General features: G+C 61.8%; 33 protein-coding genes. 20 read left to right on the top strand and 13 right to left on the bottom strand.

From position 1 onward, the window contains the following. The first annotated feature begins 685 nt into the window (after positions 1–685). From NG895_RS19755 to NG895_RS19765, 3 genes are all read left to right on the top strand, one after another. A complete protein-coding gene (locus tag NG895_RS19755; protein ID WP_252854256.1) occupies positions 686–1,798 on the top strand; it encodes an acyl-CoA dehydrogenase family protein in 1,113 nt (370 codons plus the stop codon). Positions 1,799–1,932: 134 nt separating this feature from the next. After that, positions 1,933–2,589: an adenylyl-sulfate kinase gene (gene cysC, locus NG895_RS19760; RefSeq protein WP_252854257.1), complete on the top strand. Its 657-nt coding sequence runs from the start codon at positions 1,933–1,935 to the stop codon at positions 2,587–2,589. A 154-nt stretch (positions 2,590–2,743) separates the two neighbouring features. Further along, the gene (locus NG895_RS19765) at positions 2,744–3,061 is read left to right on the top strand and encodes a BON domain-containing protein (RefSeq protein WP_252854258.1); all 318 of its coding nucleotides are present in this window, start codon (positions 2,744–2,746) and stop codon (positions 3,059–3,061) included. A gap of 114 nt (positions 3,062–3,175) precedes the next feature. On the opposite strand, the gene NG895_RS19770 is transcribed toward NG895_RS19765, so the two are convergent. From NG895_RS19770 to NG895_RS19790, 5 genes are all read right to left on the bottom strand, one after another. Next, positions 3,176–5,077 (bottom strand): DUF4340 domain-containing protein, encoded by a 1,902-nt coding sequence (locus NG895_RS19770; protein WP_252854259.1) that lies wholly within the window; start codon positions 5,075–5,077, stop codon positions 3,176–3,178. A gap of 65 nt (positions 5,078–5,142) precedes the next feature. Next, positions 5,143–7,923, bottom strand: coding sequence for a Gldg family protein (locus NG895_RS19775; protein WP_252854260.1), 2,781 nt, complete (start codon positions 7,921–7,923; stop codon positions 5,143–5,145). A 93-nt stretch (positions 7,924–8,016) separates the two neighbouring features. Continuing rightward, complete coding sequence (locus tag NG895_RS19780) at positions 8,017–8,775, bottom strand: ABC transporter ATP-binding protein (RefSeq protein WP_252854261.1); 759 nt, start codon at positions 8,773–8,775, stop codon at positions 8,017–8,019. Between the two features lie 262 nt (positions 8,776–9,037). Further along, on the bottom strand, positions 9,038–10,669 hold the full coding sequence (nadB, locus tag NG895_RS19785) for an L-aspartate oxidase (RefSeq protein ID WP_252854262.1): 1,632 nt from the start codon (positions 10,667–10,669) through the stop codon (positions 9,038–9,040). Positions 10,670–10,727: 58 nt separating this feature from the next. After that, positions 10,728–14,471 carry a hypothetical protein gene (locus tag NG895_RS19790; RefSeq protein WP_252854263.1) on the bottom strand — a complete coding sequence of 1,248 codons (3,744 nt, stop codon included), beginning with the start codon at positions 14,469–14,471 and terminating at the stop codon, positions 10,728–10,730. Positions 14,472–14,661: 190 nt separating this feature from the next. Between NG895_RS19790 and lpxK the strand changes: the two genes are divergently transcribed. From lpxK to NG895_RS19805, 3 genes are all read left to right on the top strand, one after another. Beyond that, positions 14,662–15,720: a tetraacyldisaccharide 4'-kinase gene (gene lpxK, locus NG895_RS19795; RefSeq protein ID WP_252854264.1), complete on the top strand. Its 1,059-nt coding sequence runs from the start codon at positions 14,662–14,664 to the stop codon at positions 15,718–15,720. An 86-nt stretch (positions 15,721–15,806) separates the two neighbouring features. Beyond that, positions 15,807–17,102: a thermonuclease family protein gene (locus NG895_RS19800; RefSeq protein WP_252854265.1), complete on the top strand. Its 1,296-nt coding sequence runs from the start codon at positions 15,807–15,809 to the stop codon at positions 17,100–17,102. A 246-nt stretch (positions 17,103–17,348) separates the two neighbouring features. Further along, positions 17,349–18,140: a CE1 family esterase gene (locus tag NG895_RS19805; protein WP_252854266.1), complete on the top strand. Its 792-nt coding sequence runs from the start codon at positions 17,349–17,351 to the stop codon at positions 18,138–18,140. Positions 18,141–18,143: 3 nt separating this feature from the next. On the opposite strand, the gene NG895_RS19810 is transcribed toward NG895_RS19805, so the two are convergent. Next, a complete protein-coding gene (locus tag NG895_RS19810) occupies positions 18,144–18,749 on the bottom strand; it encodes a preprotein translocase subunit SecA (protein ID WP_252854267.1) in 606 nt (201 codons plus the stop codon). A gap of 137 nt (positions 18,750–18,886) precedes the next feature. Here NG895_RS19810 and NG895_RS19815 point away from each other — a divergent pair, with 137 nt between their 5' ends. The 3 genes from NG895_RS19815 (at position 18,887) to NG895_RS19825 (ending at position 22,598) form a co-directional block, all read left to right on the top strand. After that, positions 18,887–20,299, top strand: coding sequence for a high affinity choline transporter 1 (locus tag NG895_RS19815; RefSeq protein ID WP_252854268.1), 1,413 nt, complete (start codon positions 18,887–18,889; stop codon positions 20,297–20,299). A 118-nt stretch (positions 20,300–20,417) separates the two neighbouring features. Continuing rightward, positions 20,418–21,989: a bifunctional GNAT family N-acetyltransferase/carbon-nitrogen hydrolase family protein gene (locus NG895_RS19820; RefSeq protein WP_252854269.1), complete on the top strand. Its 1,572-nt coding sequence runs from the start codon at positions 20,418–20,420 to the stop codon at positions 21,987–21,989. Positions 21,990–22,049: 60 nt separating this feature from the next. Further along, the gene (locus NG895_RS19825; RefSeq protein WP_252854270.1) at positions 22,050–22,598 is read left to right on the top strand and encodes a hypothetical protein; all 549 of its coding nucleotides are present in this window, start codon (positions 22,050–22,052) and stop codon (positions 22,596–22,598) included. Positions 22,599–22,842: 244 nt separating this feature from the next. Here the strand turns inward: NG895_RS19825 and NG895_RS19830 are convergent, their stop codons facing one another. Beyond that, on the bottom strand, positions 22,843–23,649 hold the full coding sequence (locus NG895_RS19830; RefSeq protein WP_252854271.1) for a hypothetical protein: 807 nt from the start codon (positions 23,647–23,649) through the stop codon (positions 22,843–22,845). Between the two features lie 304 nt (positions 23,650–23,953). Between NG895_RS19830 and NG895_RS19835 the strand changes: the two genes are divergently transcribed. Then, positions 23,954–24,661: a PEP-CTERM sorting domain-containing protein gene (locus tag NG895_RS19835; protein ID WP_252854272.1), complete on the top strand. Its 708-nt coding sequence runs from the start codon at positions 23,954–23,956 to the stop codon at positions 24,659–24,661. A 2-nt stretch (positions 24,662–24,663) separates the two neighbouring features. After that, positions 24,664–25,032 carry a hypothetical protein gene (locus NG895_RS19840; RefSeq protein ID WP_252854273.1) on the top strand — a complete coding sequence of 123 codons (369 nt, stop codon included), beginning with the start codon at positions 24,664–24,666 and terminating at the stop codon, positions 25,030–25,032. A 246-nt stretch (positions 25,033–25,278) separates the two neighbouring features. Here the strand turns inward: NG895_RS19840 and NG895_RS19845 are convergent, their stop codons facing one another. The 4 genes from NG895_RS19845 to NG895_RS19860 form a co-directional block, all read right to left on the bottom strand. Beyond that, the gene (locus NG895_RS19845) at positions 25,279–26,469 is read right to left on the bottom strand and encodes a 5' nucleotidase, NT5C type (RefSeq protein ID WP_252854274.1); all 1,191 of its coding nucleotides are present in this window, start codon (positions 26,467–26,469) and stop codon (positions 25,279–25,281) included. Positions 26,470–27,399: 930 nt separating this feature from the next. Next, the gene (locus NG895_RS30345; RefSeq protein WP_261361605.1) at positions 27,400–28,005 is read right to left on the bottom strand and encodes an REP-associated tyrosine transposase; all 606 of its coding nucleotides are present in this window, start codon (positions 28,003–28,005) and stop codon (positions 27,400–27,402) included. Between the two features lie 632 nt (positions 28,006–28,637). Next, the gene (locus NG895_RS19855; RefSeq protein WP_252854276.1) at positions 28,638–30,020 is read right to left on the bottom strand and encodes a HAMP domain-containing sensor histidine kinase; all 1,383 of its coding nucleotides are present in this window, start codon (positions 30,018–30,020) and stop codon (positions 28,638–28,640) included. 63 nt (positions 30,021–30,083) lie between these two features. Further along, positions 30,084–32,291: a TolC family protein gene (locus NG895_RS19860; RefSeq protein WP_252854277.1), complete on the bottom strand. Its 2,208-nt coding sequence runs from the start codon at positions 32,289–32,291 to the stop codon at positions 30,084–30,086. Positions 32,292–32,517: 226 nt separating this feature from the next. On the opposite strand from NG895_RS19860, the gene NG895_RS19865 reads away from it, so the two are divergent. Genes NG895_RS19865 through NG895_RS19875 form a run of 3 tightly spaced genes read left to right on the top strand, consistent with a single transcriptional unit; the run spans position 32,518 to position 37,685 of the window. After that, positions 32,518–34,548: an efflux RND transporter periplasmic adaptor subunit gene (locus NG895_RS19865; protein ID WP_252854278.1), complete on the top strand. Its 2,031-nt coding sequence runs from the start codon at positions 32,518–32,520 to the stop codon at positions 34,546–34,548. A 3-nt stretch (positions 34,549–34,551) separates the two neighbouring features. Next, positions 34,552–35,472: an efflux RND transporter periplasmic adaptor subunit gene (locus tag NG895_RS19870; RefSeq protein WP_252854279.1), complete on the top strand. Its 921-nt coding sequence runs from the start codon at positions 34,552–34,554 to the stop codon at positions 35,470–35,472. A gap of 41 nt (positions 35,473–35,513) precedes the next feature. Beyond that, positions 35,514–37,685 carry a site-2 protease family protein gene (locus NG895_RS19875; RefSeq protein WP_252854280.1) on the top strand — a complete coding sequence of 724 codons (2,172 nt, stop codon included), beginning with the start codon at positions 35,514–35,516 and terminating at the stop codon, positions 37,683–37,685. Between the two features lie 19 nt (positions 37,686–37,704). Here NG895_RS19875 and NG895_RS19880 read toward each other — a convergent pair whose 3' ends face one another. After that, positions 37,705–38,346 carry a hypothetical protein gene (locus tag NG895_RS19880; RefSeq protein WP_252854281.1) on the bottom strand — a complete coding sequence of 214 codons (642 nt, stop codon included), beginning with the start codon at positions 38,344–38,346 and terminating at the stop codon, positions 37,705–37,707. Between the two features lie 307 nt (positions 38,347–38,653). Here NG895_RS19880 and NG895_RS19885 point away from each other — a divergent pair, with 307 nt between their 5' ends. Together NG895_RS19885 and NG895_RS19890 are read left to right on the top strand one after the other, a co-directional pair. Further along, positions 38,654–44,170, top strand: coding sequence for a PKD domain-containing protein (locus NG895_RS19885; RefSeq protein WP_252854282.1), 5,517 nt, complete (start codon positions 38,654–38,656; stop codon positions 44,168–44,170). 209 nt (positions 44,171–44,379) lie between these two features. Then, positions 44,380–49,728, top strand: coding sequence for a WD40 domain-containing protein (locus NG895_RS19890; protein WP_252854283.1), 5,349 nt, complete (start codon positions 44,380–44,382; stop codon positions 49,726–49,728). A gap of 10 nt (positions 49,729–49,738) precedes the next feature. On the opposite strand, the gene NG895_RS19895 is transcribed toward NG895_RS19890, so the two are convergent. Continuing rightward, on the bottom strand, positions 49,739–50,131 hold the full coding sequence (locus NG895_RS19895) for an FxLYD domain-containing protein (protein ID WP_252854284.1): 393 nt from the start codon (positions 50,129–50,131) through the stop codon (positions 49,739–49,741). A gap of 369 nt (positions 50,132–50,500) precedes the next feature. Between NG895_RS19895 and NG895_RS19900 the strand changes: the two genes are divergently transcribed. The 4 genes from NG895_RS19900 to NG895_RS19915 all read left to right on the top strand — a co-directional run bounded on the left by NG895_RS19900 (position 50,501) and on the right by NG895_RS19915 (position 55,816). Then, the gene (locus NG895_RS19900) at positions 50,501–51,466 is read left to right on the top strand and encodes a hypothetical protein (RefSeq protein ID WP_252854285.1); all 966 of its coding nucleotides are present in this window, start codon (positions 50,501–50,503) and stop codon (positions 51,464–51,466) included. Beyond that, complete coding sequence (locus NG895_RS19905; protein WP_252854286.1) at positions 51,466–52,395, top strand: tyrosine-protein kinase family protein; 930 nt, start codon at positions 51,466–51,468, stop codon at positions 52,393–52,395. Before NG895_RS19900 ends, NG895_RS19905 begins: the two co-directional genes overlap by 1 nt. A gap of 106 nt (positions 52,396–52,501) precedes the next feature. Further along, complete coding sequence (locus NG895_RS19910; protein WP_252854287.1) at positions 52,502–53,326, top strand: ExeA family protein; 825 nt, start codon at positions 52,502–52,504, stop codon at positions 53,324–53,326. 186 nt (positions 53,327–53,512) lie between these two features. Next, positions 53,513–55,816, top strand: coding sequence for a dockerin type I domain-containing protein (locus NG895_RS19915; protein ID WP_252854288.1), 2,304 nt, complete (start codon positions 53,513–53,515; stop codon positions 55,814–55,816). Positions 55,817–55,920: the final 104 nt, after the last annotated feature.

Genomic DNA, 55,920 nt, shown 5'->3' on the forward strand with positions numbered 1-55,920 from the left:
GGTGCCTCCTCAGCAAGGACACCTCCGGCACTTAATCAAGCGGGCGGAAAGGTGCGGCCGCCCATCCTATAACTCCCCCCCCGGTGCACATTACCTCGGCAACCTAGCGGCCGGCATCTAGGGTACCCAAGCGTGACACACCGAGGTGTCTCAACAGGTTTGGTCCGACCGGAGCGGTGCGAAACCGTAGTAACGAGTTCCTCCATGGGCTCAGTGCACCCACGGCTGTGAGTGATGGCGGCTGACAGGCTTCTGCCGCAGAGCAAACACCTCTGGTGCTCTGCACACTTCTTCTCGCTGCGGCCTCGCTCGGCCAAAGTAATTGTGTGTCCAGAAATCGTGGTAGAAACCGCTCGGCGATTTGATCTAATAGTGCGTAGAGGGCGGTGCGTGGTTGGCAGTGGATTGTGGGAACGTTGGTTGGCCTGCGACACGACCAGGGGCCTGACGGGCCCCGCTCGCGGCGAAATGAGTTTTGCCGCGCCTGCGGTGATCCGCGCGCAACAACTCGCGAGGCTCCGTCCACAGCAGTCCGCGCAAGCCCTTTGAAAACCACGATTTACGGCGAACCACGCCAGCAACCAAGCGTGAGTTTTGTCGCAGTGAATCGATTTGCCGCAGAACTGCGACACTAAACTGCGACAAAACCCATTTTCGCCATCCAGACAACTACACTGGTAAACCCATGAGCATCGACCGTATTACCTCGCCCGACTCCCCTGCCCTGGCGGCCCTGTGTGCGCAATTGGCTGCGAAGGCCGACGAGGCCGATCAATCCGGCGCGTGGCCGGCCGAACAACTGCGGATGTGTGGCGAGGCGGGCGTGTACGAGTGGTTTCTGCCAGTTGAGTATGGTGGACAGGACTGGAGCGACCTGGACCTGGTGCGGGGCTACCTGGCCCTGGCGGCGGCCGATCTGACCACCACGTTCATCATCACGCAGCGCACCGGGGCCTGCCGCCGGGTGGCGGCTGGTGAAAACGACGAGCTGAAGTCACGCGTGCTGCCGATGCTGACCACCGGCGAAAACTTCGCCACGGTGGGCATCTCGCACCTCACGACCAGCCATCGGCACCTGAAAAAACCGGTGCTCACCGCCACGCGCAGCAATCGCGGGATTGTGCTCAACGGCTTCTCGCCCTGGGTCACCGGCGGCGACCACGCGCAGTGCATCCTGACCGGCGCTGTAGTCATTGACGGCGACGAGCCCACCACCGAGCAGGTCCTGGCGTTTGTACCCACCACCGATGCGGGCGTTCGCGCCGATGCACCGGCCAAGCTGGTTGGCTTGTCGCACAGTCACACCGGGCGAGTCTTCTTCGACGACGTCACGGTGACCGACGAATGGCTGGTCGCCGGGCCGGTTGAGAACGTGATGATGGCAGGTCGGGCCTCTCGGCCAGGTGGTCACGAGACTTCCACCCTGGCACTGGGGCTGGCAAATGCAGCGCTGAATTACATGAAGCAGGAGTCGCTCCAGCGCGAAGAGCTCCGCGAGTCGCAAGAAGCGCTGGCCACCGAGCACGCGAGCGTGGTCGAAAACCTGCTGGCCATTGCCCAGGGTCAGGAGCCGTGCACCAACGAATGGCTCCGCCAGCAGGCCAACAGCCTGGTGCTCCGCACGACACAAGCCGCCCTGGCCGCAGCCAAGGGCGCCGGTTACCTGGCTGGTCACCCGGTGGGACGTTGGTGCCGCGAGGCGTTATTCTTTCTGGTGTGGAGCTGCCCGCAGCCAGTGATGAACGCCAACCTGTGCGAACTGGCCGGGCTGTGGGATGATGGCGAGATGACGCTGTAGTTGGGCGGCGGGCCCCCGGAAGTAGGCGGCAACGGCGCTTGTCATCCTCCAGTCGCTTAGGCTGCCTCAGAATGACATAATGGGTCTTTCGTTGTTCTCCGTTCGTCTCTTAGAAATTCGTTATTTACGCCCCTATGTCTGATCCTAAAGTTGTTTGGCACGATCACTCGGTTACTCGCGACGAGCGGGAGCGGCTCAATGGGCACCGGGGATGCGTCGTGTGGTTTACCGGGCTCTCGGGCTCGGGCAAGAGCACCGTGGCCAACCTGGTGGAGCAGAACCTGTTTCACGCGGGCGTGCGGACCTACCTGCTCGACGGCGACAACGTGCGGCACGGTCTGAACGCCACGCCACAGATGCTCGCCGAGCGGCACGACGCGGAGTTTGCCGAGCGGTTTGGGCTGGGTTTCGGTAGCCAGGATCGCGAAGAAAACATCCGTCGCATTGGCGCTGTGGCCAAGCTGTTCTGCGAGGCGGGACTGGTGACTTTGACCGCGTTTGTGAGCCCCTATCGCCGCGATCGCCAGGCGGTCCGCGAGATGCTAGCACCGGGCGACTTCGTCGAAGTGTTTGTCGATACCCCGTTGGAGGTGTGCGAGTCGCGCGATCCAAAAGGTTTGTATAAGAAGGCACGCGCCGGCGAGATCAAAAACTTCACCGGCATCGACGATCCCTACGAAGCTCCGAACGCTGCGGAACTAACTCTTCCGGGTGGGGAGGGGTCGGCCGAAGAGCTTGCGGACTTGGTGGTCGGCTTTCTTCGTAAGCAAGGCAAGTTGGGCGACAAGTGAAGTTCAAGCAGACGGATATTAGGCTTGCCACGGGATTTACTGCAAAAGTTGCGTTGACAAACCCCGGGCGATGGACCTAGATTGGGCTTTTCAACGATTTCTGGACGGTAAGCGTCGACCGGAGCACGCTTCCTCTATCAGGGACGGTTCTGCCATGGCAAAACGCATGTCTAATCGCGTGGTGCGAGGCGGTTGGCAGTTGTCGGACGACAACCCAGGCGGTTTTTACGAAGGAGCTACAACCATCGCCACACACGCCACAACCAGCGACCTTTGTCAGGCCATCCGTGACCGAATTCAGCAGCGTTTGAACCGCCGTGTCCGCGACCTGGAAGTAGAAGTCACGAATCAGGGCGTCGTGCTAAGCGGCGTCTGCAACAGCTTCCACGCCAAACAACTTGCCCAGCATGAAGCCCGGGATATCTTGAGCGATCGTCCGCTCGAGAATCGCATGACCGTGGCCACGACCTAAAGCGTTTCCAGCTTTGGTGTACCAACCTCTGAAAACGCTCTAGCGGATTCGACGCGTGGTGTGAATCGACACACGCGAGATGGCTCGTCTAGGACTGCGCGCCTGCAGTTGGGCTTACTCCTCTTCCGAGGTCTCCGCAGGCGGCTCATCGGCAGGCGCGGCTTCGCCGCTGCTGGACTCCGCCGCGTCGGTCGACTCGGGCTCACTTGCTGATTCCGGCTCGCTTCCTGATTCCGGCTCGCCGGTCGACTCCGGCTCAGCAGCAGGCTCTTCTGCGGACGACGGAGGTGTCGCCGAGGCTGCCTCGCCGGTGCCACCGCCCACGATATCGGGCAGTCCCGGAATCATCGAACCCGGTGCACCAAACGACGAAGCATCGGGCGTGGCGGCCTCGCCTTCAGCGGCATCGGTGGCCGATGTCACAACCTGATCGCGGCCCAAATGGATCTTCTTGAAGACGTCGTTCGGAATCACGTAGTACCAGTCGCCGAAGCGGGCGTTGAGCTCTTCGACCTGCTTCTTGCCGGCGGCAACTTTTTCGTCGTATTCGTCCTGCGCCCGTTGGTTGTTCAGCTTGATCCGCTCACGTTCGGCTTCGATCTCTTCGCGGGTGGGCTGGGCTTCCGTGTCTTCGGCATCGGCCGAGGTTTCTTCCGCTTCCTCGCCCTCGGCGGCTTCGCTTTCTTCGTCGCTTTCTTCGTCGCTTTCTTCGTCGGTGGTCTCTTCGGCAGCCTCGTTCTCGCTGTCATTCTCCGCAGGGAGCTCGGGCAGCTCTTCCGGCGTGGGCTTTTCGATGGCCGACTCGTTGAAATGAGCCATCACGAACAGGTAGCGATTGAGTCCCTCGCCGCCGCCTTCGATCTCGTCTTCCTCTTCCTGCGCGGGAGGCTTCTCGCCTTCGGCCACCTCGGTATCGAGCTGGAGGTCGCCAAACCGCAGGACGTACTCCACCCCATCGTTCAGCGTAACGACGATCTCGCCTTCGCTGGACTGGAGTTCGTACCCCGCGGCGGGATTGGACATGTCCTTGGGTAACGGCAGGAACCCGCGCCGCGCCAGGCTCTCGAGCGCCTCGCGGCGGTTCATGAAGTCTTCGCCCGTCTGCAGGTCGGAGCTCAGCCCCTCGGGCTTCTTCTCCACGTCGACGATCAACAGGTCTTCCAGGGCACTCTTAAATTCGTCTAACTTCTCGGTGTTGATCTCCTGGTCTTCGCCAATCTCGAAAGGCTCGTAGGTTCCGCTGGCGGAGTTGTACGCCTCCAGCGAATCGGGTTTCCACTTGCTGTTGGCATCGTCGTACGACAGCACCATTCTGGCGCGGCGGTCTTCGTTGATCTTGGGACGAATCGTCCGGCCATCGAGCACCAGGTTCATCTCAATCGAGTAGTCGTCGATCAGCACCTTCGAAACATCGAACCCGCTGAGCTTCAGCAGGTCTTTCTCGATCCAGTTGCCAAAGTCGGTGGAAAATTTGTCGAGGTCGAACTGTACTTGATAGACCACATCCTGCTTCTCCTTGCGGACGTAGCGTTGCCCTTCGCGGTCCTTCACCTCGTCGCCGATGATCAAATCGGCCAGCACCTTATCGTCGGCGTCGGTCAATTGGATATGCGTGCCGAAGCCTTCGTCGGCGTCGGCGTTCAGCGGGTCGACAACACCGTACTTGGCGTGGTCGCCACTGCCGACGTTGTAGACGTCCAGAATCTCGCGGCCCACCACACCTTCGACAGCCTGTGCCATCTGCTGCGTGGCGTCCGCCGGATAGCCGCTGCGAGACGGGATACTCCAGATGCCATCGAGTTCGGCCACCTCGAATTCCTTCAGGTCGCCGGTCTCCTCGTCACGCGTCGTAATCTCCAGGCGCTTGGGCGCGTCGACGGGAAATTCTTCGACGAGATCGTCGCCCGTGATCTCTTCGACGTTGTATTCCTGGGACGAAGGGCGCGTGAACACCGCCAGGACCACTGCGGCCAAAGCAGCAACGAAGAAGATGTTGGTCTTATTGAGTTCAGACATCGTGGAAGCTGAAGGGGGTCAGAGTGTGGGTTCAGGTAGCCGGGGCCCAGGGCAAATGGCAGCCCTTACGCGGCGTCTTGCTGATCTTTTTGATTGAAACGCAGACGCGTCTTCGACACGCCCTCTCGCTCGCCGCTGCGACGGTGGAAGTACACCAAAATGCCTAGCAGAATCGGCAAGATCGGCGGCAGCACTGCCGCATACAGCTTGTAACGATCCTGCACCTTGCGGACATCTTTCTCCAACGTCCGTTGTGTTCGCAGCACCTCGCGCTGCAGGTCGTTCTGCAATCGCTCCATCGTGCGGTTCAGTTTCCGCTGACCTCGATCGCGGGCCTGTTCGATCTTGAAGTCCTTCTCGCGATTATCCAGCTTGGGATCATTTTCAATCGCCTGGATGGTCGCAGCGAACTTGTTGCGGGCCTCTTGTTCGGCTTCCGCCAACTCGTCGCGGGCGGTGTCAATCTTCTCCCGCGATTCTTCGCGAGACTTCTTCGTGGCTTCGTCGATTTTCGTTAGCACGCGGTGCGGGCGGCTGCGTTTACGAATGTCGAGATAGCGGTCGTCGCCGGCCAGGTAATCCAGAATGTTGAGCACAAAGGCCACGTTCTGGAAATCGAGACTGGCGAACTGCGAGAAGCTCTGGTCGCCCCGGGCCCGGATGGCAAAGATCTCGTCGCACAGACTGTCGATATCGGCCACGACCACGGCTTTGATGGGGTTCTTCTCGATGCCCTTGGTCGACTCTTCGTCCGATTCATCGGCCTCGTTGTCCAGCTTGAGCGCATCGGCCAGATCGTCGGTGTTCTCCATCTCGCCCTCGATCAGGGCGGACAGCACGTACGACTCGTTGGAAGGATTGCTGACTCGCCCCAGGGCCGAAAGATCGCGCATCGACCGCAATACCCGCGTCGGCACCGTGGCGGTCAGCGTGCCGGTAACCGTCAGCGGTTTGTATTCCAGCTTCGAGTCATTATCGTGACGCAGCGCGCCGGGCGCCAGGAACAACACCTGTTTGAAACCCGACGAGATGGCCACTTCCTCATTGAAAGGTTGCGGTGCGCCATAGGCCTTTAGGCCTTCGTCCACGAAGACCAGGTACGGCGGGAAGTCGTATTCGGCGTAGGGATTGTAATCCTGTAGGATGGCCTGGTCGGAGTAGGTCAACTCCACCCCCAGCAGGTCCCACAGTTGATTGATGTCGCCCTTGGGCTGAGGTTGGCCGCCGCCGAACATGGCCATCGCTCCGCCACCGGCAATGCGATCGTCGGCCGTGCCCGGAACGCTAAAGGTCATGGGCATCGGGTCCTCGAAAATGGCAATCGGTATGCCTCGCTTCACTGCCGCCACCAGGTTGTTCATGGCCTCGGGCGCCATGGCCGATGGTTGCACGGCCAGCAGCACGTCGTAGTCGTCGGAGATCGGTTGATTGGGATCGACCTGCACCACTTCGTATTGCTTGCGCAGCTCGCCAATCAATTGCGTCTCGGGATTCTGCGTCATGGCTTGCATGTTGAAGCCGCCGAACAGTTCGACGTCCGTCGTCACCACGCCTACCCGCTTGCGCTCGTCCTCGGCCACCGTGGTGATGGAACGGACCAGTTCGTACTCGATGGGAATACCCTTGTCGATAAACGGCACCACGACTTTGTCGAGCTTGTGCCGCACGGCGACGCCCATGAAAATCTCCTCGCCCGACATCACCCCACGCGAGATGGTGGTAACCGTCTGGGGAGTAATGCCAAACGCGGTATCCGCGGTGGTCGCCTGCTCGCTGAAGTTCTCGATCTCATGAATGTTGGCCTGGATCTTGCCACCACTCATCGACTCGAGTTCCTGCAGCGTGCCAATCAGGTTCAATTTATGAGCAGCGTACTCGCTGGGAACCGTGGGGCTAACGTAGGCATCGACCAGAATGGTGTCGACGTCGTCGTTCTTGCTCAAATCACGCAGCAGCTCCACGGTCGATGGCGACAGCGAGTTGATCTTCTCGGTCGTCACGTCAGCTCGCAGCGAGTTGTAATTCGACAGGAAGTAGTTCAGGGCTCCGAACAGGATAAACAGGGCAATTGTGCGCCCCAGGTAGTGTCCCCAGCGGCTGTCGCCGTCGTCGCCGGTGCCCCAGTGCCGTTTGCCGATCAGCACCATGCAGATGTAGAGCATCACGACCGCAATGCTCACGAAGTAAGTAATGCCGGGCAGGCTGATCACGCCCCGCTCGAAATCGGCCAACTGGGCGTCGGCACCCCAGCGGGTGATAAATTGGGCGAGTTCGGGATCGTTCACCAGCCAGTCGCCAAACGACAGGATGGCTAGCGGGGCGTTGAACACCATGCCCAGCACGAAGCCCACCGTCAGATTTTTGGTCAGGAACGAGGCCACCATGCCCACGGCCAGCATCGCGATGCCCAGGAACCAGTAGCCCAGGTACGTGCAGAGGAACAAGCCTCCGTCGGGCGTGCCCAGCCCCCAACTGAATACCAGCCAGATCGAGAACATGGAGAACAGCAGCGACACGGTAAAAATCGCCACTCCGGCCGCGTACTTACCGATCACCACGTCCATATCGGTGGCCGGGATGGTCAGCAGCAGTTCGTCGGTTCCCTGCCGCCGTTCTTCGCTCCACATGCTCATCGTGATGGCCGGGATGAAGACCAGCAGGATGTAAGGAATCCAGTTACTGAGCTGGTCGAGGTTGGCCAGGTTGTTATTGAAGAACGCCGGCGGCCAGAACGCCGCAAACGAACTGAGCATCACGAACACACAGATAAACACGTACCCGGTAGGGTTCGAGAAGTAACTGATAAAGTCGCGTTTGAAGATCGCCTTGACGACTGTGAAATTCATGTTTGAAAGGCGTTTGGAGTTTGGGAATTTGGCTTCAGGTCCCGGCGGGAACACCACCGAGCCGCTTATGAAGGAGGACGTTCAACCGGCCGCTTATACCTGCGGCCCCACCATGCCGGTGAGTTCGTGGAACTTCTGATCGAGTTCGGCGGGAGTCGAACCCAGCTCGCTGGGATGCCCGTCGAACACAACCCGGCCTTCGTTGATGAAGATTACGCGGTTACACATCGCTTCGACTTCCTGCAGGATGTGCGTGGAGAGCAGAATCGTCTTGGTTTCGCCCAAGGTGCGAATCACTTGGCGGACGTCGCGAATCTGGTTCGGATCGAGACCCGAAGTTGGCTCGTCCAGAATCAGTACCTCGGGCTCGTGAAGCAGCACTTGGGCCATGCCCACGCGTTGGCGGTACCCCTTGGAGAGCTTGCCAATTGGCTTGCCAAGCACCTCGTGCAGGTTACACAGGTCGATCACCTCGTGCATCCGCCGATTGATCTCGGTGGAGCCCATGCCGCGGGCCTCGCCGAAGAATCGCAGCAGCCCCCGGGGGGTCATGTCGGGATACAGCGGTCCATTTTCGGGCAAGTATCCCAGCACCTTGGAGGCTTGGAGCCGCTCGGTCTGGGTGTCGAAGCCGCCGATAAACGACTTTCCGGTCGAAGGAGCCAGGTACCCGGTCAGGAGCTTCATCGTGGTGCTCTTGCCGGCGCCGTTGGGCCCCAGGAAGGCCGCCACCTCGCCTCGCTGGATCTTAAAGTTGACGTCTTGCGTAGCGGCAAAATGGCCGTAGTACTTCGAGAGCCGAACGGCCTCGATCATGGTGTCGTTGGTTGATCCCGTAGTCGGATCGCTCATCGTTGATCACTCCACTCGTTTACGCAAAGCGTTGGGAGGTAAAAAGTTGGGGAGAATCCGCAGGTGGGCAGCGGGGCGGGGCCTCGGGGTACATTCCCCCACCAATCGCCTGCTTCCCGCTGAGCTAGAAATAGCCAGGGTAACCACCAACCCGTCGTAATGTCCATACCACACGGTACTTGTGGCTACGCGGATGGCGATTCAACGGTTCGCCGGGCACATGAAAACCGAATGTTGCCCCGGGGGAGGCCCTCGCATCGTCTCACGCGGGGGCGTAGGCCACGTCGGCCCCTTCGCTGAGCAGGATATGCCGGTGCCACGATTCGTCGTTCGTTTCCGGATAATCGTGCCGCAGGTGGACGCCGCGGGACTCGGTTCGGATGCGGGCCGATTCCACCATCAGCCGGGACACCGTGAGCATGTTTTGCAGCTCCCACCCCGCCGGATGGGTGAACTGCCGGGTCAGCGCGTACCGAATCCAGCGGTCGATCATCAACGCCGCATCGGCCAACACGTCCTCATTCCGCCACACCCCCGCATCACGCCACATCAAGCTTTTGAGCGAGTTGCCCACGTCGGTCAGGTCGATCGGTTCGGTGCTCTGCGAAACTTCGGCATTCTCCAGCGGAATCGCCCGAAAGGAGTCGGGCTCTTCCAGCGCCGCGGCGTTGGCGGCTCGGCCGGCGTGCGCACCGTATACCAGCCCCTCGAGCAAGCTGTTCGAGGCCAGGCGATTGGCCCCGTGCAGTCCGCTGGCGGTGGCTTCGCCGGCCGCCAGCAGCCTCGGCACCGAGGTCCGACCGTCGTGATCGACCCGCACGCCGCCCAGCATGTAGTGCGCACCCGGGCGCACCGGAATAGGATCGCGGGCGATATCGATGCCGAACTCGTGACAGGTTCGGGCAATGCCAGGGAAACGCTGCCGCACCCAGTCGCTATCCAGGTGGCTGAGTTGTAAGTACACGCAGGGATGATCGGTCTTTCGCATCTGCTCGACGATCGAACGGCTCACCACGTCGCGGGGCGCCAGTTCGGTACGCTCGTCGTAGTCGGGCATGAAGCGATAGCCATTGGCGTCCACCAGTTGGGCGCCCTCGCCCCGCATGGCTTCGGTAATCAGGCTGCGGCTCGAGCCGGCAATATATAGCACCGTGGGATGGAACTGCATGAACTCCATGTCCGACAGCACTGCCCCTGCGCGGTAGCACATGGCGTGGCCATCGCCCGTCGCCACGGGCGGATTGGTGGTCTCGCGATAGACCTGTCCGGCGCCCCCGGTGCAGAGGATGGTTTGCTTGGCCCACACGAAGGTCTTGCCATGGTGGGCATTCCAGACCAGGGCGCCGCGGCATTCGCCTTCGGTGGTCAGCAGATCGATCGTAAAGGTGTTGGGCCAGACCTGGGCCTTGATCTCGTCGTGCACCCGGCGAATCATCGCCCGCATGATTTCGGCGCCGGTGGCATCGCCCAGGGCGTGCACGATGCGGTGGTGGCTGTGTCCTCCCTCGCGACCGAGCATCAGTTCGCCCCCCTCTTCGGTGTCGAACTTGGTGCCCCATTCGATGAGCTGTCGAATGTGGTGAGGTGCTTCGCGCACCACCATCTCCACCACCTCCTGGTCGCACAGGTTGGCCCCGGCGGTCAGCGTGTCGGCCACGTGGTTCTCGAACTTGTCGGCCGTATCCAGCACCCCGGCAATTCCACCTTGAGCGTAGCTGCTGTTCGACTCCTGCATTTGGTCTTTGGTCACCACCAATAGCGACAACCGCGGATCGATCTCCATCGCCGCCCGCAAACCCGCGATGCCCCCGCCGATGATCATCACATCGACAAAGTGGTGCGGGATCCGCTTGGGATGAAACGGAACAAGATAACGTGGCGGCGAGAAGTTCATGCGACGATTATAGTCGCCGGGGGCCGCAAATGCAGGCAGCCCTGGCAGGCGGGCCGGTCTACTTCTGTCCCTGGCCCTTCGAAACACCCTCGGTGTAGGCCTTCAAGCGGTCGCGGTACTTCAGTGGCACTTTGCCGCTGTAGCCTTCGCGAAGGTTGCGGAAGTCGTCCTGAGTGCGCTCTCGGGTGCCCCCTTTGGTGCCCATCGTGGGTCCCAAGCTGCGGAGTCGGGCGTCGAGTTCCTGCTTGGCCCCGGTGGAATTGGGCCGCTCGGCCTCCGCTCGCAAGCGATTCCAACGATCGACGAATTGCCGCAGGTCGTCTTTGCTCCAGCCCAAGTCGTCCAGCATCTCCTGATCGACCTTGCCCTCGTCGAGCTGATCGGAGAGCTTGTCGAGAATCAGGTCGGTTTGCTTGCGGGTGTACTCCAAGTTGGCCTTGTCGCCCTCGGCCACGGTGCCGTCGAACTTGCCGTTCATGGGGCCTTCAGATCCGTCGTTGCCACCGGCTTGCCCGTTGTTGGACGACTGATTGCCCCCCTGCTGACTGCCATCCTGCGGCCTCTGGTTGGGGTTTTGCTGCTGGTCTTGGGGCTGATTGGCGTCTTGCCCTTCACGCTGTTGCTGGTCGGATGGGCGACCTTGCTGATTGGCGGCTTGCTGCTCGGTTCCCTGCTGGCCGTTCTGGCCCGACTCTTCGGCTTGTTGGGCCTGGGCATCGCCCTGCCCTGGGCGCGATTGCGAACCGTTGCCCTTTTCTTGGCCAGGCTTGCCAGTCTGTCCTTCGGCCTGCTGCGAATCGCCCCCCCGTTGGCCGGCTTCGCCCGGGCCCTGATCGCCCGATTCGCCAGCCCCTTCGTCGGCGGCCTGGTTCTGTCCGGCGCTGCCAGTGCCTTCGCGCGGCGCCTTCTGCCCACCACCTTCTTCACCGCCGCCGGCGCGGTCGCCCCCCTGCTCGCCTTGCGAGTCGCTTTCGTGCTTGCTGTGACCGGGCGTGGGGGGTTCTGTTTCGTCGCTTTCCGACTCTTGATCGCTGCGGGCCGTTTTGTCGCGCTGCTTCATTTCCTCTTGCGCATCGGGGGCACCTTGCGATTCGGTTTCGCTGCCCGCCCCCGGATCGCCCGAGGCGTTGCGTTCCTCGCCCCCGGCCGACTCGCTGGCGGCCTCGGGCTTGGTGCTATTTTCGTCGCCCCCTTCACTTTGCGGAGCGTCGTTCTTGGTGTCGGCGCCCGAACCTTCCGCTTCGCGCTGTTCGGCCGTACCTTGCTGACCATCCGGCTTGCCCGCACGCTGCTGCGAACCCTGCTGCGGATCGCCCGAGTCCAGGCGGTCGCCGGCCTGGCTTTGACCTTCAGCGGGGTTGTCCTGCTTGTCGCCTTCGCCAGAAGCTTGCTCTTGGCCGCTTCGTTGGGCATCGTTCTGAGCGTCGGCCTGTCCCTCCCCCTTGTCGTTCTGAGCACTATTCGGATCGCCGCCGCCAGGCTTCTGCTGCCGGGTGGCGTTCTGTTGTTCGTCCTTGTTCAGCTGACGCTGAATCTTCTCGAACGCCGAAGCATCGTCGCTGCCGTCGCTGGCCACGGGCTTGGAGTTTTCGCCGCCGTCACCTTCGCCACCTTCGCTCTGTTGGCCACTTTCGGCGCCAGACGGTTGATCGTTGGAGTCGGATTGCTTGCCACCGGAGCCCTGCCGCTGCCCCTCGGCGCCATTGGCTCCCTCGGAGTCTTGCTGGCCTGCGGAGTTGCCCGCAGCTTGATTGCCGTCGTTGGAATCCGACTGACCACCCTGTTGCTGCTCGGAACCGCCGTCCTGCTGTCCCTCACCGGCTTGCTGTTGCCCTTCGCCGCCTTGCTGACCTTCGCCTTTTTGCTGGCCGCTGTTTTGCTGATCGCCCTGGCCCTGCTGACCGCCGCCGTTCTGTTGGCCTTGGCCTTGGTTGCCTTCGCCATCTTGGCCTTCGCCTTTTTGGTCACCCTGACCTTCGTTCCCCTGACCTTCCTTGCCTTGGCCCTCGCTGCCTTGCCCTTCGTTGCCCTGGCCTTCGCCCCCCTGGCCCTCTTTTCCTTCGCCTTCGGCGCCCTCGCCCTCGCCCTGGTTTCCATCCTGTCCGTGTTGTCCCTCGCCCTGGCCCTCGGCGCCTTGCCCGGGGTTCCCTTCTCCGCCTCCCTCACCCTGCTGTTGGTTGGGGTCGCCGACGATGCGGAACTGCTTGTGGTCGGTGGCCGCGCGATTCGCCTGTGGGGAGCGGACGTCGGTCGCCTCGGCCCAGTACTCGACGATCTCGCCCGGCTTCAGGCCGAGGTCCACCGGCGTAAAGTCCCACTGCTTGTCGTACCGGCCTTCGTGCCGGCCGTCCTTCAGCAGCATCTGCTCGTGCACTTCAGTACCATCTTCCTTGGCGAACTTCAGCATCACTGTGCGGAGCGCGAAGTCCGGATCGCGACCTTCCACGGCAATCGACACCGTCTCGTTCACCTGCACGTCGCGGGTGCGCTGCTCAGGCTGCAGCACTTCGACTTCCGGCGGATAGTCGGGCAGGATCTCCAGCGTGTGTTGCGGCGGATTGTGGTTTTCCAGCCCTTCGGTACTGGTGTAACGCAGCATGTAGCTGGAGGTTTTGACATGCCGGCGATCGCCTTCCAGACGCAGCGGCAATTCCACCTGCGCGGCCTGGCCTTCGGACAGCATCCGCTTGTCACGCTTGCCGTCGGAAGCCAGGTCGACGAACGCCTGATCAATGTCGGTGTTGGCTTCGGCCCGTAAGGAGACCTTGGTTCCCTCGATGGCGCGGATGTCACCGCGGCCCTCGATGGTGCGATCTTGATAGCCGGTGTATTCGGGGAAATCGTAGTGCACGCTCCGCACGCGGATGTGCGGCGCCGTGAGCACACGAATCGTGAAGTCGATGCTGCGGCCATCGCCCGCCATGATGCGGTACGTCAAATCCTGGTCCAAGCCCGACATCCCGGTACCATCGGCCGGAAGCGTTACCGCAAACTTGCCCGCGTCGTTGGCTGGCTGCATGGTGGCTCGCTGATCCACGCGGTGGCCGTCGACCGAATCGTAAGAGACCTCGACCACTTCGTCGTCGCCCAAGCCAAACACGTTGGCCGTGATGGTCACGGTCTCGCCCTGCACAATTTCGGCGTCGCCCGGCTCGATGCTTTCGATCCGCACCCGGCTGGGCGCGGCAATGTTGGCCCACGGCATCAGCACCCGGGCGGCGGTGTCGAGCGAGCTCTTGGGCGACAGCGAGGCGTACGCCGCCGCCAGCACGATTACCGCCAACAGCACCACGCCCGACTTCACCAGGGTCGAACGATCGATGGAATCTTCGATGGACGTCACCGACAACCGTCGGGCGGCTTGCTCTTCCAGCGCCTCGTACACGGCGGCGGGCATTTCCTGTTTGTGCGAGCGGAACAACAGGAAGTTCAGCAGCGCGTTCTTCAGCGTCGGATGTTCGCGTTCGATGGCCGCCGCGGCGTAGGCCGGATTGATCGAGCTGGCCAGCAACGGCCAGACGTAACGGACCACGTAATATCCCAGCCCACCAACCAACAGGGCGAACATCGCCATGCGGCCCAGCGTGCTGAGCCCGCCGGCAAATACCCAGTGCTCCAGCACGGCCGCCACGAGCAGAAAGGCCAGCAGTCCAATCACGAGCACCAACAGCGACTGCGCCAGGTCGACCAGCTTCACCGCCCGGCGGGTCCGCTCGACTTGCCGGTCGATGTACTTGTCGTACTCGACGTACTCGACGGCAGGGTCCTTCCGCGGCGGTGCAGGCGATTGAACAGTGCTCATAGGGTATTTCTACAGCCATCAACGCAAGTCGATGGCCTCGGTTGGCGGGAAGGTCAAAAGTTAGACGCAGCGCGGGCCCTAACGTTCCGCGTGGCTCTGGCTGTATTATACGATTCTTCGCCTCGGCGGCTCCTGATTCCCGAGGTTTCCTGTATTCCTTGCATTTTTCGTACTTTATCCACCCCGCCACGTGTTCCAACCCTCCGACTTTTACGACCTGGTCAGCGGCCGAAGGCGGGGAATCGCGGCCACGGGCATGCGGATGGGGCTGCGGGCTGCCGAATCTCTCTATACCGTTGGTGTCCAGTTCCGCAACCGCCGCTACGACAACCACCGGGCCGAAACCACCAAGGTGGCCGCGCCAGTCGTGAGCGTCGGCAACCTTACGCTCGGCGGCACGGGCAAAACGCCCATGGTCAAGTGGATCGCGCGACACTTGAGGGCCCGCGACCTCCGCGTGGCAATTCTCAGCCGCGGTTACGGAGCCGCCGAAGGCGCCAAGAACGACGAAGCCCTCGAACTCGAGCAATCGTTGCCCGACGTGCCACACCTGCAATCGCCCGACCGCGTGTCGATCGCCCAAGCGGCCATCGAGGAGCTGGAGAGCCAGGTACTCGTACTGGACGATGGATTTCAGCACCGCCGACTGGTCCGCGATCTCGACATCGTACTGTTGGACGCGACGCAGCCGTTTGGGTTCGACCACGTCTTCCCCCGCGGCACGCTCCGCGAACCCGCGCGCAACCTCCGCCGCGCTGGCGTGGTGTGCCTGAGCCGCGCGAACCTGGCCACAACTGAAGAGCGGGAAGCCATCCGCCAACGCGCCCAGAAGCTGGCGCCGGACGCCGTATGGTGCGAAGTGGCGCACACTCCGGCCACGCTGCTGAACTCCTCGGGCATCCAGCAACCACTCGAGTCGCTCCGCGGCGCCAAAGTGTTTGCCTTCTGTGGCATTGGCAACCCGCAGGCGTTTCGCCGCACCCTCGAAGCGGCCGGCGCCGATCTGGTCGGCTGGCGCGAACTGGCCGACCACCACGACTACACGGCCGACGACGTTCAAGCACTCGCCACGGCGGCCCAGGACTCCGGCGCCGAAATGGCCGTCTGCACGCAAAAAGACATGGTGAAGCTCCGCGTGCCGGTACTCAAGAAGGTGCCGCTGTGGTCGGTGGTGGTGGAAATTGAATTCCTGACCGGCGAAGACGCCATGGTCGCGGCGCTCGCGAAGCTGCCGATTGCAAGCGATTAACGTTGAATTTGCGTGGCATCGCGCTGCAATATCTTCTAGAATCCTCTTAGCAGGCTTGGTTCTCAACGACTCCGAGGGGGAGCATCGTGTGTAACTCAAGAATAGGTTTTCTCGCCATCGCGGCACTTCTGGCCTCCGCTTCCACCAGCGCAGCACCTCTCAGGCCGCTGGCTGACAAGGACTTGACCAAAACGGAAGTAGCCACAGTCGTCACCGTGTTCTCGGGTGACAAACTATTGGCCCATCGCGACGACGGCTGGGTGCTTCACTTAAAGTTACTCGGCATTGCCGCTGGCAAGCCATCCCGCCAAGCTTTAAGCGAGTTAGTGCTCAACAAGCGGATAAGCATCCGCCACGCCGGCACTCGAGACGGTCAATCAGGTTACTTGCTGGCGTTGGTGCTGAAAGACGAGCTCTCCGTAAACCATCAGATGGTAAGTCAAGGGTACGCCTTGTATCGCGAGTCGGAGTTTACAAGCGAGGCGCTTTCCGCCGCGCAGGAGGCGGCGAAGAAATCAAAAATCGGTCTCTGGGGCGATGGTAAGCTTTTCGCGGCACCAGAGGAATACACGATGGAAAAGATCGCGGAGCGGACTCTGCGAGAACGGGAACGCAAACGCGCCGAGCAGCTTGCAACCCGGCAGGAGTCTATCGACCGCGACCTTGCCGCCTACTATCAGCTACAAGCGCAAGCCGAACCTATCCTGCAGCGTGCTACCAATTACTTTGGTGGCAAGGAGAACCTGGCCCGGCTCCGGCAAGGGCACGCCGTACTGCAGTTCAGTAACACGAAGGGACCCTACTCCCGCATCGAAGCCTATTGGTCTCTACCCGACCGAGTTCGTTACGAGAGATCCAGCCCACGTTACCCCGGCACCACTACCTCCATTTTCCGAGAACAGGAGGGTTGGCGAGTCAGCCCGGAGAAGCCGGGCAAGAGAACTCGGCGGCAAGTCCACAGCTTGGGCGCGTCGGAGGTCGCTGAATTCTGGCAGCAGCTTAACTTCGGACTTCACGCACTTGACCCCATAACCAGGGATGAGATTAACAGCACCCGCACCGCAGCATACGTCGCCCCCAGGCTAACAAAAGTTACACAAGAAGACGGTCACGACGTACTTGTATGCACTGGTGAAAGCCCCTACCACTCTCACGTTTACAAGCTCTTCTTTGAACCCGATAGCGGCAAGTTGGCTACGGTGATTGGACCTCGAGTTTTCGAAAAACCTCACTTTGAGCTATCCGCTGAAAATGAGGTCCGCGGAGTGAAGTATCCAAGCAAAGCGGTGGTCGGTCTTATGACGGTCGACGTTATCGAATTCGAATTGCTCGATGAAATCAACGATGAACTATTCACTGATCCCGAGCAAGCAGGCAAGTAACTCGCGGCACTTTCGATTCGCAAGCCGACCTCTCACACGCGAAGAGGTGGTTCGCCTCTTCAACAGCCGGACCGCCACGCGGTCCGCGAAGCTGCGTATCGTTCCCGGAGGCAAGTGTGCCTCCGGCTGCAGCGTGAGTTGAGTACCAAGATGCGCGTAATTCCGCTCCGGTCGCTACCAATTCCGGCTCGCATTTCGTTGTGATCCCCTCTACAATCACGTCAGCTCATCTACCGGAAAACACCGATGCCGCGACTTCGCCCCCAGCGCTTGCTGCTGCTCACCACGATTGCCGTGGCGATTTTCGCCACCGGTTTGGGCGTCTGGTGGCTGGTCCATCACGACTGGCATCGGCGGACCGTACTGGTCGATGGCACGCGGCGGGAGTACCTGTGGTACGCGCCGCAGACGAAGTCCACTGAACCCCGCCCGCTGGTGCTCGCCTATCATGGCTTCAGTGGTACGGCCGAGCGGATGGAGCGGAGGTCACTGCTGCACGAGCTGGTCGACTCCGGCGATTTCTACCTGGCGTACATCGAAGGCGATCCCACCTGGCATTGCTTCACGCCCATCGAACTGGACGAGAGCCCCGATGTGGCGATGGTCGATGCGCTACTGGCGGACGTGCTGGCCAAGTATCCCATCGATCCCAAGAAAGTGTATGCCGTGGGCGTGTCGAAGGGGGGCGACTTCGTCGTGCACCTCGGCTTGCGGCGGAGCCAGCAGATCGCCGCCATCGTGGCCCAGGGGGCGTGCATCCTCGAAGAGCAGCAGGCCGAACGGCCGCTGGCCATGATGTTCATCGTCGGCACCAAGGATGGCGAAGTGACACCCGAGACCATCGTGGCCGTACCGCAAACGTACCGCGACCGCGGGCACCTGGTAGAAGTCATCCGCCCAAAGGATGGCCCCCACTGTTGGGACCGCTCGTACAACCAACAGATTCTGGAGTTCCTGTTCGGGCACACGACGGCGGATGCGGAAGCAGCCCCCGAGGGCACCGAACAGGCAGCGCCCGACGACGAGCCAGCAACCTAAGCGTTACTCCCGCATGTTTCGCTCCAGCCACTCGTCAGCGGAATCCGCAGGGTGATTGCTAACCGCTTGCTTGGCGATCTTTTCCTGGGCCCCGCGAAGCCGACGTGCGACCATGTGGCTTTCGATGCATTCGTCCTCTTTCATTCCCAGGTTGGCCAACATGTTGTGCACCCACTCTCCCGAGAAACTACTAAACACCGGGTCTTGGAGTGACAGATAATGCTCCACCCGCACACGGCATGGCAACTGACGGGCGAACTCGACCAGGCGGTCGTCTTCCGAGGGCAGCGGGTGCCGTTCGGCGACCAATAGATCGATGGTCGACGTCTCGTCCAGGCCCAAGCCATACGCCAAATCGGGCGTCAGGCGATTGGCCAGCACCGCTTGGACGGGCACGGCCCAAGTCCCCGCGGCCACGGCTTCCAGCGTTTGGCGCACATCTTCGAAGTGAGCTACCAGCAGTATGCAGGCAGGGGCTGCCTTGGCGCGTTCGGCCACCTCGGTGGCAATGCCCTGAAACTTAGCCTGCTCGGTCAACCAGATTTTGTCCGGCACTTCCTCGCAGCGCGACTGGTCAGTCGAACCAAACAGGAAGTCGAAGATACCCACGGGCGACCTCCAAGAGCGAATTCAAGAAAAGGGGATTGCTGATCGATTGTACGGCAAGCTTTTTTCCGTTGCACCCACTCCCCCCGGAAGTTCGAATCGGATACAACTCCAGCGGCATTTCTGGAGACGCGTGCGCGATGAACCTGCTGACCATGGTGGTATTGTACCTGCTGGGGTCGATTGCGATCGGGCTGTACGCTGCGCGGCGGGTGAAAACGGCCAAGGACTTTGCCGTGGCGGGGCGGTCGTTGCCGCTGGCCGTGGTGGTGGCCACCACCTTCGCCACGTGGGTGGCCTCCGAAACGGTGCTCGGCCTGCCAGCGAAGTTCGCCACCGGCGGACTCCGCGACACCATCGAAGATCCCTGGGGCGCCGGCATGTGCCTGGTGCTGGTGGGGCTGTTCTTCGCCCGCAAGCTGTACCGCATGGACCTCATGACCATCGGCGACTACTACCGCGATCGCTACGGGCGGGTGGTCGAGGTGTTTTGCTCGGCGGTGAGCATCGTCTCCTACCTGGGCTGGGTCGCCGCGCAGATTACGGCGCTCGGCATCGTGTTCTATCAACTTTCCGACGGATGGATCAGCCCGCAGACTGGTGCCATCATCGGCACAGCCGTGGTGCTGCTCTACACCATGCTGGGCGGCATGTGGTCGGTGGCGCTGACCGATGCCGTGCAGATGACGATCATCGTGATCGGCCTGTCGGTCATTGCCGTGCTGGCCGCCAACATGGCGGGCGGACCCGGGGCCGTGCTCGATCACGCGGTCGAGCACGACCTGCATGTGTTCTTCCCGCCGCTCGAGTGGCGGGCCGTGCTGGCCTTCGTCGGAGCGGGCATCACCATCATGCTGGGCTCCATCCCACAGCAGGATGTGTTCCAGCGGGTGATGTCGGCCAAAGACGAACGCACCGCCGCGATTGGCCCGGTGATTGGAGGCGTGCTGTACATGGTGTTCGCGCTGGTGCCGATGTTCATCGCACTGGCCAGTTTGATCATCATCCCCGACGAGTCACACCAACTGCTCAGCGGCGAGCATGGCGACCTGCTGGTGCCGACGCTGGTCCGCTCGCACATGCCGGCGGTGACGCAAGTCCTGTTCTTCGGCGCGCTGTTGTCGGCCATCATGTCCACGGCGTCGGCCACCATCCTGGCACCGTCGACCATCTTCGTCGAAAACATCCTCCGGCACCTGATGCCCTCGATGAACGACCACCAGGAACTGCGGCTGATGCGCGGCGCCTCGGTGGTGTTCGCCGCCGGCACCCTGGCCTATGCCTTGCGGATGGCGGGCACCTCGATCTACGACCTGGTCTCCAGCAGCTACGAGGTGCCGGTCGTGGGTGCCGTGGTACCACTCGCCGCGGGGCTCTACTGGCCCCGAGCTACCAATCGCGGGGCCATCCTCTCCATCGTCCTGGGCGTGGGCACTTGGTTGTTGTTCATGCTCACCCCACTGGGTGAGACGTTCCCACAGCAACTCGCTGGACTACTGATGGCGGTGGTGGGAATGGTGATCGGAAGCCTGCCCGACAATCGTAGGCCGTAACAAGATCCCTTGGTCGTCTGCCAACCATCCTCCCCAAGCTGCCGTAAACGGATACAATGCTCCATCGCACGGCTTCCCCTTTTTCGAACCATTGGTGCAGCAAGGAAGATTGAATCATATGGCCAAGACATCTGCGTCCGAAATCAAGACGCGTCGCTGGAAAAAAGCGGACATCCCCGCGATTGTCGAATGCCAGAACGCCGCGTACCCGCACATTGACCGCGACAGCTTGAACGATGCCCGCAAGCTGGAAATGCAACTCGCCGTGTTTCCCGAGGGCCAGTTCCTCGCCGAGCACGATGGCAAAGTGATTGGCTACGCCACGTCGCTCATCGTGCTGCTGGACGACCAATCGCCCTGGTACTCGTACAACGAGATCACCGGCTGCGGCACCTTCAGCACGCACGACCCCAGCGGCGATACGCTGTATGGCTCCGACATCGCGGTACACCCCAAATACCGCGGCAAAGGTGTCGCGCGCAAACTGTATCAGCGGCGCAAGTCGCTGCTCAAGCGGCAGAACCTGCGGCGGATGGTTGCCGGCGGCCGCATTCCGGGCTACGCCGAATACTCCAAGAAGATCTCGCCGCAGCGGTACATCGAGCGGGTAAAGGCGGGCGAGCTGAAGGACATGGCCCTCTCCGCCCACCTGAAAGCGGGTTACGAAGTGAAAAGCGTGCACTACGCGTACTTGAGCGACGCGGAGAGCATGAACTACGCCACGTACCTGGAGCTGGAGAATCCACAGTTCGATCCCGCCAAGCGAATGATCGCCGGCGCGCCGATCCGCAAGACCACACGCAAGATCCGCGTCTGCGCCGCGCAGTACGAAATGCGACCGGTCGAAAGCTGGGACCAGGTGGAACGGCAGGTGAACTTCTTCGCCGAAACGGCCAACGAGTATCACTGCCACTTCCTGCTGCTGCCCGAGCTGTTCACCGCGCAGCTGTTCAGTCTATTGCCGCCCGACATGGACTCGCGGCACGCCGTGAAGGAAGTGGCCAAGTACCACGAGCGGTACCTAAAGCTATTCAAGTCCTGTGCCGAGGATCATGGACTGTACATCATCGGCGGTTCAACGCCGGTCGACATTGGCGACGAGCTACGGAACGTGGCCCACCTGTTCACGCCCACCGGACACGTCTACACGCAAGACAAGATGCACATCACCTCGGTCGAGCGGCACTACTACGATTGCCAGCCAGGCGACAAGCTGCAGGTATTCGACACGCCGCTGGGGCGGATCGGCATCGTGGTGTGCTACGATGTGGAGTTCCCCGAACTGGTGCGACTGCTCACGGTGGCAGGCATCGATGTGTTGTTCGTGCCGTTTGCCACCGACGAGCGGAAGAGCTACCAACGCGTGCGATACTGTGCCCAGGCGCGGGCCATCGAGAACATCATCTACGTAGTGCTGGCCGGCTGCGTCGGCAACCTGCCACAGGTGCGGAGCTTTTTGATCAACTACGGCCAGGCGGCAGTCTGCACGCCGTGCGACGTGGCGTTCCCCAAAGACGGCCTGCTGGCCGAAGCCGACCCCAACTGCGAAACGGCCGTCATCGCCGAGCTGGACCTCAACGACCTGGCCGTGCAGCGCGACCTGGGCAGCGTGCTCCCACTACAAGACCGCCGCAACGATATATACCAGCTCCACTCCAAGGTGCCGGTGGAGGTGGTTTACACGCAGTGAGCGGGGCTTCACCCTCCGCCCGGGATGGTCGCGGCCAGAGCCGCAGAGAGTCCAAAAGTTATGCGAACCGATGTCCCCGAAAAGCTGATCAAGATCGTCGAGGAGATTGATTCCCGAGGCGAAGCGAATCTAACCCGGCTGACGGTGCTCAAGAAATGGTTCGAGGCGCCACGGCGTTTGCAGCCGTTCGCCTTATGGGTTGCAGCGCGAGCAACTTCCCGCAAGGACAAGACCAAGGGCGAAGCGGCGCAGTTGTTCGCCGAGTCACGATCGCTGCTAGCCGGTCTCGACCGACTCGGTGATGATCTCGACCGGCCCGCCGCCCGGGCGCTATACGATCGGCTGCGGATGTTTCAAAGCGAGTACCGCAACGACCGCTGGGGACAAATCCGGATCGTTCACCACTGGCAATTGGTGCTGGTCGAGAAGGGGTTGGCAATTGCGCTGAGCGGCGCGCCCCATCCGTCGGAAGGTTACAAGCTGGCAGCGGACTACTGCCAGAACTACGACCCCAAGTACGGCAACAGCCTCAACGGCCCGAGTTCAACGAAGGTGCTGGAAATCGTCCGCTGGATGTCCACGCACGAGGCGCTCGAAGGTGAGCAATGACGCGCGGTCGGGGCCATGACGCTCCAGTGCCGGTGGAGGTGGTTTACACGCAGTGAGCCACTCGGCTTCACCCTCCGCTCGCAAAACCACTCAACTTCACCCTCCCGCTTGCGGGAGGGTCGCGGTCTCAGCCGCGGGGAGGGTAAGGGCTGCGAGGGTGGTACCCAGATACGCTGTGGCTGGACAGTGATACCCGGCCGGGTGGTACAGCTCAGCCGATTGCCGTTTTCGTCGTACTCGTAAGCTATTCCACGCTTGGTCTTGGCGTAACGGCCAAGGGTGCTGCACCGCAATCGATGAAGATGTCGATGCCAGTTCGGGACACCGTTCCGAAGTCAAAAAAATGGACATCCGGCGGTACACTGCTTGCAATCAAAAACCCCCTCGACTTGTTGAGGTGTTCTGGAAATACGTCCGTTCCATCCAATTCCCGCCAAAGGTGGTGGCAATTGAAGCAGCGCTTGGTGAACTCGCAGCAGGCTGGGCAAATGAAGGGGCTAGCACCGCAGTGCGGGCACGTATTTGAGAAATCGGGGCTTATAACTCCCTTCACATAGCGCGCTCGATACTCGGTTCGCATCATGTACAGCCTGGGAGTGTCTATAGCGGCCAGGTCGGATCGCTTCACTCCTTCTCGGTGCACATTCACAGGGCACAGTGAAAGTCCTTTAAGCTGAAGCCTCATCAGCCGATCAGCTAGCGACTCGTTTACGATCAGTGGTCGATAGTCATCTTTTGTCGCCACCACTGGGGTTAGTGTTACATCGTATCTGTGTAAATAGACGTCGGTCGAAGCAAGCACGCGGTGAGTGAGTTCATGGCACCTTCCTAGCGGACAGGTGCTTGCCTCGGGCTGGACGTACTTGTTTTCAATTCGAGCGAGGACTTGTACCTCACTAAAAAGCATTTGTTCAATCTCAGGTGGTACCGGCAAAAGTCGCTCATCTGGTTCGAGCAACCATTTTCGGAACTCTTCAGGCACGCCGCCACGTATAAGCGCAGCACTGACCGAATAGAAAGAACTGTTGAAGTTGTCAGTCGAAGTACTCATTGACTTGCATACTCCCCCTCTGGTCAGTCTCTCAGCCACCAACTGTACCATTTTTCGTAGTGTTGCTCATACCAATCGTTCCATTCTTGCATACCCCCCTCTGGTCGGAGATAGAGCTCCATCCACAGTGTGACGGGCGGGGTGGCACGGCCATCGTGTGTGCCACCCCGCCTTCCTGGACCTCCCACGTAGTTGGAAACTACCAACTCACAGAGCAAAGTCCAATAGTTGCAGGCCAAAGATGTTGAGGTAACAATCAGTTATCAGGAGACTGCTCACTTACTGCCAGTGTGAATTCATCAGCATGTTTCGGTTTTTCGCCCATCGACCGCAAGGCTTGGTTCGCGTGGCTTCACTTCAGGTTCGGCTCATCTTCGGCATTGTGTCCATCGGCTGCTGCTCAGTGGCGCCGGCAGTTGTGATCGAGCGGGACTGGCGGGCACCCGGGGATGGGCTGTTGACCTACGACGACGTGAACCAGCGGGAGTGGCTGGACCTCACGGAAACGCAATTGCACAAGTTTCCGGGAATAAGTCTCGAAGATCGGTACCTGGCGGTCCTCAGCGAGTTGGTTGCGGGGGGCCAGTTTGCAGGCTTCATCGCCGCTTCTAGTCCTACTGAAGTCCGTCTACTCGGTGAGTCGGCCGGAATCGATACATCAACGCTCGCCAACCCTATGAATCAAGCTCCTGCTATCAATCTGATCGATCTCCTGGGAGCTTCCGCAGCAGTCGACTATCCAAAAAGTATGGGGATGTTGAATGGAATTGATGGTCGCTCTGGCGATCGAGGGAAAATGACAGTTCTAAAGAACGGTCAGAACGCAGGTATGCAGTTTGGCCTCGGAATCGATTCCCTTGCCGGTGTCTGGCTGTACCGCCAGGTGCCGGAACCGTCGACGATCCTACTTTTGGGGACAGCAGTCCCAGTAATGGCCTTTCTGGGCCGTCGAAGCTGCAAGAACTTGGCCTCGTCGCCTATCTCGCAAACACGGAACGGACTTTGGGAGTAGCGGTGGCCAGTAACACTCGTCGTCATGAAATCGATTACGAATATCGAGTAGAAAACCCTTCGATGAAGCCCCTTTCTGAAATCAGACTGCAATGCGACAAGCCAGCCGAGGTGATGGATGCGGTCAAAGCCATTACCCCTGTTCTGGAAAATCAATATTGTCTGAAGTTGGCCGATGTTGTTCTCGGCTACCTCCAAACCTATGGGTTTAAAGAAACCTACGATCGCGTGAATGGAAAAACCGTCGCTACCATATTCGAAGAGGCAGCGGCTGGCTCGCAGCAGGCAATGGTCGATGAAGGTTGCGTCGAAGGCGTGAAGTACACCTTGTACGAGACGAACGATGCGGCGGAGTGTCGAGAAGACCAGTGAACACGACCGGGCCGATGGCCAGTGCCACGTTTCCGCAACAAATCTATTACATTCTCGTTGCCTCTTTGAATTGCGTAGTCTAGTGCTGATCGGCCGGCATGGTCTCGGGCACTCAAGTCGGCGGCGGGGTGGCACACAGAAAGCTGATGGCCCGTCAGTGCCACCCGGGGTGCGGAGGTGGCAAGATCGCCTGCGTGCCACAGGCTTCGGGCAGAGTGGCACCCTCGTCACGTGTGCCGCAGCTAGTCAGCCCCCACTCTTCTCGATTTCGGCGATCAGCGATCGGACTTGATTCCAGTCGCTTGCGACGAAGAGGCGACGCTCATCCACATAGTTCTGCAAGTGAGCACGGTCCTGGTTCCACGGCTGCGAAAACAGTATTGCTTTGCCATCGCTTCGATCCAAGTACTGCTCAACATTTCCTAGGTAGTCATCAATTAAAATCCACGCATCTATGTCTATGTTCTGCTTGCTACCTTCTTTGATGTTTACGTAGTCGTCGAAAGGAATGTCATTGTCCTGCAGCCAGCGCTTCGTCCAGCTATCTGACACGGGTGCTCGCGCGGTCACGATCACAACTTTGTACTTTGAGATCAATGCATTTACGCTTGCACTTGCCTGTGCGATCACTGGCATCGTTTGAACATATTTCTTGTGTTGTTGTTCTGCTCGAATGATCTCGGCAATGTCAGTGTCGCCAACCTTCAGGTCCCATTCTTTGACATCTTCGTGTGCCAATTCCACGTCGTGCTTATCTTTGATTATGGGAAGCAGGTTCTGGATTTGATTAGCCAACACTCCGTCAACGTCGATCGCTAGCCATTTAGGACGATGCGTCGCCCACATCCTTGTCAATCGGTAACCGATTGTGATGCCAATCGCGATCACGATGAACACCACATTCAGCCGCTCACGATTCGGAGAGTCTGCATAGAAACGCTGATACACAATCGCCAGCAAGAAAAAAGCAACTCCGTAGCCGATAATGATCCAAATTCGGCTTGCCCTTCGACCGTACTTGAGTATCCGTAGAAGTCCTGAGACCAAATACAGCAGGAATACCACAGATAGGCAGAGAAACAGGTCGAATAGATTTGCCTCCTTATCAGCCTGTAGTTGGTCGAGCGAGAACAACAGGAAGGCATACGCCATAACGATGAGCAAATCGACCAGAAATCGAACTCTCTCAAATTTGCCTCGCCCAAAATCGTAGGGGGCTACAATTGTCGAGAAACTGTAGTCAATCCAACTCCAGAGCGCTGTAAGATACACAAGCGCAAGACCAAGCGTGGTCAGGTAGTACTGCTCTGAGAATGGAGCAAGTATGCAGTCCTTGTATTCAACGAGCGAACGGGCCAATAGCAAGCTGAAAACCGTCTGAACAACCCAGAAAATGCGCTTCGATTGCTCTTCGCTGATGTTTCGAGTGCTCGTCATTCACCACCTGTATTAGGCATTCAAATTTGCGTAACGGGTCAGCCGGATCGACTATCCCCCCTAACCAATGTAGCCGTTCACGTGGTTCTCCACCACGTCGGCAAAATGGAGAAGCCGCCACACCCACCTGTGACGACTTCATTTCCGTGCGGTGCCGCGATCCCACATCGCATCAGTCTTTCTGCTGGGTGGTCAGCAGGCTGGCAATCCAGCAACCCGACCTGTGGTTATCCCGCTGTTCGACAGGTTTTTGGGCAACGAGACAAAATTGTTTTCATGCGAAAACTCTCCTATCTCAGCAGTCGACACAAAAGAGAATCCGTCCCATTGGCACGGCACCGAATGGCGACGGCTTCTGCGCCGGTCTGGCTACATTCTATTCGGACACGCAAGTGAATTCTTGGGGCCTCCCAATGATTTTGCATCCGCGGCAGGGGGGCACTGCTGGTTTATCGCCGGTTGCATCTCTGCTCGCCATGAGTGGCAGCGAAGACGGGGAGATTCGCCGCCCCGGTGAATCAAGCCAGCAGTGTTGGCGTTGGATGTTTCATGGGGCCCCGTTGCGGTCTCGGTCGCGCTCCGGCTAGTTGAGAATCTCTCGCTCGACCGCTGGGTGGGCTGTTCGTTGACCCAGGGTAGCGTTTAGGCTCGCGGAACTCGCCTGCACGCAACCCTGGGCTACGATGTCGAAACCCCTTCGGGGTAGCTTTTGCCGAGGTAACGCTGTCATCCCGCGTGCCACGCCCCTTCCCCTCTGCAACCGCCACCACCTCTTGTGCTCCGCACACGGACAACCGGCCGTGGATCGCTTGCCGAGTGGCAACGCGAACTCCGGCCGGCTGTCCGTGCTACCCAGTCCCCAGTACCGAGTTGGCAAAACCGGCGGGGTGGCACGGTCATCGTGTGTGCCACTGGCTCTGCCAGTGTAGGCTAACTGTGTTCGGTCTGCACACCACTCCGGTCGAACCACTGGGCAGAAGGCGTGGTGAGAAGTGGCAACTCTGGGTCAACAACTTCTTCGAGGTAATACCGTGCACTCGACCACTTCCAATCGGTGGCCCGATCGCATAAACCTCGTTTCACAGGATTCGTGTGGATGTAGTCGATGCTGGCTTCGATCGCTTGGGGGCTGAACAGATTACGATCGAAGCCCGCACCTTCTTGCCAGAATCGGAAGCAAGTCTTCCCGGGCCGTTCATGGACCATCAATCGGTCGAGCAGCGGTGCCTGACTTTGCAGAAGCATCTGTTTAACGGCCTTAGACATCGGCTGTTTCGTCCGAGCAAGCAGCCTACTGATCTTGGCCGCGGAATTGCTCGGATGCACGAGTAGATGCACGTGCTCTGGCATGAACACAAAAGCCACGAGCTCAAACTTCTCTTCAGCACATGCCGACGAAAGACTGCTCGCCAGTATCCTCTGCCAAACATCGTTTGTGAGAAGTGGCAGACGACGGTAGCAAGAGAAGGTCAGCTCATGCAAATGGCCGTTACCTTCAAAGTGCCGGACTCGTTTTCGATGGGGCTCCGCAGGCATTGCTTCATGGTAGTTCAATTCACTGGCGAAGCCAGTGGCACACAGAAACCTGAGGGCCGGTAAGTGCTCCCCAGTACCGAGTTGGCAAAACCGCGGGTGTCAAAAACTCGTTGTAGAAATCGTGCGACCGGCTGGTCTAATGGAACTGCGGCAGATTGTTGGAGGCTCTGGGCTCTAGGCTGTTAGCTGTAGGTGAGTAGATGACTCGGTGGTCGGATAGCCGGGGACCTAGGCGTCGTCGGAAAGAGCGGCGCTCTCTCCTTGGTCGGGGTCGGTGCTTTTCAACGAGCGTGGTGGTCGTTTCCTCGCTCGTTCGGCGGAGCGAACGGCCACGATGGGGTTTTGGGCCAACTACTGAGTATTGGGCCAACCACTGAGACATGCGGAGAACAACGTGGGGGTTTTGTCGCACCCCCCGATTGGTTTAGACGAAAAAACAAGTACTTTCACCACTTGGGGGGGACCAAAACACCTGGGGTTTTGGGCCCATGGATGTAAATCCCCAGGAGTTGGTGAACTAAGAGGTGGACCAAAACTGTGGTTGGGTTCCGGCGTGGCGCACCGCTCCGTCGTTTGGCCATCGATGGAGTGGGGTAGCTACAGCTATGGGCTTGCTGGATTTGCAGAAGTAATCAGCGCGCGGTCGGCAGCTCGACCCAGAAGCGGCTGCCGTGGCCTGGCTGGCTTTCGACCCCCACGGCGCCGCTGAACGACTGGACCAGATGTTTGACAATGGAGAGTCCCAGGCCGGTGCTGCCGAGTTCGCGGCTGCGGGCTTTGTCGACCCGGTAGAAACGCTCGAACACTCGCGCCGCATCGCCGCGGGGAATGCCGGGCCCGTTGTCCTTGACCTCCAACAACACCGTATCGTTGTCGCGGCGCCAGCGGACCTCGACCCGGCCCCCGTCGGGCGTGTACTTCAGGGCGTTGTCGATGAGGTTATTGCAGATGACCCGCAGTCCCTCTTCGTCGGCGCTGGCGTAGGTTTTGTCGGCGGGGGGCTCGTAGACCAGTTCGATGGACTTTGCTTCGGCCTGGGTGTGGTAGTCGTGCACGCATTGACCCAGCACGGCGCCGACATCCACCGGCTCGATCTCGAAAGGCTGCTGCGCCGTTTCGATGCGGGCCAGTCGCAACATGTCCTGAATCAGATTGTTGAGTCGCTCGCCCTGCTCCATGATGCGGGCCAGGAAACTATCACGAATCTCAGAATCGTCCAGGGCGCCGCGTTGCAGCGTCTCGGCGTAGGCCATCATGCTGCTAAGCGGTGTCTTCAACTCGTGCGACACATTGGCGATGAACTCCTGCCGGATGGTCTCCAGCCGACGCAGCTCGGAGTTGTCGTGCAGCACGATCACCGCACCGACGTCTTCCGAACCGGGCAGCGGTGTGACCTGGGCGGCGAGGATCTTCGGTGTGTCGAGTTGCCACTCGATCTCGAGCGTTTGCGGTTTGCGTTTCTCGAGCACGTCGCTCACGGCTTGCTGCAGCGTATGGTCTCGGACCACCTCGAGCAGTCGTCGCCCCTCGGCACTGGGGGGCATGAAGCCAAACATCCGGCCGGCCGCGGCGTTGGCGAACAGCACGTGCTCCTGGTTGTCCACGGCAATCACGCCTTCGACCATGCCTCCCAGCACAGCGGCCTGGCGTTCGTCGCTGGCGTGCAGCTGCAAGAGCCGGTTACCGAGTTCGCCGCTGATCTGGTTTACGGAGCGGGCCAGGTCGCCGAGTTCGTCGTCGGTCCGCACCGGAACGCGCTGGCCGTAGTCGCCCTCGCCAATGGCCCGCGTCGCCCGGCAGAGCTCCAGGAGCGGATTAACGACGCTCCGCACGATGAAGTAGCTCAACACGCCGGCAATGCCCAGTACCACCAAGACCAGCCGCACCAGCAAGGTGCCGAACCGATCGCTGTCGTGCCACTGGTTGGCAAGCATGGCCGTGACAATAGTCGCCAGGGCCACCACCCCAAAGATGGCAACATATCGTCGGAGGAAAAGTCGAGTGCGGAGAATCATGCCCCCTATCATGCCCGCCAATTCCCGGGCTGCGTAGGGTGGGAGCCACCTTCGTAGCAGCGACTAGCGGAAGGGATTGCCTTCGGCAGGCTCGGCCGCCACCCGCTCGTCGCCCATCGGAGGCGCGGGCAGTTCGTCGGACTGCAGTTCATCGGTGATGGAGAGCGGTCCCATCAGCTTGAGCTCCGCCACCGGGCCAAACACGGAGGTCGGCTCTTCGGGCTCGGGCGGCGTGACTTCCTCTACCGGAAGGTCCGGGTCGAGCTCCAGCTCCTCAGGAGCTTCGATGGGCTCGACGGTGGGATAACCCGCGTCGCCGGGATGCTGGTCGTATGCACCTCGGGTGACCACCGGAGCAAGCGACGAGGCGTAGCTCATCGGGCGGGGCCGCCCGCGACGGCGCTCCAACGCGGCCGCATCGCTGTAGGCCTTGGCAGGCCAGGCCCCTTCGGCCAGGTAGACGCCGTCGTAATCCAGCAGCGTGCCCTTGGTGAAATGCACGTTTTTCACCGCCACGGCGTACTCGGCCAAGGTTCGGTAGTAGTTCGTTTCGGAGTCGGCCACCCGTCGCTGGGCTTCGAGCAGCAGGTCGAGCGACACCTTGTCCGACTCGAACGCGGCGGTAACGGCCGCCAGTTGCTCGCGGCTGGCCTGCAGTCGGTTGTAGCTGGTTTGCGACACCACGAACGCCCGATCCAGCTCGGCAATGCTGTTCGAAGCCGCGTACACCACGCCCTTTTGCTGATCGCGCAAGATGGCTCGCGAGCGGGCCAGTTCCAATTCGGCGTTGCGGACCGCGGTGTGGGCCCGGCGGAAGCCGATGGGCACATCCAACTCGAAGCCCGCCTGCCACTCCTGGAAGTCGCCCGACATCAAGTCGCCGTAGGCGTTGTCGAACCGCGGCAGCGGGCCGTCGCCATTGTCGATCAGGTCCTTACCAAAACCGCGGAAGCGATACCGTCCCACCACATCCAACCGCGGCAACAGGTAGTTCTTGCTGGCAATAAGCTCCAGCTCGCGGCGACGAACCACGAACCGCTGGCGGCGAAGCTCGGCACGGCGTTCGACCGCTTCGATGGAAACCACGTCCCAGTCGAAGTCCACCGGAGCCAGCACCGGCTCGTCCGAGGGACGCAGCAGCTCGCCATCGCTGGCGGGCAGATTCAGCAGGCGTCGCAACCGGCGTTCGGCCACCAGTACACCGCCGGTGCCGCGGAATGTGCCAGCCAGGCTGCCATTGCCAGTTCGCGTGCCATCGAACAGTCGGCCGCCCAGCGCGTTCTGCACCTCTTCCTGGAAGCGATAGTATTGCTCGCGGGCCTGGGCTTCTTTCTCGGCCTCGCCACCCCGCCGACCGGCGTCGAACAGCGCCCGTACGCGCCGCCAGGTGTCGAGGGCCGCGTCCCGGGCTTTGATCCGGGCATCGAGATCGCGGTAGGCGAAGTACAGATCCCAGTAGGCGTTTTCGACGTTGCTCACGTAGTCGCGGACGGCGACTTCGAAATCGGCCAGTTCCACATCGGTGTCCACCCGGGCGAGCACCACACCGTCGTACACGCCGGGTGTTTGCGACGGTCCAGCGATACGGTTGAACTGCAGGCCGCTACCCTGGAGCAGCGGATGCCGCACTTCGCCTTCGACTTTTACGGTCCAGGCATCGTCGAACTGATTGCCGGGGGCATTGTTACCGTCGAACTCCACGATCTTGCGAGCCGACAGTTCGGTACCGGTGACGGCCCGCTTGGAGAGTTGGGTTTGGAACGAACCCACGTTTTGCTGCAGTGTCCGTGTACCGCCACCGAAGAATTCGTTGTTGATTTGCCGGTCGTTCTTCTCGGAGAACAGGCTGGTGGTCCACTGGGCGTCGAAGGCGCTGAGGGCGGCCTCGATGCCGGTGGCCGGATTGGTTTCGACAATGGCAGGATCGAACTTAGTCACCGTGTTATCTGGAAAGCGAACCACCGCGGCGCCCACGTCGCGGAGCACCTCGTTGCTCGAGAACGCGGTTCGCACCGCTTCGGCCAGCGTGATGTTGCGATAGTTGGCCGGATCGGTATCGGAGATGGTCCGCGGCGCGAGCGACTCGAGCCCTGCGTCGCACTCGGCTTCGGAGCAGCTGTTGATGGCCGGATACTCGATCTCGGCACTCACCAGTTCATAGTGTCCGTCGACCTTGTCGTTGCACGCCTTGAATTCACGCACCCCCCGGCATCCCACCAGGCTGGTGGTCAGCAGTACGACCGACATCAGGATGCGAAGCGTACGATGCATAAGGACATAGACAAGTGTGTGGCAAGTGCTGGCACTTGCCCGGTGGCCCCCCACCCTGGCATGACAGCACGCCGCGCGCACGGATGCGCCGGCGGGTGGTCGTCTTTGTCATCGGCTTACCGTGCGCGGCACATCCACTACAACCCGCAAGAATTGCCAGGATTCCCCCAACCAGTTTTTCACTCGCAGGCAGGCGGAATCTGCGGCGACCACTATACTGAAGGCTATGCGCCCCGCTGCCAGCAACCCGACCGACACCCCGCCCGCCGATCAATCGGTATGGGACGACCTGTCATTGGTGCTCGATGGGCTCGACGATCTGGCCCGCAGCCAGGCGAGTCCCGACCAGTTTTACCGGCAACTCATCGGTAGCGTCGCGCCGTTGCTAGCAGCCAACCACGCGGCCGTGTGGCTGCGCGAGCCCGATGGCACCATGCGGATCGTGGCGCACACTTCCGGTTGGGCGGAGTCGATTGCCGATCGCCAGAATCACGAGGCGCTCGTCACCCACGCCCTCGATGCGCCCGGCGTGCTGTCGCTCGCACCTGGGCAATCGCTCGACGTTGCCAGCAATGCTTCGAGCGACCACCTGCTGCTGGCACCCGTGACGCTAAGTGACTGGACCGCTCAAGCCGACGCCGCGGTGGCCGTCATCGAGTTGGCCCTGCCAGCGGGCCGCGCGCCGTCGAGCTACGCTGGCGCGGTCGAACTGATGCAGGCGATCCGCGCGCAAGCAGCCGAGTACCACGTCCGGCGACGACTGGCGCAACTTTCGAGCGAAAGCTCAGGGCGCGACGCGCTGCTGTCGTTCGCCGAACAAATTGGCGGTACCCCCGACCTCGGACTCACGGCTCAACGCATCGCCAGCGAAGGCGCCCGCATCGCCCGTTGCGACCGCCTGAGCGTGCTGCGGGCTTCGCGGCGTAGCGCGCGACTCTTGGCCACCAGCGGAACCGATCGCGTCGAACGGCGTGGCCGCGCGGCCCGGGCGCTGGAGCGACTGGCGACAATCGCCATGAAGCTGGACGAACCAATCTACTACGCCGACAGTACGGGCGAACAATCGACCACCGACTCGCTGCCCCAGGTGGACGACGTCGTCGGTCGCTATGTCGATGAATTCCACGCTCGCAGCCTGATGGTGCTGCCGATGCCCGCCGATGCCGAGAACCAATCGGCAACCCGCGGCGTGCTGGTCGCCGAGCAGTTCTCGGCCGAACGTGGCTCGCTCGACCAACTACTGCTGGGCGAGCTAGCCCGGGCCGCGGCACCGGCGATGACCAGCGCGCTGGCCTGGCACGATCTGCCGCTGGGCGGAGTTTTACGCACACTCGGCTGGCTACGCATGCCTCGGACGCTGTTTCGCCTGGCGGCTGCGTGCCTGGTGATGGCGGCAGTGGTCACGGCGCTGCTGGCCATTCCCGCTCCGCTGACGGTCGATGTTCGCGGTCACCTGGTTCCCTCCGCGCGGCAGGAAGTGTTCGCTCCCCGCTCGGCCATCGTAGACGAGGTGCTGGTGGCTCACTCCGATTCGGTCGACGCTGGCGCAACGCTCACACGGCTCCGCGATCCGGAACTGGGGGTCGAAATCGAGCGAATACGCGGCGAACAGATCAAGGTGCAGCGGCAACTCGAATCGGTCCGCGCCACCCGCACCACGGCCGACGCCACCACGCGCGACCCACTGGAAATCTACAAGCTGAGCGCCGAGGAAGAGGAGCTCAAAACCCAGCGCGACAACCTTCAGGCAGAGCTCGCGCTGCTGGAGACCGAAGCCGAGTCACTGGTGGTCACCAGCCCTCTGGCCGGCACCGTGACCACCTGGCAAGTCGACGAGCGACTGGCCGAAGGTCGCCCCGTCGAGCGAGGGCAAGTGCTGTTGTCGGTGGCCCAGACCGACGGCGACTGGATACTGGAACTCGAAGTGCCCGACGAACGCTTAGACATGCTGCGAAGCGCCGAGTCCGATCAACTGCAGGTTGAATATCGGCTCGGCAGCGATAGCAGCACCATGCATACAGCCACCGTCACCCGCATCGCCGACCGCGTGGACCTGGTAAACAAGCCTACCGGCGAGCAGGAACGAACCGTGCTGGTCGAGGCAACGCCCGACGCCCCGCTGTCCGCAGAACTTCGTGCCGCCGCGCTCCGCCCTGGCGGATCGGTCCGCGCACGGATTGTCGTGGGCGAAGCGCCGCTCGGCTACGTGCTGACCAGCGATCTGTGGCGATCCATCCGTAACTGGTGGGAGTTTTAGAACATGCCGAATTCCCTGAGCCGAAGCTCCCAACATCGACTCCGATTGCCTTCGCGATTGGCCGACGTGCTACGCCTTGTCGGAACGGTCCTGTGCGCACTCACGCTGACCGCTTCACTCGCTTCGGCCCAAACCATCGAAGTCGAGTCGGTGGTGCTGCGTCTGATTGACGAAGCCGACCTGGCCGCTGGTGAGAGCGGCATCGTGATCGAGCTCAATGTCAGCGAAGGCCAGGGCGTCAAACGGGGCGACGTGATTGCCCGCATCGACGACACGGCCGCGCGAATCGCCGAACAGACGGCCCGTGCGGAGCTCGCCCTGGCCAAGGCCAAGGCCGAAAACGACGTGGCGGTTCGTGCCGCCCAAACGGCACAGCGGGTCGCCGAGGCGGAACTCGCCCGCAGCCAGGAGTCGATCGCCCGGTTTCCCAAGAGTGTCTCGCAGTCGCAAATAGACGTCGAACGATTGAGCATCGACAAGCTGAAACTCGAAGTCGAAGCAGGCAAACAGGAACAGCATCTGGCGAGCCTCGCGCAACAGGTGGCCGAGCGCAAGTTGGAAGCCGCGCAGCTGGAGATCAACCGCCGCAAGATCGTCTCGCCCATCGACGCGATGGTGGTCGAAGTCGAGGCCGCCGTCGGCGAGTGGGTCGAGCCGGGTCAGAAAGTGGTCCGCCTGGTGAGCACCCAACGACTAAAGGCCGAAGGCTTTGTCTCCGCCAGCGAGGCCGCCCGCGACCTGTCGGGCGCAACGGCCGTTGTGCAGTTGGACAATGGGCAAACGGTTACAGGACGCGTGGCGTTCGTCAGTCCCGAGATCGATCCCATCAACAAACAAGTCCGCATCTGGGCCGAGCTGGACAACTCCGACGGAAAGCTCCGCCCCGGCCAGCCGGTGCAAATGACCTTGAAGAACGAAGACTGAAGTCGCCCGGCGCCGCGGCAGCTCCTCTCCCAACCTCCTCCATGATCCACTTCCCCGCCACCAATGATGCCCCGCTGGCGCTCGACGCGCGGCAGGACGTGTTGGCAACCGCCGTATGGGTGCCGGGGCGGGCGACTTGGGTATTGAAAGACCCGGTGACGCTCGAGCAGCATGAACTGCCCGAGGCCGAGTACCTGTTGCTCAAGTCGCTGGGCAATCGAACCTCGCTCCGCGATTTGCAGCGGGCGTACCAGCGTCAGTTCGCCCCCAAGACCATTGAAGTGGGAGAATTGCAGAACTACCTCGGCCGGCTGCATCGGGCGGGGCTATTGGTGTCGCGGTCGCGGGGCCAGGGCTCGGCGTTGGCTGAACGAGCCGGCGAGGACCGCGCGCGGCGGCTCCGCTGGAGCTGGACCGAACTGCTCGCGATTCGCCTGCGGGGCTGGAATCCCGATCGTGCGCTCGACGCATTGCTGCCGTGGGTGCGTCCGCTGCTCTCTCCCGCGTTCCTCACACTGGCGATGCTGCTGGTGCTGGCGGCGTTGGGGCTGTTGATTTCGCACAGCGAACAATTCGTCGCGCGACTGCCTGCGCTGTCGACGCTTACGGCCCCTAGCAACTGGTTGTGGCTGGCCGCCGTGGTAGCGGTGGTAAAGCTACTGCACGAGCTGGCCCATGCCTTGGTGGCCAAGCACATGGGGGGCGAAGTGCACGAAATGGGCATCTTGCTGTTGGTGTTCGTGCCCACCCTGTACTGCGACGTCACCGACATTTGGAGCCTGGCCAGCAAATGGCGGCGGATGGCGGTCTCGGCAGCCGGCATGGCAATGGAGTTGGTGCTGGCCAGTGTGGCCACGTTCGTATGGTGGTTCACCGAGCCCGGACTGGTGAACATGCTGGCCCTGAACACGATGGTGGTCGCCTCAGTTGGCACGCTGCTGGTCAACGCGAACCCGTTGATGCGCTACGACGGTTACTACCTGCTATCCGATCTGTCCGAAGCTCCCAATCTGTGGCAACGCTCGCGCGACGCGCTGCACCAACGGCTCACTCCGCTGTTCTTCAGACGTGCCAAGCGGACCGTCCGTGAACCGTTCTGGCTGGCCTGCTATGGGGCCCTGTCGAAGGTGTACCTGACGTTGGTGCTGCTCTCGATATTCTGGATGGTGATGCTTGCGTTCCAGCCACTGGGGCTGGGCGTCATCGCTTACGCACTGGGTGGCATGATGCTGGCCGGCGTGGTGGCACCTCCGGTGCAGCAGCTTTCCGCAACCCTGAAGAACCCGCTCCGCCGCCGCGACTTCCGACCCGCCGTGTCGCTGTTGGTGCTGCTTATCGTCGGTCTCGCGGCAGCGGGATTGTGGCGACTGCCGATTGCCGATCGCGTGCAGTGCCAGGCCCGCGTTGTGCCGGCGGGCGGGGCGGCAGTGGTCACTACCATGGCAGGCAGGCTCGAGATGGCCTTGCCGCCGGGCACCGAAGTCACCGCCGGAGAAGTGATTGCTCGCCTGCAGAGCTTCGACATCGAACGAAACGCGGCCATCTTGGCCGGCGAGTTGCAAGTGGCGAAGCTACGCGTCGAGCAACTCGAAAAACTCCGCGCTCGCGACCAGCAGTCGAGTCGCCAACTCCCCACTTCCCGGGCCGCCTTGGCCGACGCTAAGCGTCGAGTCGCAGAGATCGAGCGAGAACGCGAGCGACTGGTGCTTCGCGCCCCTCGCGATGGCATGCTGCTGCCACCCGCGAAGAAGCCAATGGAAGAGGAATCGGTAACGCTCACCAGTTGGTCGGGCTCGCCACTGGAGAGCGAGAACCGCGGCGCCTGGATCGACGCAGGCACCACCATCGCCACGGTCGGCGATCACGACACGCGTGAGGTGGCGCTCGCAATCGACGAGGCCGACATCGAACGCGTAGCGCTCGGGCAGCGAGTTCTTGTGCAGCTACATGCCGTGGGTAGCGAGCCACTGGTAGGAACGATTGGCGACATTGCTCGCGTGGGTAGCGAAGGCGACGCGGACGATCCCAACGGTCTGGCCGCGTGGCTGCCCCAGGATATCGCTACCACGACGCGCTACGAAGCCCGCGTGGTGCTCGACCACGCTGTCGACCTGCAGATCGACAGCGGCGGGCGGGCCAAGATCGAAGTTGGCGGCACGACCGTGGGCCAATGGATCAAGCGGCAGGTCCGCGACACGTTTCGGTTGCCGTAATCACGGTGTCACGCACAAGCTACGGCAGCACCACGATCATCCAGGCGATCGTACCGGCTTCGACCGTGCCGCCCAGCAGATCGCAGGGCCAGCAGTGGCGGCGATACGGCGGGCAGCTTCCCGCTCGGTAGTGCCCCAGCGTGTAAACGCACTCGCCTGGGCAATTGGCCGCCATCAGGTAAGGCAGCGCGGGAATGGTGCCAAAGAAGTGAGCCGTCGAAACCACCGGCTGCAGCACCCAGTTGCGGGAGTAGCCGTACCGCTCGGCGTTGATCTCCTCGAAGTACAACGGCTGATGCCGCGTCGCGGCGGGCATCCAGGTGTAAACCAGCGTGGGCCACGGGCGGGGCATTTCGGTCAGCAGCGGACCAACTTTCACGAGGCCCGTCGCCTCGCTTTCGGGCAGCTTGCCAGCTGGCAAGGCAATATTGACGCCCAACGCCGTGATCGGCACCTGCTGGGGCTCGGCGTATTGCTCGCTTCCGGGTGGCTCGCTTTCGGATGTCACCGCGTCGAGTCGCTGGGCCACTCTTGGTTGGGTAGCCAACCAACGGGCCGTGCGGAACGGGTTTTCCACCGTCTCTTCAGCAGCAACGTGCGTAGAGAGTGCGCCCCACATCGCGAGCGCAAAACACCAGGTTATGCTGAAGTTTGTTCGCATGGCTCCCCCCTCGAGCACGACTGCCCGGCCGTACGTACCGGTTTTCTAGTCTTCGGCTGCAGCCAGCGGGCAACTTCAGCAATGTCTCTGCAGAGGGGGCAGGAAATCACCCGCTGAGATCAACGGGGGCGATTTGGTCAAGCACTTTTTGTCGGTATTTTCAGGGTTGAATCAGCGCCAAAAGTTTGACATCCCCGGTCGCAGCTCGTGATAATGGAACTTGGTACCAACTCGACGTATGCTGCCCACCTTGTCACCGCGCGCGAGCGCGGCCTGCCCCCGCTGTTTGTCTTGGACGCCGTTACCGATGAGTCGCAACCCTTGGCTAGACCGACTGTTGCACTCGACGCGTAACGCGAACTCTCGTAACGCTAGCGAGTTGTCCATCCGGCACCTCGAACGTCGCCGGGTGCTGGATGCCACCCTGCCGGCAATTCTGGTCTCGCCGACCCCCACGGCCGAAGGCGACACGGTAACCGTGTCGGCCGACGCCGGCGAGATCGCCTCGCCGCAGTTCGATTGGACCATCTCGGTGGACGACGTCGTGGTTGCCACCAGCAACTCGGCGTTGTTCGAGTTCACACCGCCCGACGATGCTAGCTACACCATCGACCTGGTGGTCACCGACGCCAGCGAGGAGCAGTGCGCGGCCAGCCGCACCATCACCGTAAACAATGTGGCCCCTGAACTTACCATCGTGGGCGACCAAACAGCGCAGGAAGGCGCGCCGCTGGTTATCGAAAACCTGGGGCAGATCAGCGATCCCGGCTTTGCCGACGCCACGCTCGGCACCGCCGAGACCTTCACCTACCGCATCAACTGGGGCGACGGTCACATCGACTCGGGCAACGCCACGATCGATCAACTCGGTGGCCCGGGCACTCCTACACTCGCTTCATTCGACGCCCAGCACATCTATGCCGACAATGGCACCTACAACGTGTCGGTCATTGTGTTGGACGACAACGGCGGCCGCGACACGGGCAGCTTTAAGGTCACCGTGGGCAACGTCGACCCCACACTCACTGTGGTGGGCAACCAAACCGTGGTGGAAGGCGACTTGCTTGAGATCGAGAACCTGGGGCAGGTCAGCGACCCAGGGTTTGTCAACGTCGCGCTCGGCAACCAGGAAACTTTCGCGTACACCATCAATTGGGGCGACGGAACCACGCCCGATGCCGGCAGCGCCACGATCGACCGAGTGGGATTTGAGAACAACCCCACGCTGGCGTCGTTCGACGGACAGCACACCTACACCGCCGACGGCACCTACGAAGTATCGGTCACCGTGGTCGACGACGATGGCGGTATGGCGACCAGCAAATTCACCGTCAACGTGCTGAGCGCTGCCCCCACGCTGAACGTGGCCGGCAATCAGACTGTCGAGGAAGGCTCCCAGCTCTCAATCGAAGACATTGGCTCGGTCAGCATTCCGCTTTACGGCGAAGGCGACCAGGTCGAGTACTCCATCGACTGGGGCGATGGCAGCGCGCCGGACGTGGGTGTCGTGACGATCGACCAGCTCGGCGCGCCGACCCTTGCTTCGTTCGACGGCCAGCATACCTACGCCGACGATGGTACCTACTCGGTGACCATCACCATCGACGACGGCGAGGGGGGCTCCGACACCGGCACGCTCGATGTCACCGTAGGCAATGTCGCGCCGACACTCACCCTGGTGGAAGACCAAGCTGTTGTCGAAGGCTCCCTGCTCGAGATCGAAAACCTGGGCCAGATCAGCGATCCGGGCTATCGCAACACGCTTCTCGCCACCGACGAGATATTTACCTACTCCATCGACTGGGGCGACGGTACCACCGCGGACACCGGCGTCGCCACCATCGATCAACTTGGCAGCCCCGGCACCCCGACGCTCGCTTCGTTCGACGGCCAGCACACCTACGCCGACAATGGCGAGTACACCGTCACGGTATCCGTCGCCGACGACGATGGTGGCCAAACCATGCAGACGCTGCAGGTCACCGTCGGCAATGTCGCGCCGGTGCTCACCGTGGTCGAAAATCAGTCGATCAAAGAAGGTTCGCTGCTCTCCATCGAGAACATCGGTCAGATCACCGACCCCGGCTACCAGAACGACGCCCTCGCTGCCGACGAGACGTTCACCTACTCGATCGATTGGGGGGATGGAACCTCCACGGACACCGGCGCCGCCACCATCGATCAGCTTGGCAGCCCCGGCACCCCGACGCTGGCTTCGTTCGACGGCCAGCACACCTACGCCGACAATGGCGAGTACACCGTTACGGTATCCATCGCCGACGACGATGGTGGCCACACCATGCAGACGCTGCAAGTCACCGTCGGCAATGTCGCGCCGGTGCTCACCGTGGTCGAAGACCAGTCGATCGAAGAAGGTTCGCTGCTTTCCATTGAAAACATCGGCCAGATTACCGACCCGGGATATAAGAACGACGCTCTCGCGACCAACGAGACCTTCACCTACTCGATCGACTGGGGTGACGGGACCGCAACAGACACCGGCGCCGCCACCATCGATCAGCTTGGCAGCCCTGGCACCCCGACGCTCGCTTCGTTCGATGGCCAGCACACCTATGCCGATAACGGCACCTACACGGTGACCGTCACGGTGGTCGACGACGACCTGGGAGAGACGACCGCGACGTTTGAAGTGTCGGTGGGGAATGTCGCGCCGGCGCTGACCGTGGTGGAGAACCAATCGATCGACGAAGGTGCGCCGCTGGTCATCGGAAACCTGGGACAAATCACCGATCCTGCATTCGGCAGCGTAAAGGAGTTCACCTACTCCATCGATTGGGGCGATGGGACCACCGCGGACACCGGCACTGCCACCATCGATCAACTTGGCAGCCCCGGCACACCAACGCTGGCCTCGTTCGACGGCCAGCACACCTACGCCGACAATGGTGAGTACACTGTCACGGTATCCATCGCCGACGACGACGGTGGAGTGGCGGAGCAGACGTTTGAAGTCACCGTTAACAACGTCGCGCCTACGCTCACCGTGGTCGAGAACCAATCGATCGACGAGGGTTCGCTGCTCTCCATCGAGAACATCGGTCAGATCACCGACCCCGGCTACGACAACGACGCAATTCCAACCGACGAGACCTTCAGCTACGTGATCGATTGGGGCGACGGAACCACCACGGACACGGGCGCCGCCACTATCGACCAGGTGGGTTCCGAAGGAGTGCCGACCCTCGCTTCGCTGGATGGTCAGCACACCTATGCGGACAATGGCACCTACACTGTCACGGTGTCCATCGCCGACGACGACGGTGGCCAGGCCATGCAGACGTTTGAAGTGACGGTGGGCAACGTCGCGCCTACGCTCACCGTGGTCGAGAACCAATCGATCGACGAGGGCTCGCTGCTCTCCATCGAGAACATCGGTCAGATCACCGACCCCGGCTACAAGAACGACGCCCTCGCCAGTGATGAGACCTTCAGCTACTCCATCGACTGGGGCGATGGCACCGCAACGGACAGTGGAGCCGCCACTATCGATCAAGTGGGATCCGAAGGCGTGCCGACCCTCGCTTCGCTGGATGGTCAGCACACCTATGCGGACAATGGCACCTACACTGTCACGGTGTCCATCGCCGACGACGACGGTGGCCAGGCCATGCAGACGTTCGAAGTGACGGTGGGCAACGTCGCGCCAATGCTCACCGTGGCCGACAACCAGTCGATCGACGAGGGCTCGCTGCTCTCCATCGAGAACATCGGTCAGATCACCGACCCCGGCTACAACAACGACGCTCTGAGCACGGACGAGACCTTCAGCTACGTGGTCGACTGGGGCGATGGGACCGCAACGGACACCGGCGCCGCCACCGTCGATCAGGTGGGATCCGAAGGCGTGCTGACCCTCGCTTCGCTGGATGGCCAGCACACCTACGCCGACAATGGCGTGTACACGGTGACCGTGACCGCAATGGATGACGATGGCGGGGTGGCCGAGCAGACCTTCTTAGTCAACGTCAGCAACGTCGCGCCGCAGCTTACCGGTGTCGACACGCCGCATGTGCTGGACGAAGGGGAGATTTTCGATCTTGGCAGCCTGGGCGTAGGCATCAGCGATCCGGGCTTCGACAATTTCGGTCAGGGCGACCCGGAGACCTCGACGCCGCTGAGCACCGAGACGTTTACCGCCACCACGATCGACTGGGGCGATGGCGCCCTTACCTCGCCGGTCGACATGGTCGATCGTCTGAGCGGCTCGCCCGGCGAGTTGACCACCGCCGGCTTCGACCACGCTCCGCATGCGTACGCCGACAACGGCACCTACACCGTGACGGTGGAGTTTGCCGACGACGATGGCGCGATGGTCAGCCAGTCTTTCACGATCACCGTGAACAACGTGGCGCCAACACTCACGCTGACCGACGAGTCGTTCGCCATCAACGAAGGCGACACGCTCACCATTCCGATGTTGGGATCGTTTACCGACCCCGGTTTCAACAACCCCAACCGGCCCGGCGGGGCATCGACCGAGACGTTCCACTACGAAATCTCCTGGGGCGACGGCACGCCCGTCGAGACGGGGGTTCTGCCAACCTCGGTTACCGATGGCGGTCAGGGCGAACTGACCATGGGTTCGCTGTCTGATAGCCACCTGTACGCAGACAACGACGCCGATAACACCTACACCATCACGGTCAAACTACTCGACGACGATGGCGGCTTCGACGTCCAGAGCTTCGACGTCACGGTGTGGAACGTCGCGCCCACGCTGCATCCGATCGCCGCGATAGACGTCACCAGCGGTGGCAACACCATTCTGACGCTCAACTTCACCGACCCGGGCGCCGACACCTTCGAAGTGCTCGTGGCCTGGGGCGAGAACCAAGAGGTGCCGGTCGAGGATCGCTGGGTGATCGAGGCCTACCACGATGGCCCCACGCCCCAGTCATTCGTGCTGTACCACCAATACGATGGCCCGCCGAATCCCGACAACATCACAGCCGACATTCCGATCAGCGTGGTCATTCGCGACGACGACTTCTCCATGTCGACCACGTTGGCCATTGGCCAGAGCAACATCGAGACGGTCTTGGTTGGCCAACCCGGTACCGAGGCCGCCAAGTTTGCCATCGACACCACGCCAGACATTCCCGCCATCGAGTTCCCACAGCTCAACGAAACTCCGCAGGTAGTGGAGACGGCGTCCAGCTACGTATCGCTCACCCAGACCAACAACATCGAGTCGGGCGGCGGCGAAGTTTCCGCCACCACCGAACGCTTCTTCCGCCTGCACGTCGTACTGCCGGACGGCCGGATGCTCGAAGGCATTCGCCTGCCGGACGGTGTGATGGACGACCTGCCGGCGCTGTTCGCGCGGCTGCCCGACAATCATTATCGCATCTTCTTTGTGCGTAGCGACAGTCAGTCGGAGCGGCTGGTACTCGACGTGGTACTTCGCGATCATCGCCCGACCGATCCAGCGGATGCATCGGACGGCACGCGCGACCGTCCGCCCACCGAGGACTTGCAGCAACCGGCCGAACAACAGCAGCCCCCCGGCGAAGCCAATGAGGACATCCCTCAAACGCCAGCCCCGCAGGCGCCGGCCGCCGGCAACGCCGCCCCAGCTGATATGGCTCCTGCTGATGCCTTGGACGAGCAGACCTCGGCACCGCCGGCTATCGACACGCAGAACACCTCGAGCACCGCACGTCGGGCGGCGGCGGCCTCGGCCCTGGCGGCAGCAGCCGTGGTTTTGGACCCCAAAACCGACTGGGCAGTGCGGCTGGACCGTGCTTTTGCCCGGGCCGATCGCCGACATTGGCAGCGACTTCGCCGCCGACGGCCGCGGTGAGTACACTAGTATCTTATGAAGCCGGATTTTTCGGGGGGTTATCGCAGATCGCAAAGCACCTCGAACGCCGACGAGACCGTGGCGCCGTTTAGCGGCGAACCGCCCCTCGTCGTGAGATTTTCGACGAGGTGTCGCTCGTCGGCCAGGGCGGATTTGACAGGACGATTGACCAACCTTTCTGAACGTTCTCCTCACTCTATAACCAACTCATGCCGCACTGTCCGCATTGCGAACGAGAGCTCGACGCCCAAACCATGTCGGGCGTGGTATGCCCCCATTGCGGTGGGCTGCTACCACTGGGCGACGAGAGTCTGGCCGGCAAAGAGACCTACGAGCTGATTCCCGACGACGACTCGAGCGACAACGTCCTGGACGACATCGAAGCGACGCTGGACGACGACGATGGCGAAGCCACACTGCCGTTTGGCGGTACCGTGGAGTACCAGCCGCCAGACGCTCAGCAAGCCGACGACGATCAGGCGATTGCCGACGAGCCGGACAGCAAACCGCCCCAGGACGAGAAGTCGACGATCGACCACGCCGACTTCGAAGGGGATGCGACCGTTGAGGACGCAGAATACACCGACAGCAACGTGATCGACGATCTGCCACAACCGGAAGACGACCCGTCGACCACGATCGATTTCCATCCCGACGCCACGATGGAGTTCGATCCACCCAAGGTGTCCGACCCCCCGGACCAGCCCGATAAAGACGACCACTCGACCGTCGACTACATCGACCTGGAAGTGCCCGACTCCTCCGAGAGCACGGTGGACGAAGTGGTTCCGGACCCTGGCGATGGCGACGACGGTCCTTCGGCCACAGTCGACCATGTTTCCGACGCGACGATGGAGTTCGACCCATCGGCTGCAGCTCCGCATCGCAGTGACGCCACGCTCGACTTCGACTCCGACAAAACGATCGACCTGGCCGCGTCGAATCCCGAACTGGCGGAGAAGATGAGCAGCCAGTGGGCGGGCACCATCGACCTGGGCACGCCGCAGAATCAAACCATCCGCCAGCAGGACGAAGAGGGTGAGGGCAAACCCAAGCAGCGTTCCACGGTGCCGGTGAAGTCGCGAACCATGAGCGAGCCCTCCGAAGGTGGCAACGTTGCCTACATTCGGCCGCACGACGCCCCTGACTACGAGTTGCTCAAGCAAATCGGCGCCGGCGGCATGGGTGTGGTTTATGCGGCGCGGCAGTCGTCCATCGCCCGCACCGTGGCGGTCAAAATGCTCAAGCCGGGGGGCAAGGAGGGCGCCGATCAACGCGACAAGTTCATCAGCGAAGCGGTGGTAACCGGCGAGCTCGACCATCCGAACATCGTGCCGATCTACGACCTGGGCTCGAACGACCAGGGCGCGCTGTTCTACTCGATGAAGCACGTGCAGGGCACGCCCTGGGAGGACGTGTGGAAAGAGAAGAGCCTGGATGAGAACCTGAACATCCTGCTCCGCGTGGCCGACGCCGTGGCGTTTGCCCATGCTCGCGGCGTGGTGCATCGCGATCTGAAGCCCGAAAACGTCATGCTGGGCGAGTTCGGCGAAGTGCTGGTGATGGACTGGGGTCTGGCCCGGGTGACGCAAGTGTTCCGCAGCGTGGGGGCCATCCATCAAACCGGTTCGCTCGGCGGCACGCCTGCCTACATGGCGCCCGAGATGGCCCGGGGGCCCGTGGAGAAGATCGACCACACCAGCGACATCTACCTGCTGGGCGCTATCCTGTACGAACTGATCGGCGGCCGCCCCCCTCACTCCGGACGCGATGTAATGCAGTGCCTGATGGCGGCGGCGCAGAACGCCATCGACCCCATCGAGTACGTAGGCGAACTGCGCGACGTTGCCTTGCGGGCGATGTCCACCGAGCAGAGCGAGCGGTACCAGACAGTTAAAGACTTCCAGGAAGCGGTCCGCACCTACCTGTCGCATTCCGAGAGCCTGGTGTTGGCCTCCCATGCCGAGCATCGGCTGGCCGACGCGCGGCTGGAAAAGGACTATCAACTGTTCGCCCGCGCAATGTACGGCTTCGACGAGTCGCTGGCGCTGTGGTCGGACAACACCAAAGCCCGCGAACTGCACGAAACCACGGTGCTGGAATACGCCGGCCTGGCGCTGGCGAATGGCGATTTGGATCTGTCGAAGTCGCTGCTCGACAAATCAAATCCGGCCCACGCCGAGCTGCTGACCCAGATTCGTAAAGCCGAGCGGGAACGCAACTCGCGGCAGTCGCTCTTGAAGTGGTCGAAACGCGCCGTGGCGGCCCTGCTGGTCGCGATCGTCGGCCTGGGAACCTACTCGTACATCGAAATCGCTAAAGGCCGCAAAGAGGCGCTTACGCAGCGCGACGAGGCGAAGCGACAAGAAGGGATCGCCAAGGATAACGAGCTCCTTGCGGTTGAGAAGCAGAAGGAGGCGAAAGCCAGCGCCCAGTTAGCTGCCTTGAAGGCAGATGAAGCTGCTAAGGCACGCGACGTTGCGGAGAACAAACGCATCGAGGCTGAAGAGGCAAGAGCGGATGCCCTGGAGCAAAAGCGACTTGCCGAAATCGCTCGAAATGGCGCCGAAAAGAGCGAAGCAAAAGCCCAAAAAGCCCGCACCGCGGCCGAAAAGGCCGAGGACGAGAAGGACTACGAGGCCTACGTGGCGGGCATCGGTCTAGCGGCGGCCAAGATCGACGAGAACGCGTACGATTTCGCCAAAGCACTTCTCGACGACGCAACACCCGAACGTCGCAATTGGGAGTGGGGACGGCTGGGCTATCTATGCCAATTGAGCGCCGCAGAGTACGCACTGGGCGCGACGGTGGACGCCGTGGCCTATTCGCCCGATGGGCGGCTGATCGCCACGGGCGATCGCAACGGCACGGTGAGCGTCTGCATGGTTGAAGTGGGCGCGGACCGGAGCAAGGAGATCAAGCTGGTGTTCGACTCGGACGTCGGGCAATCCGTCTACTCCGTGGCGTTTTCCCCCAACGGCAACTACCTGGCCGCAGGTACGGCCGATGGTAAGATTCGCATCTTCGGCAGCAGCGATGGCAGGTTGCTGCGAACCCTGGAAGGTCATACGGATGGCGTGCTGGACGTCGATTTCTCCAGCGACAGCCGGCAATTGGTATCTGCTTCGTACGACAACACCGCGCGGGTGTGGGACCTGGCCAGCGGCAACGCCATCGACACGCTGGCGGGACACAACTGGTGGGTCTGGTCGGCCAAATTCTCGCCCGAGAATGCCAGCATCGTGACTGCCAGCCAGGACAGCAACGCGATTGTCTGGCAGCGCGACAACAGCGGCAAATACCAACCCACGGCCTACTTTACCGATCACGAAGGTCCCGTCTATACGGCCGCATTCAGTGCCGATGGCAACTACGTGGCCACCGGCGGGTACGACAAGACCATTCGCGTATGGCGCCCCGATCAAGTGGGAGCACTCGACCTGGCCTCGGAACTGCAGAACTCGTCCGATGATAACGATGTGGCCATCGTGCTCACCGGTCACGACGCGGCCGTTCGCAGTGTGGCGTTTGGACCCGCGGGGCGGACGCTACTCTCCGGCAGTCATGACAATACCCTGCGGCTGTGGGACCTGGAGCAGGCCAAAGAACTCAAGGCCCTGCGCGGGCATGGCAGTCGGGTGGAGTCGGTGGCCTTCGGACCGGAGGGCAAGTTGGCCGCCTCGGGCAGCCAGGACGGCACCCTGCGAGTGTGGGATGTTGCCGGCTACGCCGAATCGAACACCTTGGGTAGCAAGACACTGGCCGGCCACGCCGATGCCGTGCTTGCCGCGCGGTTCACCCCCAACGGTCGAGTGCTAACCGCCAGTCGCGATCGCACCGCCAGGCTGTGGGACGCCGACGGCGACGTGCTGGCGAAGTTTGCGCAAGGGCATGACTACCTGGCTTCGACCGCCGTGTTCTTCGACGCCGGCCGGCGACTGGCCACTGGCGCGGGCGACAACACCGTGCGGATCTGGGACGTCGGCACTGGCGCCGAGTTACAAGTGTTCCGTGGTACAGGACGCGTGGGTACCGTGGCCATCGATGCTGCCAGCCAATGGCTGGCGACCGGCGGTGCAAACAACACGGCGCAGTGGTGGGACCTGACCACCGGTCAGCGGCTTGCCCAACTACAAGGCCACGAAGCCGAGGTGACGGCCGCCGCGTTCGATCCCGAACTGGCCCTCTTGGCCACGGGCGACGACCGAGGCGAAATCCGGTTGTGGGAACTGGATGGCCAGCAAATCACACTCAAGAACACGCTTCGTGGACACAATCGTTCGGTCACGGCCCTGGAGTTCGATCCCTCGGGCAACACGCTTCACTCGGCCAGTGGCGACAACACATGCAGTGCCTGGAACGTAGCCACTGGCGAGGAGATGCCTGGCGCCCTGTTGAGCCATCCCCAATGGGTAGCGGCCATGGACGTTTCGAACGACGGCCGTGTTGTCGTCACCGCGTGCGAAGATGGCAAGACGCGGGTATGGGACCTCGACCAGGGCGAAGTCATCGCCGAGGCATCGCTCGACTCCGGCACCGCGACGGGCGTAGCCCTGTCGGCAGATGCCAAGCAAGTGCTGGTGACCTCGTCCGACAACAGCAGTGTCTGGCTGTGGGACGTGGAGGACTCGCCCACGGTCAACCTCAGCCAACAGCCGCCCATCGTCACCAATCGCGCGTCGGGCAGCTTGTGGTCGGCGCGGTTCGCGCCCGATGGCACGCGCCTGGTCACCATCGGCGGCAACGACGCCCGCATGATCGACCTGGCCACCGGTGAAGCGGGCGTGCGTTTCAGTCCTCATGGCGCGGTGGCGGCCGTGGCCATTTCGGGGGACGGACAAATCGTAGCTACCGGCAGTTGGGACGGCACCGCCAAGCTGTGGGACACGGCCTCGCAACAGGTGCTGCGCCAACTGGTGGGCGGTCACACGGGCCACATCAACAGCATCGACTTCTCGCCCGACAACTCCCTGGTGGCCACGGCCAGCGACGATGGTACCGTGCGATTGTGGGACATCACCACCGGCGAAGTTCTGCCCATCGCGTTCAAGGGGCACACCGGCCGCGTTCATTCGGTGCGGTTCTCACCCGATGGTCGGCAGCTATTGACCACCAGCAGCGATCACACCGCGCGATTATGGGATACCGAAACCATGCAAACGCTGCACGTGTTTGCCGGTCACGACTTCGGTGTGCTGTGCGGCGAGTTCTCGAGCGACGGACAGTACGTCGCCACCGGTAGCGAGGACAACACCGCGCGGCTGTGGAACACCACGACGGGCGAGTTGAAGACCACCATGTCGGGCCACACCTCGGCTGTTACCGGAGTGGCCCTCACCCCCGATGGCCAGCGACTGCTGACGGCCAGCCAGGACACCACGGCCAAGCTGTGGGACACCCGGACGGGCAACGAGATCCTCACCCTGTCGGGGCACGACCAGGACCTGACTTCGGTCGACTTCTCGGCCGATGGCAGCACAGCGCTCTCGGCCAGCCGCGACGGGACGGCCGTGCTGTGGCCCACCATCGATTGGCGCAAAGACAAGCCGCTGGAATAGAACGCCGCTGCTACGGGGTCTCGCCGGATATCTCGACAGTGATGATCGACGGAATGCGGCCCTTGGTGAATATCAGATCGCCATCTACCTCGCCGCTCATGCCGCTACTCAAATCGAACGGCGTAACGTGCCAGATGTCGCTGCCCAGTACGTTGCGGTTGCGGTCCATGGCCGTGTAGACCACCTCGACCCATTCGTAGTCGTCGGGACCGGTGTTTTGCACGGTTCCCTCGATGCGAACCTTGCCCAACACCCATTCCACCTTGCGCGCTTTGAATTCGAGCGCCACGCTGGACGAGGGGAGCACCTCGAACTTCACGGTCTTCAGTTCGCGCCCATCCACTCTTGATGGCAATGCAACGACTGCAGCCAGGACGGCGGCGGACACGACGAGTTTGAACATGGATCGACTCTGAACAGAAAGCTTACACTCAGGGGGCATGCGATTAACCGCACGCTGGACGTCTCTATTGAAAACCTATCACACGTTTGCCACCGAGCACCCCACCGGGCCCTCAGGTTTCTGCCGAAAGCCACATAAACTCCACCGGATTAGTAGTTAGGCACGAAAAGCGGGAGCGAGACCACAATCACGGCCCAAGATGCGTCCACCAAGTACTAGCACCTCTAGCATTTCGATGGGCGTCGTCCGCAAAACCGGACGAATCCTCAAGGCTCTCCCAACCATGTCCGATATTTGCCAACGGAAGCTTGGTGTGCGCCGCGCCGCGCGCTCCACGGATGATCGGCAGCATATAGGGGCATAAGGCAAGTGAGTACTTCAAAACAGAGCGAAAGCCAGAGCAGTACGCAGCAGTTGCCACCGGTGCTGGCAAGCCTCCCGTGGCTCGAACGCCCGTCCGCGGAAGCCAGTACGCAAACCGCGGTGATCGAACCGCCGCAGGCATTCGATGCGACGTTCTTTCAGCCGCACCAACTGCTCGCTACTCCCGACCAACCGCTGGAGACCCCGGATCCGTCGCCCACCATGGTACGATTCGATCCACCCCAGCCTGCGCACTCTGCCACGCCCGCACAAGAACCATCGCAGCCGGCCGAACCGGACAGCCCGGAAGAAGCCAGGGCCGTCGCCCGCGCGGTAGTGCAACCCAGCGAGTCGCGCGAAGGGGATGGGGTCACCCAATTGCGGTTCGACCCACCTGTGGGTGGCGCACCGCAGGCCGCGCCCGCCGTCGCCACCGAATCGGTGCCTGAGCCGTCCGCCTGGCATCAAACCATTGCCGCGATGGACAACACTATCCGTCAGTATCACCGAATCATCATGCTGGTAGCACTGCTCACGGCGGCTGGCTTGATGATGCTGGTGCTGGAGAGTCAGCAGGCCGAGAGCATTCCCGCCGGCGAAGCCGTCACGCCGGCCGCCATCAATACCGAAGCGATGCAGCCGCTGCCATTGGCCGAAGCCTGCAACGCCCCGGCCGCGGTGCCGGAGTCGATTGCCGTGGCGAAAGGTCCGCAGGACGTTTCCCGGCAGCTACAGGCCGAAGTTGCACCTCTGACACCCGAGTTGTCGGTGGCAGCGCAGCCAGCCGATCCACAGCCGGAAGAGCTCGACTTGCCTGCCGCCGATCAGATTGTTGAGTCAGCCGATGAAGGGGGATATCCGGATACGTGTAAGCCTGAATTCACGTTCGGCAACACCGAACATACCGTGGCCGCGCCACCCCAGGCTCGCTTGTCCAAAGAACTGAAGCCCGCCAACCAGCAGATCAGGTAATGACCACAACGAATAAAGCTTTCATCGACGCCTACAAAGGTTCGCCCAACCGCGTTGCTGCACGCCTCGCCGCCGAACAGTTACAGGCGGCCGAGCATCTGATGAGCAGCACAGAAATCGTGCTCGGCGAGCCGTTTAACTTCGACTCGACCACCCTGCCGGAACCTGCAGAGTTGGACGAAGCCGACCAGGCGCCACAGGCCGAGCCCGCGCACCCAGCGCCACACCAACCTGCGGTGCGTCGACCTTTGTCACAGGTGCAGGCCGGCGAGTTGTTTGGACTCACGCCGTCGCGAACCAGGACCTCCGAACCGCAATGGCCCGAAGCGTGCCAGCACCTGCTCGCCCGCGCCGCCGATCGGTTCGATCACCTGCTACGTCAATTGCCCACGGCCTCGACCGGCACGCTGATCGGCGTGATCGGCGCGGCACCGAGCACCGGTTGCACTACCACGGCCCTGTGCCTGGCACTGCGCAGCTCGGCCCTCGGCCAGCGGGTGGCACTGGTAGATGCCAACCTGCCATCGTGCGGCCTGGCCTCGATGCTGTCGCTGCAGCAGTTTGCCTCCTGGACCGACACCCTGACCACGGGCGAGTCGATTCTGAACGCCGCGCACACGGCACCCGAAGTGGGGGTCGATCTGCTGGTGTCAGCACCTCTGGAGCAAGCCCAACTCGAATCCACGGCGCGGTTCCGCGTGTCGCTGGCGGCCGGCGCCCTACGCCGGCACTACGACCGCGTAATCATCGATCTGGGCTGCCCAGCCAATGACGCCGGCCAATCGGCCGCGGACCTGGCCGCCGCGATGGGTGTCGACTTCCTGATTGCCTGTCGCACCGCTGCTTGCAGCGACGACGAAGTGGCCGCTTCCATTGCGTCGCTAGGCGAGTATGGCCTTCAGGTCGGTGGGCTCATCGAAGCGGCCTAATGGCTTGTTGGCAACTAGCGACTAGTTGCCGAATCGGAGACTGATAATCCTGGCAAGGGGACGCAGCTCCACAGACTTTTCTCTCGACCTCGTCGGATCTAAAACAATGTACCTCAATCATTGGCAGCTTGCCGCGAAGCCCTTCGAGCCGTCGGGCGACGGACCGTTTTACTATCCCTCCGAATCGCACCAGGGCGCCACGCTGAAGCTTCGCTACGCCCTGGAAAACCACCGCGGCGCAGCCCTGCTGGCTGGCCCCAGCGGAGTGGGCAAGACGTTACTGGTGCAAAAGTTGATCGACCAGCTACCCGGCGCCAAGCAGCCCGTAGTGCACGTGGTATATCCCCAGATGCCCAGCCGCGAATTGCTGGCTTATCTGGCGTCGCGACTCACTTCGGCAGCCGATGCACCGCAGGTAACACCGAGCATCGACCAGAGCCTGCTGGAGATCGAGAACCACCTTTCAGCCGCCTGCGAGCGGGACGAGCGTCCCATCGTGGTCATCGACGAAGCTCACCTGCTGGAAGACGCCGGCACGCTGGAGACCGTCCGCCTGTTGCTCAACTTGCAGCGTGAGGGGAAGCCGCTGCTGACGTTGTTGCTGGTGGGACAAAGTTCGCTGCTGTCGACACTGTCGCGGACGCCGCGACTGGAAGAGCGTATCGCCATCACGGCTATCGTCGATCCGCTGTCGGTCGAGGAAACGCACAGCTACCTCCAGCATCGACTGACGGCTGCTGGAGCGACGCAGGAAATCTTCACCTCGGCCGCCATCGACACGCTGCACCAACTAGCCCACGGCGTCGTGCGGCGAATCAATCGCCTGGGCGACCTTGCCCTGCTGGTGGGCTACGCCAGCGGCACAACGACCGTCGATACGCCCCTGGTGCAATCGGTCGCCAGCGAACTCGCCTTCGCGCGGGCGGCGTAGGACTGCGTTCGCGCAGAGAATTCGAGAGGTGCGGTCCACCTCAATTTCTGTTGGGCGCACAGCGACCAGCAGTCGGTTGGCCGCGGGTTGGGGGTGACTCTTCGCTGCCAATTCATAGCGTAGGTGGCTGGCAGTGGCTATGATGTGTTGTTTTGCTCAACTGCCCCGCCTCTACCTGCGCCCGCCATGCCCTCTGCCAACCGACTCCGTCTGCTGTTGCTGCTAACAATCTGCGGGCCAGCTTCGCTGGTTTCGGCGCAACTGCGGGTCGTGTCGTACAATTCGCTGCAGGGACCCAACGCGGGCTTCGACACCGTGATGCAGGCGATTGGCGAGGAGTCGTATAGCGGCTTCTCCAAACCGGTCGACGTGCTGTTGCTGCAAGAACAGAACAGCATTAGCTTCCCCGCCGGCAGCACGCAGCAAATTGTCGACATCCTCAACGGTATCTACAACACCAATACGTTTGTCGCGGGTACGCAGAACAGCAATTTCTCCAGCGACATCCGCCAAGGCATTGTCTACAACTCGGCCACCGTGCAACTGATCGACGAAATCGCCTTTGGCAGCCTCAGCTCGTCGGGACAGGCACGGCAGGCGCTGCGATACCAGTTGCGACCGGCGGGCTACGACGCGGCGGCCGATTTCTACGCCTACAACAATCACTACAAGGCGAGCAACACCGACTCGGACGAGGCCCGGCGATTGGTCGAAGCCAGCGCGGTGCGCAACAATGCCGATGCCCTGGGCGAAGGCACGCACGCCATTTACGCGGGCGACTTCAACATGTACTCGGGCAGCGAAGACGGCTTTCAGCGTCTGCTTTCCGCCGGACCTGGACAAGCGTACGATCCCGTTGACCGGGTCGGCAATTGGCACAACAACGCTTCCTATGCCGAGTGGCACACGCAAAGTCCCCGTGGCAATTTCGGCGGCATGGACGATCGGTTCGACTTTCAACTGGTAACCGGCGAAATGCTCGATGGCGAAGGCGTCGACTACATCTCCGGCAGTTACCACACGTTCGGCAACAATGGCAGCACATTCAACGGTGGAGTGAACCAGGGCAACTCCATCGCCTTCAGCGGAGTCACTTCCTTTACCAAGTCGCAGGTGCTCGACGCCCTGGTATCGGCCAGCGACCACCTGCCCGTCGTGGCCGACTATCAGGTTCCCGCCATCCTCGAAGCCATAACCGGCACCGTTCCCTCCATGCTGGGGCAAGGACAAGCGTTTAACCTCGACCTGCTGATCCGCAATGCCGCCAGCGTGTTGACCCCCGCCGGCGCCGACGAGCTCGACTTCACCTACACCACCACGGGCGACCTGTCGGGTAGTGGCTCGGGCATGGCGCCCGCGCTCGCCTCGGCGGCGAGTTTCCCTATCGCCTTTGATACCAGCACCGAAGGCACCAAGGCAGGCTCGATCATCATCGAAACCGCCAGCCAGGGAGCCGCCAATTCCTACGTGAACATCCCCATCAGCTACCAGGTGGGGGAGGGTTCGCCGCTCGAGCAGCAGGTCATTGCCCGGGCGCTGTTGCCCACCGTGGCGGACGACATCAATGTTACCAGCTTTCAGTTCGGCGGCGCCTTTACCACCGAACAGCCCCTGGCCTCCGACGCCCGCACCTTGGCCTTCAGCAGCGACGCCGATATGTTCGGCATCGAAGATCGCAACGACAACCCGCCGTTTGTGCTCGTCGACGATTCCGCCTCCTCGTCCGACACCGCCGGCATCCTCCAGTCGAGCGATTTCGGCAACGCATTTGGCGTGGTCGACATCGAGAACGACGTCAGCTCCGGGCCGCTATCGGCCAGCTGGACGTTCGACATTTCCTCGGCAACGGGCGGACTCGAATTATCCATCGACATCGCGGCCATGGGCGACTTCGAAGCCGCCAACGACTCCTTCCTGTTCGAAACGTCAATCGATGGCAGCCCGTTCTCCACACTGCTGGAAGTCACCGTGGATGAGGATGCGACGCAGAACTACACGCTGGAAGATGGAACGGTCACATCGCTGGACGATCCGGTGGTCGTCGATGGAGTCACCCTGTCCAACCTGTTTCAAACGTTCAGCCAGTCGATCTCGGGGATCGGAGATGAACTCATCCTGCGATTCACCGCCACGGCCGACGGTGGCAGCGAAGCATTTGCGTTCCGCAATGTCGTCATCGAAGGACTGGTCGCCGCAGACGGGCTCGCTGGCGACTACAATGGCGACGGCACCGTCGATATTGCCGATTACACCTTGTGGCGCAACACCCTGGGCGCCGAGGTCGCCGAAGGCACCGCGGCCGACGGCGATGGCAACGGCCTGGTGGACGCGGCCGACTACCAGCTGTGGCGGGACCACTTCGGCAATTCGTCGAATCCACCCACCTCGGCGCAAGCGACCGTCCCCGAACCCTCGGGGCTATTACTTCTGATGGCGAACGCCTGCTGCGTGCTCTCCCTCCGGCGTGTCTCCCTCACATCCGGCATCTAGATCGCGAATCGTCAACAGGGCGACTCGGATGGAGCAGTTTCGCCGCGAGGTCGAACCGGCTGTACCCCAGGAAATGGTCTCGCGGGCGAAACAGCCTTACGCTT

The organism is Aeoliella straminimaris, assembly GCF_024054565.1.
GTDB classification, from domain to species: Bacteria; Planctomycetota; Planctomycetia; order Pirellulales; family Lacipirellulaceae; genus Aeoliella; species Aeoliella straminimaris.

Excerpts from the sequence above, each read along its gene's own strand:
- NG895_RS19870 (WP_252854279.1), top strand. The coding sequence starts at position 34,552 with ATGCCGAATTCCCTGAGCCGAAGCTCCCAACATCGACTCCGATTGCCT.
- NG895_RS19910 (WP_252854287.1), top strand. The coding sequence starts at position 52,502 with ATGTACCTCAATCATTGGCAGCTTGCCGCGAAGCCCTTCGAGCCGTCG.
- NG895_RS19855 (WP_252854276.1), bottom strand. The coding sequence starts at position 30,020 with ATGATTCTCCGCACTCGACTTTTCCTCCGACGATATGTTGCCATCTTT.
- NG895_RS19775 (WP_252854260.1), bottom strand. The coding sequence starts at position 7,923 with ATGAATTTCACAGTCGTCAAGGCGATCTTCAAACGCGACTTTATCAGT.
- NG895_RS19880 (WP_252854281.1), bottom strand. The coding sequence starts at position 38,346 with ATGCGAACAAACTTCAGCATAACCTGGTGTTTTGCGCTCGCGATGTGG.
- NG895_RS19890 (WP_252854283.1), top strand. The coding sequence starts at position 44,380 with ATGCCGCACTGTCCGCATTGCGAACGAGAGCTCGACGCCCAAACCATG.
- NG895_RS19815 (WP_252854268.1), top strand. The coding sequence starts at position 18,887 with ATGAACCTGCTGACCATGGTGGTATTGTACCTGCTGGGGTCGATTGCG.
- nadB (WP_252854262.1), bottom strand. The coding sequence starts at position 10,669 with ATGAACTTCTCGCCGCCACGTTATCTTGTTCCGTTTCATCCCAAGCGG.
- NG895_RS19765 (WP_252854258.1), top strand. The coding sequence starts at position 2,744 with ATGGCAAAACGCATGTCTAATCGCGTGGTGCGAGGCGGTTGGCAGTTG.
- cysC (WP_252854257.1), top strand. The coding sequence starts at position 1,933 with ATGTCTGATCCTAAAGTTGTTTGGCACGATCACTCGGTTACTCGCGAC.
- NG895_RS19780 (WP_252854261.1), bottom strand. The coding sequence starts at position 8,775 with ATGAGCGATCCGACTACGGGATCAACCAACGACACCATGATCGAGGCC.
- NG895_RS19835 (WP_252854272.1), top strand. The coding sequence starts at position 23,954 with ATGTTTCGGTTTTTCGCCCATCGACCGCAAGGCTTGGTTCGCGTGGCT.
- NG895_RS19845 (WP_252854274.1), bottom strand. The coding sequence starts at position 26,469 with ATGACGAGCACTCGAAACATCAGCGAAGAGCAATCGAAGCGCATTTTC.
- NG895_RS19820 (WP_252854269.1), top strand. The coding sequence starts at position 20,418 with ATGGCCAAGACATCTGCGTCCGAAATCAAGACGCGTCGCTGGAAAAAA.
- NG895_RS19895 (WP_252854284.1), bottom strand. The coding sequence starts at position 50,131 with ATGTTCAAACTCGTCGTGTCCGCCGCCGTCCTGGCTGCAGTCGTTGCA.
- NG895_RS19905 (WP_252854286.1), top strand. The coding sequence starts at position 51,466 with ATGACCACAACGAATAAAGCTTTCATCGACGCCTACAAAGGTTCGCCC.
- NG895_RS19860 (WP_252854277.1), bottom strand. The coding sequence starts at position 32,291 with ATGCATCGTACGCTTCGCATCCTGATGTCGGTCGTACTGCTGACCACC.
- NG895_RS19915 (WP_252854288.1), top strand. The coding sequence starts at position 53,513 with ATGCCCTCTGCCAACCGACTCCGTCTGCTGTTGCTGCTAACAATCTGC.
- NG895_RS30345 (WP_261361605.1), bottom strand. The coding sequence starts at position 28,005 with ATGCCTGCGGAGCCCCATCGAAAACGAGTCCGGCACTTTGAAGGTAAC.
- NG895_RS19770 (WP_252854259.1), bottom strand. The coding sequence starts at position 5,077 with ATGTCTGAACTCAATAAGACCAACATCTTCTTCGTTGCTGCTTTGGCC.
- NG895_RS19805 (WP_252854266.1), top strand. The coding sequence starts at position 17,349 with ATGCCGCGACTTCGCCCCCAGCGCTTGCTGCTGCTCACCACGATTGCC.
- NG895_RS19825 (WP_252854270.1), top strand. The coding sequence starts at position 22,050 with ATGCGAACCGATGTCCCCGAAAAGCTGATCAAGATCGTCGAGGAGATT.
- NG895_RS19865 (WP_252854278.1), top strand. The coding sequence starts at position 32,518 with ATGCGCCCCGCTGCCAGCAACCCGACCGACACCCCGCCCGCCGATCAA.
- NG895_RS19885 (WP_252854282.1), top strand. The coding sequence starts at position 38,654 with ATGAGTCGCAACCCTTGGCTAGACCGACTGTTGCACTCGACGCGTAAC.
- NG895_RS19755 (WP_252854256.1), top strand. The coding sequence starts at position 686 with ATGAGCATCGACCGTATTACCTCGCCCGACTCCCCTGCCCTGGCGGCC.
- NG895_RS19875 (WP_252854280.1), top strand. The coding sequence starts at position 35,514 with ATGATCCACTTCCCCGCCACCAATGATGCCCCGCTGGCGCTCGACGCG.
- NG895_RS19830 (WP_252854271.1), bottom strand. The coding sequence starts at position 23,649 with ATGAGTACTTCGACTGACAACTTCAACAGTTCTTTCTATTCGGTCAGT.
- NG895_RS19790 (WP_252854263.1), bottom strand. The coding sequence starts at position 14,471 with ATGAGCACTGTTCAATCGCCTGCACCGCCGCGGAAGGACCCTGCCGTC.